A 57465-nucleotide genomic window follows, 5' to 3' on the forward strand; every position below is an offset into this window, starting at 1 on the left:
ATCACCGGATGCTCCACCGGCTTCGGGCGCGAAATCGCGCGCGCCGCACTGGAAGCGGGCCACAGCGCGGTGGTGACCGCGCGGCGGGCCGACTCGGTGCGCGACTTCGTCGACGAGTTCGGCGACCGGGCGCTGGCCGTTGCGCTCGACGTGACGGACGCCGATCAGATCGCGGCGGCGGTGTCGGCGGCCGATGCAGCTTTCGGCGGCATCGACGTCCTGGTCAACAACGCCGGCCACGGCTACCTGTCCGCCGTGGAGGAGGGCGAGGACGCCGAGGTTCGAAAGCTGTTCGAGGTCAACTACTTCGGTGCGGTCAACATGATCAAGGCGGTGCTGCCGGCCATGCGTGCCCGCGGCTCCGGGCACATCGTCAACATGTCGTCGATGACCGGTCTGGTCGCCAACCCGCCCAACGCGTATTACTCGTCGACGAAATTCGCGCTGGAGGCGATCACCGAGGCGCTGGCCACCGAGGTGCGGCCGCTCGGGATCAAGGTGACCGCCATCGAGCCGGGCGCCTTCCGCACCGACTGGGCGACGCGGTCGATGAAGGAGTCGGGCACTCCGATAGCCGATTACGTCGACGTGGCGGCGCGCAAGGACCTGATCAGGCAGTTCGCCGATCATCTCCCCGGTGATCCGAAGAAGGTCGCCGAGGCGGTGCTGATGGTGACCACGCTCGACGAGCCACCGCTGCGGCTGCTGCTGGGCCGCGACGTGCTCAAGGCCATGCGCGACAAGATCGCCGCGCTGTCGTCGTCGATCGAACAGTGGAAAGCCGTCACCAAGGACGTCAACTTCGAGGGTTCGTAGGTCACTCGTCGAGGAACACGGCGTGCCGGTCCACGGGGTCGCGCCCGATGTGCAGGTTGTTGCCGGGAAAATCGGGGTCGGAATAGCCGATCGACAGCCCGCACAGGATGTTCAGCTCCGGGGGGATATTGAGCTGCTCGCGCACGACGTCGGGATAACCGGCGATGGCCACCTGCACGCAGGTGCCCAATCCGCGTGCGGTCAACGCCAGCAACAACGTCTGCAGGAACATGCCGACACCCATGCTGTCGGCGTAACCGAGGTCGCGGTGCATGCACACGATGCCGCCCAGCGGCGCCCGGAAAAACTCCCAGTTGCGCAACACGGCGATGCGCCGGGCCTCGCTGTCATGGCGGGCAATGCCCATCGCGCCGTAGACGTGTGCGCCGGTGTCGCTCCGGAAATGAGCGAACGCGGCGGGCAGTTGCGGGACGTTAGGCGGTTCGGCGCGCGCCCTTTCCAGCATGGCGGCGACCAACCGGTCCCGGGCCGCACCGGAGACGAACACCATGTGCCATGGCTGCACGTTCGAATTCGACGGCGCGCGGATGGCCAGCTCCAGCGATTCCTCCACCAGGTGGCGCGGCACCGGGGTGGGCAGGAACATCCGCGTCGAATGTCGCTGCCGAATGGTGTCTTCCAGGTCGTACACAGCCCGTGTCCCCCGTCGTCAATCCCGAACCACGATGACCGTCTTGCCGGGCCGCCGGCCCGGGCGGCCGCCGCTTTCGAACGCCTCGCGGCCCTGCTCGAGCGGGAACGTCTCGGCGATCTCCACCCGCAACTGTCCCCGGTCAACCAGCGCCGCAAGCTCGACCAGCTGATCCCGATTCGGCGTGACGATGAAAAAGATTGCCGTGACGCCGTATTCGTCGGCTACGCCCGCCGGCGGCGGCGCCGACAGGGTGACCAGCCGCCCGCCCGGGCGGAGCACCGGAAACGATCGGTCCAGCGTCTCACCGCCGACGGTGTCGATCACGACGTCATAATCGGCGTCCTCGAATGTCTCGGTGCGCACGTCGATCACCCGGACGGCACCGAATCCCCGGACGAGGTCACCGGCACCGCTGCGCACCGTGGCGGTGACGCGCGCACCAAGCATCGCGGCCAACTGAACCGTCAAGGCGCCCACCCCGCCCGCGCCACCGTGCACCAGCACGGCCTCACCCGGGCGCACGCCGGCGTGGTCGGCCAGGGCCTGCAGGGCGGTGAGGCCGGCCAGCGGCAGCGCGGCGGCGACGGCGTGCGACACCGTCGAAGGCCTGGCGGCCAGGTCCCCCGCGGGGACGCAGACGAATTCGGCCGCCGCACCGTCCCGGTCGAACGGGATCAGCCCGTACACCTCGTCGCCGGGCGCGACGTCCGTCACGCCCGGGGCCACTTCGGAGACCACGCCCGATACTTCATGCGATGGAATCACCGGCGTCCGGCTCACCCCGTCTCGGGTCCAGGTCTCGTCCCACGTCAACTCGTCGAATGTGATGGCGGCGGCGTGGACGGCCAGCAAGACTTCGCCCGCGGCCGGGGCCGGCGCGGGCGCCCGCTCGACCACAAGCTGCTCCGGGCCACCCCGGTGGTGCGCCCGCAAAGCCCTCATCTCGGTCAAGGCAGTCGCCAATCGATGGGATCGGCGCCCATGCCCGTGAGCAGTTCGTTGGCGCGGCTAAACGGACGCGACCCGAAGAATCCCCGAGACGCCGACAGCGGCGACGGGTGTGGCGACTCGATCGCCACACAATTGCCCTCGGCCAGAATCGGTTTCAGCGTCGAGGCGTCGCGGCCCCAGAGGATCGCCACCATCGGCTGCGAGCGCGCCGCCAGCGCACGGATCGCGCACTCGGTCACCGCCTCCCAGCCCTTCCCCCGGTGCGAGGCGGGGTTGCTCGGTCGTACGGTGAGCACCCGGTTCAGCAGCATCACCCCGCGCTCGGCCCACGGCGTCAGGTCGCCGGACGAGGGCTGCGGATGCCCGAGGTCGGCGGCGTACTCGTCGAAGATGTTGGCCAGGCTGCGCGGCAATGGGCGCACGTCCGGTGCCACCGAAAAGCTCAGGCCCACGGCGTGCCCCGGCGTCGGGTACGGGTCCTGCCCCACGATCAGCACCCGGACGCTGTCGAAGGGAAACGTGAACGCGCGCAACACATTCGACCCCGCCGGTAAATACCTGCGTCCAGCTGCGATCTCGGCCCGCAAGAACTGGCCCATCGCGGCGACCTGATCGGCCACCGGCTGCAGCGCGGTCGCCCAACCCTGCTCGACGAGTTCGCTCAACGGCCGCGCGGTCGCCACCGGTCCTTTCGAAGCATCAAGGCTCATCGCGTCACCCTAACGGTCGTATGACTGCCAGCCGGCGTAGCCGGTCCACTGTTGTCCGTCGACAAGGACTTCGGCGTTTCCCTCGAGAACCCGTCCGACGATCCGCCATCCGGCGGGCGCGGGGCCGGCGAAACAGGCCACCAGGGCGTGGTCTTCGCCGCCGCCGAGCACCCACGACCATGGGTTGGCGCCCGTGGCGGCGGCCGCAGCGGTCAGTGCGTCGTGGTCCGCGGTCAGCGCCGCCGTGGACAGGTCCATCGCCACCGCCGATGCCTCGGCGACGTGCCGCAGGTCGGCGACCAGGCCGTCGGAGACGTCGATCATCGCTTGCGCTCCCCCGGCGGCCGCCGCCACGCCCTGCCCGTAGGGCGGCTGGGGAACCAGGTGCCGGCGGCGCAGCGCATCGAATCCCTCAATCCCCTTGCCGAACAACGAAAGTCCGGCCGCCGAGCGGCCGAGGTCACCGGCGACCGCGATCACCGAGCCCGCTTTCGCCCCGGACCGCAGCACCGGCGCGCGGCCGTCGAGGTCACCCAGCACCGTCACGGAGATCACCCATTGTGGGCAGCTGACGAGATCGCCGCCGGCGATGCCCGCGCCGATGCGCTGCGCCTCGTCCCACATGCCGCCGACCAGTCCGTCGACGTCGGCCGCCGGGGTGTCACCGGGCGCGCCGAACGCGACCACGAAGGCCGTCGGCCGCGCCCCCATCGCCTCGATGTCGGCGGCGTTCTGGGCGATGGCCTTGCGGCCGACGTCGCGGGGGGCCGACCAGTCCAGCCGAAAATGCCGATCCTGCACGAGCATGTCGGTCGACACCGCGATGCGGCCGTCCCTGGCTTGCACCACCGCCGCGTCGTCGCCCGGCCCGACCGCCACCTCGGCCGGCTGCCGGCGGCCGCGCACCAAACGATCGATGACGGCGAACTCCCCGAGCTGCTGCAACGTGGGTTCCGATGCGTCGTCGCGCACGCCACCTCCTCCGGCGCCTTCGTCCCCTGCGTGGGCCTCTGACGGGTCGCCGACCTGCGGTAAGTTGGTTTACTGCCCGCGCGAGCGGCCCGCGCCAGTGTAGAACCCTGCACCGCTGTGCCAGAGATAGGAGGTACGCGGCGGTGACGACCGACCCCGATACCGGCCCCGCCGTCGACACGGGGCCGCCGCCCGCGGTGATCATCGCGGCGGTCGCGGTGGCCGTCCTGGCGATCGGCGTGATCCTGGTGATCGCGGCGAATCGTGAGGCGCCGCCGCAACCGGTCGCCGTGCCCGCCGCCCCGGCGCCGCAGGCCGACAGCCCCGCATGCCGGGCACTGGCCGGGGCGCTGCCGCAGCGGCTCGGCGACTACCAGCGCGCGCCCGTCGCCCAACCGGCGCCGCAAGGCGCCGCCGCGTGGCGGGCCGGGCCGGACGGCGAGCCCGTCGTGCTGCGCTGCGGACTCGACCGTCCCGCCGAGTTCGTCGTGGGATCTCCGATTCAGGTCGTCGACCGCGTGCAGTGGTTCGCCGTGCGACCCGAACAGCAATCCGCCGGTGACGCGGGCAGGTCGACCTGGTACACGGTGGATCGGCCGGTGTATGTAGCGCTCACGTTGCCGTCGGGATCGGGCCCGACCCCGATCCAACAACTCTCCGAGGTGGTCGACCGCACCATCGCGGCGGTGCCCATCAACCCCGGACCGGCGGCAGGTTAGCGCAGGCCCACGCCCCGGGCCAACGCCGTTTCGACCATGGTCGCCAGCAGGGTCGGGTAGTCCACGCCACTGGCCGCCCACATCCTCGGATACATCGAAATCGTGGTGAACCCGGGCATCGTGTTGATTTCGTTGAGCACCGGCCCGTCGTCGGTGAGGAAGAAGTCGACCCGGGCCAATCCCTGGCAGTCGATGGCGTTGAACGCCCGGATCGCCAAATGCCGGATGGTGTCGGCGATGTCGTCGTCAACCTTTGCCGGCACGTCCAATTCCGCTGCGTCGTCCAGATATTTGGTGGCGAAGTCGTAGAACGAATCCTCGCGCCCCCGCACCCCGGCCACCCGGATTTCGCCCAGCGTGCTGGCTTCTATTGTGCCATCGGGCATTTCGAGCACGCCGCACTCCAGCTCACGACCGGTGATCGCCGCCTCCACGATCACCTTCGGGTCGTGCCGGCGCGCGACCGCGACCGCGGCGGCGAGGTCCTCCCAGCGCGCCACCCGGGTGACGCCGATCGAGGAGCCACCCCGGGCGGGTTTGACGAACACCGGTAGACCCAGCCGCGCGCACTCATCGGGTCGCAGGGTCGACCGCGACGGGCGCAGCACCGCGTACGGACCGACCGGCAGCCCCTCGGCGACGAACAGCTTCTTGGTGAACTCCTTGTCCATGCCCGCCGCGCTGGCCAGGACGCCGGCGCCGACATAGGGCACGCCGGCCAACTCCAGCAGACCCTGGATCGTGCCGTCTTCTCCGTACGGACCGTGCAGCACCGGGAACACCACGTCGACGGACGCCAGGACCTCGCCGGCCCCCGACGACAGGGAGACCAGTTGGCCGCTGCGCCGCGGATCCGCCGGCAGGGCCAGTTCGGTGCCCGACTGCGCGGTCACCTCCGGCAGGCGCCGGTCGCTGATGGCCAGCGCCTCCGGGTCGCCGTCGGTGAGCACCCACGACCCTTGCGGGGTGATGCCGATCGCGACCACCTCGAACCGCTCGGGGTCGAGATTGCGCAGGATGCTGCCCGCGGACACGCACGAGATGGCGTGCTCGTTGCTGCGCCCGCCGAAGACGACGGCGACGCGCACGCGGCTTGCGCTGGCACTCACAACCTGGAGAGGCTACCGGTTGTGCGGCACACCGGCCGGGCGGCGGGCCGCTAGCTGGGGTTTCGGTCGCCGCGCGGCAGTCACTCGGGCTTGGTCCTGCGGCCCAGCAGCAGGGCCATCGCCTCGTCCACCGACAACCCCTTGTGACAGACCCGGTGCACGGCGTCGGTGAGCGGCATCTCGACGTCGTAACTGGACGCGAGCGCCAGCACCGACTCGCTCGACGTCACGCCCTCGACGACGTGCCCTTCCCGGGCCTGCATCGCCGATTCCATCGTCCCGCCGCGACCCAGGCGTTCACCGAAGGACCGGTTGCGCGACTGCGGCGACGTGCAGGTCGCCACCAGGTCGCCCACCCCGGCCAGGCCGGCCAGCGTGGCGCCCTTGGCGCCGAGCGCGATACCCAACCGGATGATCTCCGCCAGGCCCCGGGTGATGATCGCCGCCGCGGTGTTCTCGCCAAGCCCCACGCCGGCCGCCATGCCGCACGCGAGCGCGATGACGTTCTTGCACGCCCCGCCGATCTCGGTGCCGACGACATCGCTGTTGGTGTACGGGCGGAAATACCCGGTGCTCAGCATGCGCTGCAGGGCGACCGCGCGCCCGGAGTCGCTGCACGCGACGACGGTGGCGGCGGGCTGACATTCGGCGATCTCGCTGGCCAGGTTGGGCCCCGAGACGACCGCGACCTGAGAGGCATCGACACCCGTCACCGAAACGATGACCTGACTCATCCGCATCAGCGTGCCCAGCTCGATGCCCTTGGCCAGGCTGACCAGGGTGGCGCCGTCGGGTATCAGCGGCGCCCATCCTTCGAGGTTGGCGCGCATCGTCTGCGCGGGAACAGCCAGCAGCACCGTCGAGGCAAAGCCCAGCGCCTCCGCGGCGTCGGTGGTCGCGCGGACGTTCGCCGGCAGTATCGCGCCGGGCAGATAGTCGGGGTTGGAGCGGGTGGCGTTGATCCGGTCGGCCACGTCGGATCGACGGGCCCACAGCATGACCTCCGCGTCGGGCTCACCGGCCTCGACGAGCACCTTGGCCAGCGCGGTGCCCCACGCCCCGGCACCCATGACCGCGACGGCGCCCTTCGAACCGGTCATCCACCACCCCCGTCTGTCGTCTCAGCGTGTTGCAGCCGCTACACCCTAGATCAGCGGCCATCACGCGAGCTAGCGCGTCCGCCTTCAGCGGTCGCTGGCAGGATGAGATCTCATGAGCGGCACACGAGTCGACGAAACGGGTAGAGACGTCGCCCTGATCGTCGCCGTCAAGCGGTTGGCCGCGGCCAAGACGAGGCTGGCCCCGGTGTTCTCGGCACGCACCCGGGAGAACGTGGTGCTGGCCATGTTGATCGACACCCTGACCGCCGCGGGCCGCGTCGGTTCGTTGGGCTCGATCACCGTCATCACGCCCGACGAGGCCGCGGCCGCCGCGGCGACCGAGCTGGGCGCCGAGGTGCTCGCCGACCCGACGCCCGAGGGGCACGGCGACCCGCTCAACAACGCCATCGCCACGGCCGAACGGGCGGTGGGCGGTTTTTTCCCGAATGTCGTTGTGCTACAGGGGGATTTGCCCGCACTTCAGACGCAGGAGCTAGCCGAGGCGATCACCGCCGCGCGTCATCATCGGCGCAGCTTCGTCGCCGACCGGCTGGCGACGGGAACCGCCGCCCTCTTCGCCTTCGGCGCCCCGCTCGATCCGCAGTTCGGTTCCGATTCCTCGGCGCGACACCGACGTTCGGGTGCGATCGAGCTGACCAGTGCGTGGCCGGGCCTGCGCTGTGACGTCGACACTCCCGACGACCTCGCCACCGCGCGCCGGCTGGGGGTGGGCGCGGCGACCGCCCGCGCCCTCGCCCAGCAGTGACTCAACCGTCGACGCGGCGTACCTGTCCACGCGGTGAACGTCGGCCCAACGGCGAATGGATGTCCGTCGAGCGCTAGCAGCATCGGCGAGTGATGAGCAATGATCGCAGGGTGACCGAAATCGAAGCTGAGGCGCGCCCCGAAGAGAACTTGTGGCATCAAGGCGACTCGGCCGTGGCAGCGCCGCCCGCCGCGACGCCCGCCGCCCTGACGGACCTGCCGGAGGACCGCTATCTCAACCGGGAGCTGAGCTGGCTGGACTTCAACGCCCGCGTGCTGGCGCTGGCCGCGGACAACTCGTTGCCATTGTTGGAGCGGGCCAAGTTCCTGGCCATCTTCGCCTCCAACCTCGACGAGTTCTACATGGTCCGGGTCGCCGGCCTCAAGCGTCGCGACGAGATGGGCCTGTCGGTGCGCTCCGCCGACGGCCTGACGCCGCGCGAGCAACTGGCCCTGATCGGTGAACAGACGCAGCGGATCGCCACCCGGCACGCGCGGGTGTTCCTCGATTCGGTGCGACCGGCGCTCGCCGGGGAAGGCATACATATAGTCACGTGGGCCGATTTGGATCAGGGTGAGCGCGACGAACTGTCCACCTATTTCCACGAACAAGTCTTTCCCGTTCTCACGCCGCTCGCCGTCGACCCCGCTCACCCCTTCCCGTTCGTCAGCGGGCTGAGCCTGAACCTGGCGGTCATGGTGCGCCAGCCCGAGGACGGCGGCCAGCACTTCGCGCGAGTCAAGGTGCCCAACAACGTGAATCGCTTCGTGGAGCTGGGCGCACGCGATACGGATGACGGCGAAGGCCCCACCATAATTCGCTACCTGCCAATGGAAGAGCTGATCGCGGCCTTCCTGCCGGTGCTGTTCCCCGGCATGGAGATCGTCCAGCATCACGCTTTCCGTATCACCCGCAACGCGGACTACGAGGTCGAAGAGGACCGTGACGAAGACCTGCTGCAGGCGCTGGAACGGGAACTGGCACGCAGGCGGTTCGGATCGCCGGTGCGACTAGAGGTCGCCAACGACATGACCGAGAGCATGCTGGAACTGCTGCTGCGCGAACTCGACGTGAACCCGGGTGACGTCATCGAGGTGCCCGGCCTGCTCGATCTGTCGTCGTTGTGGCAGGTCTACAGCCTCGACCGGCCGGCGCTCAAGGACCCGGCCTTCGTCCCCGCCACCAGCCCCGCCTTCGTCGACCGCGAGACGCCCAGGAGCATCTTCGCCACGCTGCGCGAAGGCGATGTGCTGCTGCATCATCCGTACGAGTCGTTCTCCACCAGCGTGCAGCGATTCATCGAGCAGGCCGCCGCCGACCCCAATGTGCTGGCGATCAAACAGACGCTGTACCGCACATCCGGTGACTCGCCGATCGTTCGGGCGCTCATCAACGCCGCCGAGGCCGGCAAGCAAGTGGTGGCGCTCGTGGAGATCAAGGCGCGCTTCGACGAGCAGGCCAACATCCGCTGGGCGCGCGAGCTGGAGCAGGCGGGCGTGCACGTCGTCTACGGGTACGTCGGACTCAAGACGCATTGCAAGACCTGCCTGGTGGTCCGCCGCGAGGGTTCGACGATCCGGCGCTACTGCCACATCGGAACCGGCAACTACAACGGAAAGACGGCGCGACTGTACGAGGACGTCGGTCTGCTGACCGCGTCTCCCGAGATCGGGGCCGACCTGACGGACCTGTTCAATTCGCTGACCGGCTACTCGCGCAAGGTCTCCTACCGCAACCTTCTGGTCGCCCCGCACAGCATTCGCACCGGCATCATCGAACGCGTCGAGCGCGAGATCGCCGCCCACCGCGAGCACGGCGGCGGGCGGATCCGGCTCAAGATGAATGCGCTCGTCGACGAGCAGGTCATCGACGCGCTGTACCGTGCGTCGATGGCGGACGTGCGGGTGGAGGTGGTGGTGCGCGGCATCTGCGCGCTGCGCCCCGGCGCCGAAGGGTTCTCGGAGAACATCACGGTCCGTTCGATTCTCGGTCGCTTCCTGGAGCATTCCCGCATCATGCATTTCAATCGCATCAACGAGTTCTGGATCGGCAGCGCGGACATGATGCACCGCAACCTCGACCGGCGCGTCGAGGCGCTGGTTCAGGTGAAGGATCCCCGGCTGACCTCATACCTGGACGACCTGTTCGAGTCCGCCCTGGACCCGTCCACCCGGTGCTGGGAGCTGGGGGCCGACGGACAGTGGATCGCGTCACCGCAGGACGGCCACACCGTGCGCGATCACCAAGTGTCGTTGATGGAGCGACACCGCAGTCCGTAGCCCCTGCGTGGTGATTTACGGTTGTTCTCCGGCCGCACCGCAAACGTGTGCGCGGTCCCGACCGAATTGACCTGCAGGAGTTGAGTTGCCGACCAAGAGCTCGTCCACCGCTCGGCGTCCGGGAAGCCGGGTCGTGTATGCCGCCGGCGCGGTCTTGTGGCGGCCGACCGATTCCTCCAACCCCGGCCTCGAGCTCGCGGTGATCCACCGCCCCCGCTACGACGACTGGTCGCTGCCGAAGGGGAAGGTGGACCCGGGCGAGACGGCGCCCGTCGCCGCGGTGCGGGAAGTGTGCGAGGAGACGGGGCAGCACGCGGTCCTGGGCCGGCGGCTCGACATGGTGAGTTACCCGATCGAGGCGGGCGTCAAGAAGGTCTACTACTGGGCGGCGCGCAGCACCGGCGGGGACTTCATCCCCGGCAACGAGGTCGACGAACTGGTGTGGCTGCCGATGCCCGAGGCGCTGAAGAAGCTCAGCTATTCGCATGACCGAAAGATGTTGCGCCACTTCATGAAACACCCCGCCGACACGCGTTCGGTGGTGGTGGTCCGGCATGGCACGGCCGGACGGAAATCACGGTTCAAGGGCGACGACACCCAACGACCGCTGGACAAACGGGGACGCGCGCAGGCCGAGGCGCTGGTTCCGCAGCTGCTGGCCTTCGGCGCCACCGACGTGTACGCGGCCGACCGCCTCCGCTGCCACCAGACAGTGGAACCGCTGGCCGAGGAACTGGGCGTGACGGTGCACAACGAGCCGACCCTCACCGAGGAGGCCTACGGCAAGAGCCCCAAACGCGGCCGGCACCGAATGCTCGAGATCGCCGAGCAGGAGGGCACACCGGTCATTTGCACTCAGGGCAAGGTGATTCCGGACTTGATCGCCTGGTGGTGCGAACGGGACGGGATACGTCCCGACAAGTCACGCAACCACAAGGGCAGCACCTGGGTTCTCTCACTATCAGGTGGCCGGCTGGTGGCGGCCGACCACATCGGCGGGGCGCTGGCCGCCAACGTGCGAGCCTGACACGCGAATACCCTTCGGGCGCACCGCTGCGACCCGAAGGGTATTCGCGTTGAGAACTCGGCTACTGCCTTACCGGCGACCGCGACGCGCGGTGGCCTTCTTGGCCGGAGCCTTCTTTGCCGCGGCCTTCTTGGCCGGAGCCTTGGTCGCGGCCTTCTTGGCCGGAGCCTTCTTCGCCACGACCTTCTTCGCCACGGTCTTCTTGGCCGGAGCCTTCTTCGCCACGGTCTTCTTGGCCGGAGCCTTCTTCGCCACGGTCTTCTTGGCCGGAGCCTTCTTGGCGGGGGCCTTCTTCGCCGCGGCCTTCTTGGCGGGGGCCTTCTTCGCCGCGGCCTTCTTGGCGGGAGCCTTCTTGGCGGCGGTCTTCTTGGCCGCGCCGCTTGCCACTACACCACGCTTCACTGCAGGTCCTTCCGACGGGAGACGCTGTGCGCCAGAGACAACCGCTTTGAACTGAGCACCGGGACGGAACGCCGGTACGGAGGTCGGCTTTACCTTCACCGTCTCGCCGGTACGCGGGTTGCGGGCAACCCGGGCCGCGCGGCGCCGTTGCTCGAAAACACCGAACCCGGTAATGGTGACGCTGTCGCCCTTGTGCACGGCACGCACAATGGTGTCGACGACGTTCTCGACGGCGGCGGTTGCCTGCCGACGGTCGGTGTTCAATTTTTGAGTGAGCACATCTATGAGCTCTGCCTTATTCATCCAATCCCTCCGACGCTAGTGGTCCTCTGTTTGAACCGACTAGTGCACACGGTAAACCCTCACCCAGCAAATTTCCAAGAGCCACGCGCAATTTCAGGGTCGGACAATCCGGGGTTTCGCAATCCGGTTGCCGCCCTTGACCGGTGGCGGGACTTGGAAATCGTCCAGGTTTAGTTAGGTGAGCGAGAAGAAATTCCGGCGTTCCCGACCGTTCAGGAGGCGGGCAGAGTGCGCGGTTTCCACTGCGGATAGGTGGTCTCGTAAGATTCGATTTTGTCGAGTTTCCGCAGCGTAAGGGCTATATCGTCGAGGCCTTCAAGCAATCGCCAGGCGGTGTGGTCGTCAATCTTGAACGGCAACACCGTCGTTCCCGCGGTGATATTTCGATCTTGAAGATTGGCAGTGATTTCCAGTCCCGGACTCTGCTCGATGAGCTTCCAAAGGAGTTCCACGCCGTCCTGAGAAACTTCGGCCGCCAAGAGACCCGCCTTGCCGGCGTTGCCCCGGAAGATGTCACCGAATCGAGACGAGATGACCACCCGGAACCCGTAGTCCATGAGCGCCCACACCGCGTGCTCGCGCGACGAGCCCGTCCCGAAATCGGGGCCGGCTACCAGGACTGTCCCACGGTCAAAGGGGCTGAGGTTGAGGACGAATGAGGGATCCGAGCGCCAGCTGGCGAACAACCCGTCCTCGAAACCGGTTCGGGTGACCCGCTTCAAATACACCGCCGGAATGATCTGATCGGTGTCGACATTGGACCGCCGCAACGGCACACCGATACCGGTGTGGGAGTGAAATGCTTCCATGCTCATCTCTTCTTCTCGATCGGGTCAGTTCAAATCGGCCGGGGCAGACAATGTGCCGCGAACCGCTGTCGCGGCGGCCACGGCCGGTGACACCAGATGCGTGCGGCCGCCTTTCCCCTGGCGCCCTTCGAAGTTGCGGTTGGACGTCGCCGCGCACCGCTCCCCCGGCGCCAGCTGGTCGGGGTTCATTCCCAGGCACATCGAGCAGCCCGCCTGTCGCCATTCGGCGCCCGCTGCGGTGAAAACCTCGCCCAGCCCTTCGGCTTCGGCCTGCGCGCGTACTCGCATGGAGCCGGGCACGACGAGCATCCGCACCCCGGGCGCCAGCTTGCGGCCGCGCAGCACGTCGGCGACCATCCGCAGGTCTTCGATGCGACCGTTGGTACAAGAGCCCACGAAGACCGTGTCGACCGCGATACCGCGCATCGGCGTGCCCGGCCGAAGGTCCATGTAAGCCAAGGCTTTCTCGGCGGCCTGCCGCTCGTCGTCGCCGGTCATCAGCTCCGGGTCGGGCACGGACGCGGCCAGCGGCACACCCTGCCCAGGATTGGTTCCCCACGTCACGAACGGGCTCAACGATGTTGCGTCGAGGTGCACCTCGGTGTCGAAGACGGCACCGGGGTCGGTGTGTAACTCCCGCCAGTAGCGCATCGCCGCGTCCCATTGCGCCCCCTGCGGCGCGTGCGGCTTATCGCGCAGGAATTCAAAGGTGGTGGCGTCCGGGGCCACCATGCCCGCTCGGGCACCGGCCTCGATGCTCATGTTGCAGATCGTCATCCGGCCTTCCATCGAAAGCGATTCGATGGCGCTGCCGCGGTATTCGATGACGTGCCCCTGCCCGCCGCCGGTGCCGATCTTGGCGATCAAGGCGAGAATGATGTCCTTGGCCGCCACACCGGCGGGCAATTCGCCGTCGACATTGACCGCCATCGTTTTGAACGGCCGCAGCGGCAAAGTCTGGGTGGCGAGCACGTGCTCGACCTCCGAGGTGCCAATGCCCATTGCCAGTGCGCCGAATGCGCCGTGCGTCGACGTGTGACTATCACCACAGACAACCGTCATTCCCGGTTGGGTCAGACCCAATTGCGGCCCGACGACATGCACGATGCCCTGCTCGATATTGCCCATCGGATAAAGACGAATGCCGAATTCGGCGCAGTTGCGGCGCAACGTCTCGACCTGGGTGCGCGACACCGAATCGGCGATCGGCTTGTCGATGTCGACGGTGGGCACGTTGTGATCCTCGGTGGCCAGCGTCAGATCGGGCCGTCGCACCGGCCGGCCGGCCAGTCGCAGCCCGTCGAAGGCCTGCGGGCTGGTGACCTCGTGCACCAGATGCAGATCGATGTAGATCAGGTCGGGTGCGTCATCGCTCCCTTTATCCACAACGTGGTCGGCCCAGACCTTTTCGGCCAGGGTGCGCGGCTTGCCGGATCCCATCTGAAAATTCGCCTCGATTCCCTCATCTGCGGCTCGCCGATCGACCATGGGCTGTGATCTCAGAATACGAGACGCTAGTATCTCCTTGTGAGACAGCATAGCGGCATCGGCGTCCTCGACAAAGCCGTGGATGTCCTGCACACCATCGCCCAATCCCCGTGCGGATTGGCCGAACTGTGCGAACGAACCGGATTGCCCAGGGCCACCGCGTATCGGCTGGCCGCAGCGCTGGAGATCCATCGTCTGCTCGCCCGCGACGACGAAGGGCGCTGGGGACTCGGTCCGGCCGTCACCGAGCTCGCCGCCCATGTCAACGATCCGCTGCTGGCCGCCAGTGCGGGGGTGCTCCCCCTGTTACGCGAGACCACCGGGGAAAGCGTGCAGCTGTACCGCCGCGAGGGCACCGAACGGGTCTGTGTGGCCGCCCTGGAACCCGCTGCAGGCCTTCGCGATACGGTCCCGGTCGGGGCGCGATTGCCGATGACGGCGGGCTCGGGCGCCAAGGTGCTGCTTGCCCACAGCGACGCGGCGACGCAAAAAGCGGTGCTACCGACAGCGAAATTCACCGAGCGCACCCTGGCCGAAGTGCGGCGTCGCGGCTGGGCACAAAGCGTGGCCGAGCGCGAGCCCGGGGTGGCGAGCGTGTCGGTTCCCGTGCGCGACAACCGCGGAGCCGTCATCGCCGCCATCTCGGTGTCGGGACCCGTCGACCGCATCGGCCGGCGCCCCGGCGCGCGCTGGGCCGCCGATCTACTGTCCGCGGCCGAAGCGCTCACCCGCCGGCTCTGAACGTCACGGGACGCTTTCTCTGCCACCAGCGCACACGCGTCCGCATACGGCCTGACAGACTGACCGCCATGGGAACCAATCAGCGCGCGAGCATCGTCATGTCCGAGGACGAAATCGCCGACTTCGTCGTCAAGAGCCGCACCGGGACGCTGGCTACCATCGGCCCCGACGGCCAGCCGCACCTGACCGCAATGTGGTACGCCGTCGTGGACGGCGAAATCTGGCTGGAGACCAAGGCCAAGTCGCAGAAGGCGGTCAACCTCAAACGCGATCCCCGGGTGAGCTTCCTGATCGAGGACGGCGACACCTATGACACCTTGCGTGGAGCGTCCTTCGAGGGCGTCGCCGAGATCGTCGACGACCCCGACGTCTCGCACCGGGTTGGGGTCAGCGTGTTCGAGCGTTACACCGGGCCCTACACGGAAGAGATGAAACCGTTCGTCGAGCAGATGATGAACAAGCGCGTCTGCGTGCGCATCGTCGCCCAACGCGCCCGCTCGTGGGATCACCGCAAACTGGGCCTGCCGGCCATGCCGGTGGGTGGATCCACGGCACCGGCAGTGCTGGGCACTGGCCAATAATTTTTTGTAGCCCCGATGGGATTCGAACCCACGCTACCGCCGTGAGAGGGCGGCGTCCTAGGCCGCTAGACGACGGGGCCGGACACGATCCGGAGAGTCAGCATAGCTCACACTCAGAGGCCCACCTAATCGCTTGAGGTGGCGAGATTTTGCTGGGGTACCAGGACTCGAACCTAGAATGGCTGAACCAGAATCAGCTGTGTTGCCAATTACACCATACCCCATTGGCTGCCTAAAACCGCTGGTCAGCGGTCATTTGGAGCCGTATCGAGCTGCTCGGAAGATCGCTGCTGCCAACCGTTGTCGGCCTTTGTGAGCCGCAGTGCAGACTACCAAAGACTCCCGGCACAATCCGCATGCGAGGTGGTCGCCTATCCGGCGACCGTTTCGCGTGCGGCGCCGAGCCGCTGCAGGCTGCGGTCACGGCCGAGCAGCTCCAGCGATTCGAACAATGGCGGGCTGACCGTCGTTCCCGTGGCGGCCACCCTGATCGGACCGAACGCCTTGCGTGGTTTGAGGCCCAGGCTTTCGATGAGCGCGCCCTTGAGGGCGCCCTCGATATGCGCCGTGGTCCAGTCCGTCACGCCGTCCAGCGCCGCCAGCGCGGCGTCCAGCACCGCGGCCGCGTCCGGACCGAGCTCCTTGGCGGCGGCCTTGGGGTCGATGGCGTATTCGTCGTCGTTGAGGAACCTGAGCAGTTCCCACGCGTCGGCGAGGACGACGATGCGTGTCTGGACCAGCTCGGCGGCGGTGGCAAAGGCCGCGGGGTCCAATCCGGTGCGATGTCCGTGAACGTCGAAGTAGTCGCGCAGACGGCCCGCGAAATCCGCCGGCTTAAGCATGCGGATGTGCTCACCGTTGAGCGCGTCGGCCTTCTTCTGATCGAAGCGGGCCGGATTGGAATTGACGTCGACGACGTCGAACGCGGCGACCATTTCGTCGAGACTGAACAGGTCATGATCGTCGGCGATCGCCCAGCCGAGCAACGCGAGATAATTCAGCAGCCCCTCGGGGATGAAGCCCCGGTCGCGGTGGGCGAACAGATTCGACTGCGGGTCGCGCTTGGAGAGTTTCTTGGTCCCCTCCCCCAATACCGTTGGCAGGTGCGCGAACTCCGGGACGCGATCGGCGACGCCGATCCGGATCAGCGACTGGTAAAGCGCGAGCTGGCGCGGCGTCGAGGGCAGTAGGTCCTCGCCCCGCAGCACGTGGGTGATTTTCATCAGCGCGTCGTCGCACGGGTTGACCAAGGTGTACAACGGATCTCCGTTGGCGCGGGTCAACGCGAAGTCCGGCACGGTGCCCGCGGCGAAATTGGTGGGTCCGCGCACGAGATCGTGCCAGCCGAGGTCTTCGTCGGGCATGCGCAGCCGCACCACCGGGTTGCGGCCCTCCGCCAGGAACGCGGCGCGCTGGGCATCCGTCAGCTGCCGGTCGAAATTGTCGTACCCCAGTTTGGGGTTGCGGCCCGCCGCGATGTGGCGAGCATCAACCTCTTCCGGTGTCGAGAAGGCGTAGTAGGCCTCGCCCGCTTCCAGCAGCTTGGCCACCACGTCGCGGTAGATCTCTTTGCGCTGCGACTGCCGGTATGGGCCGTAGGGCCCGCCGACCTCGGGCCCCTCATCCCAGTCGAGGCCCAGCCAGCGCAGCGCGTCGAGCAGCGCCAGATAACTTTCCTCGCTGTCACGTTCGGCGTCGGTGTCCTCGATGCGGAAGACGAAGGTGCCACCCGTGTGCCGCGCGTAGGCCCAGTTGAACAGTGCGGTGCGGACCATTCCGACGTGCGGGGTGCCGGTGGGCGACGGGCAGAACCTGACGCGCACTTTCGTTTCGGTAGTCACGACTTTCCCTTACGGACCACGGGATTGGTAAGGGTACCGATGCCCTCGATGGTGATGGAGACGGTGTCGCCGTCCTCGATCGGACCGACCCCGGCCGGCGTTCCGGTGAGGATGAGGTCGCCGGGCAGCAGCGTCATCACGGCCGAGATCCACTCGATGATGGCGCCGACGTCATGGATCATCAACGAGGTACGGCTGTTTTGCTTCACCTCGCCGTTGACCTCGGTTCGGATTTCGAGATCGGCCGGATCGACATCGGTGACGATCCACGGACCCACCGGGCAGAAGGTGTCGTGCCCCTTGGCCCGGGTCCACTGGCCGTCGGCTTTCTGTTGGTCGCGGGCCGACACGTCGTTCCCGATGGTGTAGCCCAGGATGCTGTCGGCAGCCTCGGCAGCCGAGACGTCCTTGCAGGGCCGCCCGATGACCGCGGCCAGTTCGCCCTCGAAATGCACGGGTGATGCGTTGGCGGGCAACCGGATCGGCACGTTCGGACCGACGATGGCCGTGTTGGGCTTGAGGAAGATGATGGGATCCGGCGCCGCGGGCCCGGTGAGCTCGGTCATCTCGGCGATGTGATCGGCGTAGTTCTTCCCGATGCAGACCACCTTGCTGGCCAGTATCGGAGCCAGCAGCCGCACATCGGCCAACGGCCACGACCGGCCGGTGAAGTTCGGCGTGCCAAAGGGATGCTCGGCGATCTCGCGGGCGATCATGGCGGCGGGATCGGCGAGTTCGCCCTCGATGCTGACGAAGGCGACACCGTCCGGGCTGGCGATTCGACCAAGGCGCATTTCGATGAGCCTACTGATGGGCGCCTGCGCGCCGCATGGCCGGGCATCGCATCCGAAGCGACCAATCTCACCAGCGCGTTTACCAGGCTATGCAAGCATTAAGGATGCAAACGGGGACGGCCACGACGCGTGAGCTGGGCGCGCGCGGGCGCTGGTCCATCATGGTCGTATCGCTGGTGGCCACGGCGAGTTCCTTCCTCTTCATCAACGGCGTCGCGTTCCTGATTCCCTCGCTACAGACGGCGCGCGGAATCCCGCTCGACGAAGCCGGTCTGCTGTCCTCCATGCCGAGCTGGGGCATGGTGGTGACACTGGTGTTGTGGGGCTACGTGCTCGACCGCGTGGGCGAGCGGATGGTGATGGCCGCGGGTTCGGCGCTCACCGCGGTGGCGGCCTACGCCGCGGCGTCGGCGCATTCGATGGTGTTGATCGCCGTCTATTTGTTCCTCGGCGGCATGGCCGCGGCCAGTTGCAATACCGCCGGCGGGCGGCTGGTGTCGGCGTGGTTCCCGCCGCACCAACGCGGCCTGGCCATGGGCTTCCGCCAAACCGCGCAACCCCTTGGAATCGCCTTGGGAGCGCTGGTAATTCCCGAGCTGGCCGAACACGGGCCGGCTGCGGGGCTCAGATTCACGGCCTTGGCGTGCGCGTTCGGGGCGGTAGCGAGTGCGGTCGGCATCATCGATCCGCCGCGCAAGCCCCGGGAGAAGGCCACCGATTCCGAACTGGCCAGCCCGTACCGAGGGTCCTTGGTGCTGTGGCGAATTCACACGGTGGCGGGCCTGATGATGGTCCCGCAGACGGTGACCGTCACGTTCATGCTGGTCTGGCTGATCAAGAATCTGCACTGGTCGGTCGCGGCCGCCGGCAGTCTGGTGACCCTTTCGCAGCTGCTGGGTGCAATCGGCCGCGTCATGGTGGGCCGCTGGTCCGACCGCATCGGCTCGCGCATGCGACCGGTCCGCATCATCGCGGGCGCCGCCGCCGTCACCCTCTTCCTTCTGGCCTGGGCTGACTTCCTGAATNCGAGTTGGCAGGCGCCCCTGATGGTCGCCATTTCGGTGATCGCCGTGCTGGACAACGGTTTGGAGGCCACGGCGATCACCGAATTCGCCGGGCCGTTCTGGAGCGGACGCGCCCTCGGCATTCAGAACACCACCCAGCGGGTGCTGGCGGCGGCCGCGCCGCCGCTGTTCGGTGCGTTGATCACCGCCGCGAAATATCCGAACGCGTGGATACTGTGCGGACTGTTTCCGGTGGCCGCGGCGCCGTTGGTGCCGACGCGGTTGCTCCCGCCCGGGTTAGAAACTACAGCCCGGCGGCAATCCGTTCGCCGACTTCGGTGGTGGCGAGCCGTTCGCTCCCACGCGTTGCCAGGTAGGCCTCGACAGCCCGATCCACCCGTCTAGCCGCATCGTCCTCGCCGATATGGGCGAGCAGCAACGCCACCGACATGATCGCCGCGGTCGGGTCGGCGATGCCCTGACCGGCGATGTCCGGCGCGCTGCCGTGCACTGGCTCGAACATCGACGGGTTGGTCCGGGTGGCGTCGATATTTCCGCTGGCGGCCAAGCCAATTCCACCGCACACCGCCGCCGCCAAGTCGGTGATGATGTCACCGAACAGGTTGTCGGTGACGATCACGTCGAAGCGACCGGGTTCGGTGACCATGAAGATGGTGGCGGCGTCAACGTGTTGGTAGGCGACCTCGACGTCGGGGTAGTCCGCCCCGACCTCGGCCACGATCCGCGACCACAGCTTCCCGGCGAAGGTCAGCACGTTGGTCTTGTGCACCAGCGTCAGGTGCTTGCGACGGCGCTGGGCACGTTCGAAGGCGTCGGACACCACACGGCGCACGCCGAAGGCGGTGTTCAGGCTCACCTCGGTCGCCACCTCGTGCGGCGTGCCGGTGCGAATCGCGCCGCCGGTGCCGGTGTAGGGCCCCTCGGTCCCCTCGCGCACCACCACGAAATCGATGTGGGGATTTCCGGCGAGCGGGCTGCTCACGCCGGGATACAGCCGACCCGGCCGCAGGTTGACGTGATGATCCAGCTCAAAACGCAGGCGCAGCAACAGACCCCGCTCCAGCACACCGCTGGGCACCGACGGATCGCCGATCGCCCCGAGCAGAATGGCGTCGTGCTGGCGCAGCTCGGCGAGCACCGATTCCGGCAGCAACTCACCGCTGGCGTGAAAACGCCGGGCGCCCAGGTCGTAATCGGTCTTCTCGACACCGGGCAACACCGCGTCAAGGACTTTGAGCGCCTCGGCTGTCACTTCCGGTCCGATACCGTCGCCGCCGATAACAGCGAGTTTCATGAGCGCCGCTCCTCATCGCTTCGTCCCCCGCAAGCGGGCGGTGCCCCCACTGCGTCGTCGCCGGCGCACTTCACGACAGATCAACCACCTCAAGCTTGTTGGCGCCCACCGCCGTGCCGATCGCCGACCGCACCTCGCTCGGCACGTCGCGGTCGAGCCGCAGCAGGATCGTCGCGCCCGGCCCCTCGGCATCCTCGGAAAGCTGCGCGGCTTGGATGTTCACGCCCGCCGAGCCGAGCAGAGTGCCGATCTTGCCCAGCGCCCCGGGCTGGTCGATGTAGTTGATCACCAGGTTGGTGCCCCGCGCCCGCAGGTCGAAGTTGCGCCCGTTGATCTGCACGATCTTCTCCACCAGCTGCGGCCCGGACAGGGTTCCGGCGACGTTGACGGCGGTGCCGTCGGGGGCCACTGCGCGCACGTCGACGACGCTGCGGTGGTTCGGGCTCTCCGAGGCCGTGGCGAGTTCGGCGGTGACCCCGCGCTCTTCGGCCAGCGCCGGTGCGTTGACGAACGTGACCGGCCCCTCGACCACCGCGGAGAACAGACCGCGCAGAGCCGAAAGCTTCAGCACCTCAACGTCTTCGGAGGCCAGCTCGCCGCGCACCTGCACCGACACCGACACCGGCGGCCCGTCCGACAGCGAGGCGGCCAGCACCCCGAGCTTGCGCACCAGGTCCAGCCAGGGCGCCACTTCTTCGTTGACCACGCCGCCGCCGACGTTGACGGCATCGGGGACGAATTCACCGGCCAGCGCGAGCTTCACGCTTTCGGCGACGTCGGTGCCCGCCCGGTCCTGCGCCTCGGAGGTGGACGCGCCCAGGTGCGGCGTGACCACCACCTGCGGCAGCTCGAACAGCGGGCTGTCGGTGCACGGCTCCTTGGCGAAGACGTCGATACCGGCCGCGCGGACGTGTCCGCTGCTGACCGCTTCGGCCAGCGCGGCCTCGTCCACCAGGCCGCCGCGGGCGGCGTTGACGATGATGACGCCCGGCTTGGTCTTCGCCAGCGCTTCCTTACCGATCAGGCCCGCCGTCTCGGGCGTCTTCGGCAGGTGCACCGAGATGAAGTCGGCGCGGCCGAGGAGGTCGTCGAGGGGCAGCAGTTCGATGCCCAGCTGAGCGGCCCGGGCCGGCGAGACGTACGGGTCGTAGGCGATGAGGTGGGTGCCGAAGGCCGTCAACCGTTGGGCGACCAACTGCCCGATCCGGCCCAGCCCAACCACCCCGACCGTCTTGCCGAAAATCTCGGTGCCGTTGAACGACGACCGCTTCCAGGCGTGCTCGCGCAGCGAGGCGTCGGCCGCCGGGAGCTGCCGGGCGGCGGCCAAGAGCAGCGCCAACGCGTGCTCGGCGGCGCTGTGGATATTGGAGGTGGGGGCGTTGACCACCAGCACGCCGCGCTCGGTCGCGGCGGCCACGTCGACGTTGTCCAGCCCGACCCCGGCGCGGGCGACGATCTTCAGCTTGGGCGCGGCGGCCAGCACCTCGGCGTCGACGGTGGTGGCCGAGCGCACCAGCAGCGCGTCGGCCTCGCCCACCGCGGCCAGCAGCTTCTCCCGGTCCGGCCCGTCTACCCAGCGCACCTCGACCTGGTCTCCCAGGGCGGCGACAGTCGATTGGGCGAGTTTGTCGGCGATCAATACAACAGGCAGATTCACCCGGCCAGCCTAACGGCTGCCTTCGACGGCCATCGACGGGCTCACCACTGCCGTCACCTGCGCCGACACGCGCTTGGGGAGCGCGTCATCGCGGTCCTAGGATGCGCTCGTGACCAAACTCGCGATCATCTACTACTCGGCCACCGGTCATGGCACCGCGATGGCGCAACGCGTGGCCGCCGCGGCCGAGTCGGCGGGCGCCGAAGTCCGCCTGCGTCACGTCGCCGAAACCCGCGACCCCGAGTCGTTTGCCCAGAACCCGGCCTGGACGGCGAATTACCAAGCGACGAAGGATCTTCCGGCCGCGACCGGTGAGGACATTGTCTGGGCCGATGCGGTGATCTTCGGTTCGCCGACCCGCTTCGGCTCTCCCGCTGCGCAATTGCGCAATTTCCTGGACTCGCTGGGCGGGCTGTGGGCCGAGGGCAAACTCGCGGACAAGGTGTACGCGGCGTTCACTTCTTCCAACACCGTGCACGGCGGTCAGGAGACCACGCTGCTGTCGCTCTACATCACGCTGATGCATTTCGGCGGCATCATCGTCCCGCCGGGATACACCGACCCGCTGAAGTTCGTCGACGGCAATCCGTATGGGGTCAGCCTGGTCTCCACGCACGACAACATCAACGAATGCGACGAGGCCACCGAGAACGCCCTGGATCACCTGGCTCGGCGCGTGGTGGCAGTCGCCGGGCGGCTGGCGGCGCCCAGCGTCACGCCAGAGTGACCGCGGTGGCCGAACGCCACTCCGGCGTGACGCTCGCGGCTACGCCGTCTCGGTGATGGGCCGGTCGACCCAGCTCATCAGGTCGCGCAGCTTCTTGCCGGTCACCTCGATGGGGTGCTCGGCGTTCTCCTTGCGCAGCTGCTCGAGTTGCTTGTTGCCGCCCTCGACGTTGGCCACCAGCTTCTTGGTGAAGGTGCCGTCCTGGATGTCGCGCAAGATCTCTCGCATCCGCTCCTTGGTGCCGGCGTCGATGACCCGCGGCCCCGACAGGTACCCGCCGAACTCGGCGGTGTCGGACACCGAGTAGTTCATCCGGGCGATGCCGCCCTCGTACATCAGGTCGACGATCAGTTTCAGCTCGTGCAGCACCTCGAAGTAGGCCATCTCCGGCGGGTAGCCGGCCTCCACCATGACGTCGAAACCGGTCTTCACCAATTCCTCTGTGCCGCCGCACAACACGGCCTGCTCACCGAACAGGTCGGTTTCGGTCTCGTCCTTGAAGGTGGTCTTGATGACACCGGCGCGGGTGCCGCCGATGGCCTTGGCGTAGGACAGCGCCAGCGCCTCGCCGTTGCCGGTCGGGTCCTGGTCGACCGCGATCAGGCACGGCACGCCCTTTCCGTCGACGAACTGGCGGCGCACCAGGTGGCCGGGTCCCTTCGGGGCGACCATCGCGACGGTCACGTCGGCGGGCGGCTTGATCAGACCGAAGTGGATGTTGAGGCCGTGCCCGAAGAACAGCGCGTCACCGGGTTTGAGGTTGGGCTCGATGTCGTTGGTGAAGATGTCCGCCTGCGCGGTGTCGGGCGCCAACAGCATGATGACGTCGGCCCACTTGGCCACCTCGGCGGGGGTGTCGACGTCCAGGCCCTGCTCGGAGACCTTGGCCCGCGACTTCGAACCCTCCTTCAGCCCGACGCGCACTTGCACACCGGAGTCGCGCAGGCTCAGCGAGTGCGCGTGCCCTTGGCTGCCGTACCCGATCACACCGACCTTGCGGCCCTGGATGATCGACAGGTCTGCGTCGTCGTCGTAGAACATTTCTAGTGCCACTGTTTCAATATCTCCTTGTGTGTTACTTGGCCGTGGCGATGCCGCGCGGACCGCGGGACAACGACACCACTCCCGATTGGACTATCTCGCGTATACCGAACGGTTCCAGTACCCGCAGCAGCGCCTCGATCTTGCCGCGATCACCGGTCGCCTCGATGGTCAGCGCCTCAGTCGATACGTCAATCACCTTGGCGCGGAACAGGTTCACCGCTTCGATCACCTGACTGCGGGTGCCCGCGTCGGCGCGCACCTTGATCAGCGCCAGCTCGCGCGATACCGCGGCATCCTCGTCGAGCTCGACGATCTTGATGACGTTGATCAGCTTGTTGAGCTGTTTGGTGATCTGCTCGAGCGGGGTCTCCTCGGCGCTGACCACAATCGTCATGCGCGACATGTCCTTTTGCTCGGTGGCGCCGACGGCCAGCGACTCGATGTTGAAACCGCGCCGGGAGAACAGCGCCGCCACGCGCGCGAGCACACCGGGTTTGTCCTCCACCAACACCGACAGCGTGTGCGTGTGCATCAGGCGTGCCCTTCGCTCTCGTCGTCGAACAGCGGGCGGATGCCGCGGGCGGCCTGGATCTCGTCGTTGCTGGTGCCGGCGGCCACCATCGGCCACACCTGCGCGTCCGCGCCGACGATGAAGTCGATCACCACGGGACGGTCGGTGATCGCCCGGGCCGCGTTGATCACGTCTTCGACGTCTTCTTCACGCTCGCAACGCAATCCGACACAACCCAACGCCTCCGCCAGCTTCACGAAGTCCGGGATGCGGTGCGAATGCGTGGCCAGGTCCGTCTGCGAATACCGCTCCTCGTAGAACAGCGTCTGCCACTGGCGCACCATGCCCAGGTTGCCGTTGTTGATCAGCGCCACCTTGATGGGCACGCCTTCGATCGCGCAGGTGGCCAGCTCCTGATTGGTCATCTGGAAGCAGCCGTCGCCGTCGATGGCCCACACCTCGGCCTCCGGGCGGGCCATCTTGGCCCCCATGGCCGCCGGGATGGCGAACCCCATGGTGCCCAGCCCGCCGGAGTTGATCCAGGTGCGCGGGTTCTCGTACGAGATGAACTGCGCCGCCCACATCTGGTGCTGACCCACCCCGGCGACGTACACCGCGTCCGGGCCGGCGATCTGACCCAGCTTCTCGATGACGTATTCCGGACCGAGACTGCCGTCGCTCTGCGGGTCGTAGCTCAGCGGATAGGTGGACTGAACGCTGTCCAGGTAGGCCCACCACTCGGTCATGTCGATGTTGCCCGGAATGTCATAGTGGCGCAGCATCCCGATCAGGTCGGCGATAACGGCCTTGACGTCGCCGACGATCGGCACGTCGGCATGGCGGTTCTTGCCGATCTCGGCCGGGTCGATGTCGGCGTGAATGACCTTGGCCTCCGGCGCGAAGGTGTCGAGCTTCCCGGTCACCCGGTCGTCGAAGCGGGTACCCAGGGCGATCAGCAGCTCGCTGCGCTGCAGGGCCGCCACCGCGGCGACGCTGCCGTGCATGCCGGGCATGCCCATGTGCTGGCGATGGCTGTCGGGGAACGCGCCGCGTGCCATCAGCGTGGTGACCACCGGGATCCCGGTGAGCTCGGCCAGCTCGCGCAGCTGCTCAGTCGCCTCGCCGCGGATGACGCCACCGCCGACGTAGAGCACGGGCTTGCGGGCGTCCGCGATGAGCTTGGCGGCCTCGCGGATCTGACGGTTGTGTGGCTTGGTGTTCGGCTTGTAGCCCGGCAGGTCCATGCGCGGCGGCCAGCTGAAGGTGCACTGCCCCTGCAGCACGTCTTTGGGGATGTCGACGAGCACCGCGCCGGGACGGCCCGAGGCGGCGATGTGGAAGGCCTCGGCCATCACCTGGGGGATCTCGTCGCCCGAGCGGACCAGGAAGTTGTGCTTGGTGATCGGCTGCGTGATGCCCGAGATGTCGGCTTCCTGGAAGGCGTCGGTGCCGATCAGGGTGCGACCGACCTGGCCGGTGATCGCGACGACGGGCACCGAGTCCATTTGGGCGTCTGCCAGCGGCGTGACGAGATTGGTGGCGCCGGGGCCCGACGTGGCCATCATGACGCCGACCTTGCCGGTGGCGTGCGCGTAGCCGCTGGCGGCGTGGCCGGCGCCCTGCTCGTGGCGAACCAGCACGTGGCGAAGCTTTTTCGAGTCGAACAGCGGGTCGTAAACCGGCAACACGGCGCCACCGGGAATCCCGAAGATGACCTCGACGCCGAGCTCCTCCAGCGATCGGATCACCGACTGGGCACCGGTAAGTTTCTCGGGCCCAACACGTTTCGGCTTTTTGGTGGGGGCGGCGGCAGGGGTTTCCGCCGCGTCGGAGGCGACGTCGGCGGCACGCTGTGGCTGTGTGGCGTGCTGCCTGGTGGGTGCGCTCACTGTCTTTCGTCCTTATTCAGTCTGGGAGTTTCGCTGGGAGCAACAAAAAACCCCCGACAGCTCATCTGCTGCACGAGGGTTGCGCGTTGGTCTGGATAGCTTCAAATGCCGAAGAGGCTAGTCAGGCACCAACGCGCCGACTAATTACTACGAGCATCCCGGGCTGTCCGGCGGTATCCATAACGTCCGACGGTAGCCTTCGCACAGCTCAGCCGTCAAATCCGCTCCGGCCGGCTCGCGCGGAGATCCGGTGCCCGTTGCCGGGTGAAATGATGGTCGAGTGGCTACCGGTTCGTCTTCCTCCACGCCCGTGGTGATCAAGCTCTCCCCCATCGCGCACCTGGCCGTCGGATTCTTGACCCTGGGGTTGCTGATACCGGTGATGCTGTGGCCGCTGTCCGTGCCGCTGCTGGTGATCCCCGTGCTGCTGTCGGCGATGATCGTCCGGCTGCGTACCGTCGCCGACGACCGAGGCGTGACGGTCCGCACGCTGCTGGGCAGCCAGACGGTGCGGTGGGATGACATCGACGGGCTGCGCTTCCATCGGGGCTCCTGGGCACGCGCGCACCTCAAGAGCGGCGCGGATTTGCGGTTGCCCGCGGTGACGTTCGCGACCCTGCCCCAGCTGACCGAGGCCAGCTCCGGGCGCGTGCCCAACCCTTATCAGTAAGGGGTCAGGCGATCGGGTTGACCCCGTTGAGCAGCACCCACACCGCGATGCCTGCGGCGATGCCCACCAGCAGCGCGACGAACGAGCCGATGAACGGGCGATGGGCCCAGCCCCGCCGCGCGTCGAGCCCGTAACGGCCGGGCCCGCACAGGATGACCGCGACGGCCAGGACGATGAGGGTGATCTGGTATTCGTGGCCGTCCGGCAGGAAGTACGTGAAGGTGTGCGGATGCGGGCGCGCCGTGATGGTGGCCAGCAGGCCGTTGATCAGGAAGGCCAGCGCACCGGCCGCGGCCAGGGGGGTGAACAGCCCCAGCACCAACAGCACACCGGCGACGAGCTCACCGCCCGCGCTGACGTAGGCGAGGATGTCGGCGTGCTGGTAGCCGACGTCGGACAGCGAGTTCTTGAACCCGCCCACCCCGGAGCCGCCCCACCAGCCGAACAGCTTCTGCAACCCGTGGGCGGCCAGCACGACTCCGAGGCCGACCCGCAGTATCAGCAAACCCAGATGCTGCGTGCCGCGCCGACCGACGTCGTGCAGCCGGTCGTGGTGTTCGTCCCCGTCGATCTCGGCGGGCTCGGCGGCCGCGTGCCGGGCGGACTGCGGCTGGACGTAGGGCAGGGGTTCCTGCTGTTCGAGCACGTTGTAACCCGTCGCCCTGGAGCTGCCCACGCCGGCGTGGTCGCCCATGTAGGGGATGACGGTGGTGGTTCCGGTGGAGGGGTTGAAGTCGCCGGGGTAACCGACGGGCGTCAAATCATCTTCGGGGTCAACCACACGCGCCGTCGCGGGGCGTCCCGGGGTTGGCTCCGGGGATTCGCCGGGCCGCTGCCAATGTCCGTCATTCGGTTGACTGGTCACGCGTGACAGGGTAAGGGCATTTGTCGCTGAATTGGGGATTTGAGCGGCGCTTTCGCCAGGCAATCGGTGGTTTGCCCGCCAAAGGGGCACGGATTGGGCCGAAATTAGCCCGCTCGCGGCTCCAGCGGGCCCCAAACGGCACATTTCGGCCCCCGGAGGCGGCCGTTGGCCGGCGCCAAACGTGGCGCGATCGTGTGGCGCCGGGCGGGCGGGCCCATGCGTGTGGCGGCGGCGGGCGCACTATCCGTAGCCTGTCGGTCATGCGACTACGGCGCTCGGTTCGGTGCGGGTTTGCCGCGCTTTGCGCGGTGGTGCTGGTCGCGAGCGGCTGCGCGCGGTTCAACGACGCCCAGTCGCAGCCTTTCACCACCAACCCGGAACTCAAGCCGCAACCCAGCTCGACGCCTCCGCCACCGCCGCCGCTGCCGCCCACGCCATTCCCCAAGGCGTGCCCGGCTCCCGGCGTGATGCAGGGCTGCCTGGAGAGCACCAGCGGACTGATCATGGGGCCGGACAGCAAAACCGCGCTGGTCGCCGAGCGCACCACCGGCGCCGTCAAGGAGATCTCGGTCAGCGCCGAGCCGAAGGTGAAGATGGTCATCCCGGTCGATCCGTCCGGCGACGGCGGCTTGATGGACATCGTGCTGTCCCCGACCTATGCGCAAGACCGGCTGATGTACGCCTACATCAGCACGCCCACGGACAATCGGGTGATCCGGGTGGCCGATGGCGACATCCCCAAGGACATCCTGACCGGGATCCCCAAGGGGGCCACCGGCAATACCGGAGCGCTGATCTTCACCAGCCCCACCACGTTGGTGGTGCTGACGGGCGACGCGGGTAACCCCGCCGCCGCATCCGACCCCAAATCGCTGGCGGGCAAGGTCCTTCGCATCGAGCAGCCGACCACCATCGGTCAGGCGCCGCCCACGACCGCGCTGTCGGGCGTCGGCTCCGGTGGCGGCCTGTGCATCGACCCCGTGGACGGCTCGTTGTACGTGGCCGACCGCACGCCGACGGCGGATCGGTTGCAGCGCATCACCAAGGCTTCCGAGGTCTCCACGGTGTGGACGTGGCCGGACAAACCCGGCGTGGCCGGCTGCGCGGCGATGGACGGGACCGTGCTGGTCAACCTGATCAACACCAAACTGACGGTGGCCGTGCGGCTGGCGCCGGCGACGGGTGCGGTCACCGGGGAACCCGACGTGGTGCGCAAGGACACCCATGCCCACGCGTGGGCGCTGCGGATGTCACCGGACGGAAACGTCTGGGGCGCAACGGTAAACAAGACCGCCGGGGATGCCGAGAAGCTCGACGACGTGGTGTTCCCGTTGTTCCCGCAGGGCGGCGGATTCCCCCGCAACAACGACGACAAGACCTAGCGGCCGCTGGAGAGCTCTCGTCAGCTCTGCCCGCAGGCGGCCAGCACCAGCTCGCGCACCCGGGCGGCGTCGGCCTGCCCCCGCGTGGCCTTCATCACCGCCCCGACGATCGCGCCCGCCGCCGCCACCTTGCCGCCGCGGATCTTCTCCGCCACATCGGGATTGGCGGCCAACGCCTCGTCGACCGCGGCCTGGGTCACCGAATCGTCGCGCACCAGCTCGAGGCCTCGGGATGTCATCACCTGCTCGGGTTCGCCCTCGCCGGCCAACACCCCCTCCACGACCTGGCGGGCCAGCTTGTTGGACAGCTTGCCCTCGTCCACCATGGCGATCACCGCGGCGACCTGCGCGGGCGTGATGGCCAGCTCGTCCAATTGGATGTTGGCCTCGTTAGCCTTCTGCACCAAGAAGTTTCCCCACCAGGAGCGCGCCTCCTTGCTCGACGCGCCGTGCTTGATGGTGGCGGTGACCAGTTCGACCGCACCGGCGTTGACCAGGTCGCGCATCACCTCGTCGGAGACGCCCCACTCTTCCTGGATCCTCTTGCGGCTCAGCCACGGTAGTTCCGGGATGGTCTGGCGCAGCCGCTCGACCAACTCGCGACTTGGCGCGACCGGTTCCAGGTCGGGCTCGGGAAAATAGCGGTAGTCCTGGGCAGTCTCCTTGGCGCGGCCCGGGCTGGTGTACCCGGCCTCGTGAAAGTGCCGGGTCTCCTGGATGATCTGGCCGCCGGATGCGAGGACGGCGGCCTGCCGTTGCATCTCGTAACGCACCGCCACCTCAACGCTTTTCAGCGAGTTGACGTTCTTGGTCTCGGTGCGCGTGCCGAACTCGGTAGTTCCGGTCGGCATCAGCGACACGTTGGAATCGCAACGCATCGAACCCTGGTCCATCCGAACATCGGATACGTCCAAGGCGCGCAACAGGTCTCGCAATGCCGTGACATACGCGCGGGCGATCTGCGGCGCGCGCGCCCCGGCGCCGACGATGGGCTTGGTCACGATCTCGATCAGCGGCACGCCGGCACGGTTGTAGTCGAGCAGCGACGTGGTGGCGCCGTGGATCCGGCCGGTCTCACTGCCCAGGTGGGTCAGCTTGCCGGTGTCTTCCTCCATGTGCGCGCGCTCGATCTCGACCCGCCAGGTGGTGCCGTCGTCCAACGGCGCTTCGAGGTATCCGTTGATGGCGATCGGCTCGTCGTACTGGGAGATCTGGTAGTTCTTCGGCATGTCCGGGTAGAAGTAGTTCTTCCGGGCAAAGCGGCACCATGGCACGATCTCGCAGTTCAGCGCCAGCCCGATCCGGATAGCCGATTCCACTGCCGTGCGGTTGAGCACCGGCAGTGATCCGGGCAGGCCGAGGCATACGGGGCACACCTGGGTGTTGGGTTCGGCGCCGAAGGCGGTGGAGCAGCCGCAGAACATCTTGGTGACGGTCGACAGCTCGACATGCACCTCGAGGCCGAGTACCGGGTCGAAGCGCGCGATGACGTCGTCGTAGTCCATGAGATCGGCGCTGGCAGCAACACTCATGCCGTCGATCGTAGTGGTGACCGCGAGCGCGACGGAGTCGGGCGAAGCGGGTCACCACCATCGGCCTAGTGGTGACCGCGAGCGCGGCGGAGGCGGGCGAAGCGGGTCACCACCATCGGGCGTAGTGGTGACCGCGGGCGCGGCGGAGGCGGGCGAACTCAGGGCCAGTGCGGCGAGCGCGGCACCGGGAACCGGTTGCGCTCCCCACCCCTGCCCGGGAACATGTCGGCCAGCACGGCCGCCATCTCGAGGTAACTGCGCCGGCTTTCCTTGCTCAGCCGATCCAGCTCGATCTGTTTGCCCTCGTGTATGTGGCGATCGAACGGCAGCACCACCGTCGCGGCTACGCGTGCGGACAATCGCTCGAGTTCCTTGGCCGCCAGCAGCTCCACCCTGGCCGGCTCGACGTGGTTGATCGCCAGTATCGTCGACCGCACCAGCGCTTGAAACCCGTTGTTGCCCAACCAATCCAGCGTGGTGGCCGTCTTTCGTATCGCATCGATGGAGGTGCTGGTCACCACGACCAGCGCCCGCGCCTCGGGCAGGACCGCTTCCATCACACCGGAATTGAGGGCCTTGGCGCAGTCCACCAGCACCACCGAATAGTGATTTCGCAGCAGCGAAAACGCTTTCACCACGTCGTGGCGCTCGAGTCGCCAGTCGGTGTGCGCATAGTCCGGCAATCCGAGGACTTCCAGGCCGAAATTGTTCATGTAGGTGTGCGCCCGGACATCCGCATAATTCGTGATCGCCCTGTCGGCGAGCAAGTCGGCCATGTTCAGTGAGTTAGGACGGCCATGCCGCTCCACCAAGTCCCCGGCGTCGATGTCGACGGCGATGATCCGATCGTGGCGCACATCGGCGAACGTGGACCCCAGCGCCTCCACCACCGCGGTCTTGCCGACGCCGCCTTTGAGGTTGAGGACGGCGATGGGAAACGCGCCGCCCACGACCGCGCGAATGCGGTTGCGCAGTTCCTCTTTGTACTGTGAGTCCTTCCCGGGGCCCAGATCGATGCCGGTCACGCGATGGACGACTTCGCGCCAGTTGGACCTCGCGGAGCCCTCGCGCCCCTGCTGGTCGAGTCCGTCCAGTGCCGTGCCGCCCGGCAGTCGAGCCGGCCGCGGCGGCGCGGGGACGCGCGCGGGCCGGGCGGGCGGGGGTGGCGGCAACTTGACCGGCGGACGGCGGATGGACGGATCCGAGCGCTGGGCCTGCGGCACCGTGGCCGGCGCCGGATCGGCGCCGACGCGCCGAGGTGGTTGCGGCGGATTGACCGGCGGGGCCTGTGGCCCCGCCGACGCCGCGGGATGCTGAACGACTCCGCGAACCGAACCGCGGTTGCTCACACCCCCGGTATAACCGCTGAGGACCAGTCCGGAAACCACGAATTTGCGCCGACCGGTCCTAAGCTGGTCGAGCGTCGGGCAAATTCAGGCCGGCGTCGGCTCGGAGCCACCCCACGTTTGCCGAATCCGCCGGGATCACCCGAAGAAGGCGGCGGCGTCGTCGTAGCGACTCTCCGGCACCAGCTTGAGCTGGCGAACCGCGTCGGCCAGGGCCACCCGCCCGATGTCCTGCCCCCGGAGCGACACCATCTGGCCGTATTCGCCCGCGTGCGCGGCGTCGGCGGCGTTGACGCCGAACCTGGTGGCCAACACCCGGTCGTAGGCCGTGGGCGTCCCGCCGCGCTGGACATGGCCCAGCACGGTCACCCGGACGTCCTTGTTGATCCGCTTCTCCACTTCGGCGCCCAGCTGGGCCGCGACGCCGGTGAACTTCTCGTGGCCGAACTCGTCAACCCCGCCTTCGCGCAACGAGATCGAGCCCGGGACGGGTTTCGCCCCCTCGGCGACCACACAGATGAAGTGCGAATCCCCGCGCTGGAAGCGGCGTTTGACCAGCCGGCACACCTCCTCGACGTCGAAGGGCTGTTCGGGAATCAGCGTCATGTGCGCACCGGAAGCCAGGCCGGCGTTCAGCGCGATCCAGCCGGCGTGCCTGCCCATCACCTCCACCAGCATCACCCGCTGATGGGATTCGGCGGTGCTGTGCAGGCGGTCGATGGCTTCGGTGGCCACCGTCAACGCGGTATCATGGCCGAAAGTCACGTCGGTGCAATCGATGTCGTTGTCGATGGTCTTCGGCACCCCGACGACGGGAACGTTCTCATCGGACAGCCAGTGGGCGGCCGTCAGGGTGCCTTCGCCGCCGATCGGGATGAGGACGTCGATGCCGTTGTCGTCCAGAGTCTGCTTGATCTGGTCGAGCCCGGCCCGCAATTTGTCGGGATGCACCCGGGCGGTACCCAGCATCGTGCCGCCCTTGGCCAACAGCCGGTCATTGCGATCGTCGTTCTGCAGTTGGATGCGCCGGTTTTCCAGCAACCCGCGCCACCCGTCCTGGAAGCCGACCACCGACGAGCCGTACCGGGCGTCGCAGGTGCGCACCACCGCCCGAATGACGGCATTCAGCCCCGGGCAGTCGCCGCCTCCGGTGAGAACTCCGATCCGCATGCCCTCATCTTGCCCTGCCCGCCACTCGCACGGCGACGAAAGGTCAGATGGCGGACGGCAGCGGGCCGCGGGCGGCCTCGTAGGCGGCACCCACCCGGTACAGGCGGTCATCGGCCAGCGCCGGCGCCATGATCTGCAGTCCGACGGGCAGGCCGTCGTCGGGCGACAACCCCGACGGCACCGACATGCCGCAATGGCCGGCCAGGTTCAGCGGCAGCGTGCACAGGTCGAACAGGTACATCGCCAGCGGATCGTCGACCTTCTCGCCGAGCGCGAAGGCGGTGGTCGGGGTCGCCGGCGACACGACCACGTCGACGGACTCGTACGCCCGGTCGAGGTCGCGGGCGATCAGCGTGCGTACCTTCTGCGCCTGGTTGTAATAGGCGTCGTAGTAACCGGCCGACAGCGCGTAGGTGCCGATCATGATGCGGCGCTTGACTTCCGGCCCGAAGCCAGCGGCCCGGGTCAGCGCCATCACTTCCTCGGCGCTGTGCGTCCCGTCGTCACCGACGCGCAGCCCGTAGCGCATCGCGTCGAAGCGGGCCAGGTTGCTCGACACCTCCGACGGCAAGATCAGGTAGTAGGCGGCCAGCGCGTATTCGAAGTGCGGGCAGTCGACTTCGCTCACCTCGGCGCCCAGTTCGGTCAGCTGGCCCACGGCCGCCTCGAACGAGGCCAGCACTCCCGGCTGGTAGCCGTCGCCGCGCAGCTGCTTCACGACGCCGACGCGCACGCCCTTGAGGTCACCGGCCGCACCCGCCTTCGCGCCCCCGACGACATCGGGCACCGCGGCGTCGACGGACGTGGAATCGCGGGGGTCGTGCCCGGCGATCACCTGATGCAGCAGCGCGGTGTCCAGCACCGTGCGCGCGCACGGGCCGCCCTGATCCAACGACGACGCGCACGCCACCAGCCCGTAGCGCGACACAGTGCCGTAGGTGGGTTTGACGCCGACCGTCGCGGTCAGCGCCGCCGGCTGCCGAATCGAGCCGCCGGTGTCGGATCCGATGGCCAGCGGCGCCTGGAATGCGGCCAACGCCGCCGCGCTGCCTCCGCCGGACCCGCCGGGCACCCGATCGAGGTTCCACGGGTTACGGGTGGGCCCGTAGGCCGAGTTCTCCGTCGACGAGCCCATCGCGAATTCGTCCATGTTGGTCTTGCCGAGGATCGGGATGCCGGCGGCACGCAACCGCATGGTGACGGTGGCGTCGTAGGGGGAACGCCAGCCTTCGAGGATCTTGGAGCCGCAGGTGGTGGGCATGTCGACGGTGGTGAAGACGTCCTTGAGCGCCAGCGGCACCCCGGCCAGCGGCGACGGCAGCCGCTCCCCCGCGGCCACCGCCTCGTCGATCACGGCCGCCGCGCCCAGCGCCTCGTCGGCGGCCACGTGCAGGAAGGCGTGATACCGGTCGTCGGTCGCGGCGATCTGATCCAGGCACGCCTGGGTGACCTCGACCGACGACAACTCCTTGGCGGCGATCCGGGCGGCCAGGGTAGCGGCGTCGGCGCGGATGACGTCGTTCACTCGCTGTCCCCCAGGATCTGCGGCACGGCGAAGCGGCCATCGGCGGCCTCGGGCGCCTCGGCCAGCGCCTCCCGCTGGGTCAGGCAGGGGGTCGGCTCGTCCGGGCGGGTGACGTTGACGTCCTTGAGCGGGTTGTCGGTCGCTTCGACGCCGGTGACGTCGACCGCCTGCACCTGGCTGACGTGGGTCAGGATGGCGTCGAGCTGGCCGGCGAAGCTGTCGAGCTCGCTATCGGTCAGCGCCAGCCGGGACAGCCGGGCCAGGTGCGCCACCTCGTCGCGGGAGATCTGAGACACGACAGGAAAGCCTAGCCGCGAGTGTGCGGGCGGCGTCAGGCCCGTTGGTTCTGCGCAGAAATGCAGTCCCCGCATCGCTGTGTAACAGTGTTGGCCGTGCCGTCGTATCTGTTGCGCATCGAACTGGTCGACCGCCCGGGCAGCCTGGGCTCGCTGGCCGTGGCGCTCGGTTCGGCGGGCGCCGACATCCTGTCGCTCGACGTGGTCGAGCGCAGCTCGGGGTATGCGATCGACGACCTGGTGATCGAGCTGCCGCTGGGGGCGATGCCGGACACGCTGATCACCGCCGCCGAGTCGCTTTCCGGCGTCCGGGTGGAGAGCGTGCGCCCGCACACCGGATTGTTGGAAGCGCATCGCGAGCTGGAGCTGCTCGACCACGTCGCCGCGGCGGGCGACAAGGCGTCGCGGCTGCAGGTGCTGACCAACGAGGCGCCCAGGGTGCTGCGCGTCAGCTGGTGCACCGTGCTGCGCGGCACGGGCGATGAACTCCAGCGCCTGGCCTTCAGCCCGGGTACGCCGGAGACGCGGGCGGATTCCGCCCCGTGGCTGCCCATCGAACGGGCCGCGACGCTGGACAGCACCGGCGAGTGGGTGCCGCAGGCGTGGCGCGACATGGACACCACGATGGTCGCCGCCCCACTGGGCGATCCGCACACGGCGGTTGTGCTCGGCCGCCCGGGCCCGGAGTTCCGGCCGTCGGAGGTGGCTCGCCTGGGCTATCTGGCCGGGATCGTGGCCACCATGCTGCGCTGAACGCCGGCTACGCGGGCACCGGGTCCAGCAGGCTGTTGTAGATGGCGATGATCTTCTCGGTTTGCACGGATTGACGGCCGCTGTCGCGGTGTTCGGTGGCGACGCCGGACATTTCCCGCAATCGGTCGCGGTCCGAGGAGAGCGCACGAATCGCCGCCGCCAGTGCGGACGGGGACGGGTCGGCGGCCAGGATGCCCCCGCCTTCCGGAACGGTTTCGCTCAACGCGGGGTCACAGTAGATGACGGGCGACGACATGGCCACCGCTTCCAGCAGGACGAGCCCCTGGGTGTCGAAATCATATGAGGTGAACAGCAGCGCATCGCTCGATCCCATCGCGACCAGGCAGGCTTCGCGGTCGACCCGGCCGTGCAGGCGGATTCGGTGAGAGAGTCCGGTGGAGTGAATGAGTTTTTTCATCGACGCCTCGAGGTGGCCCTGACCATAGATGTCGAGCGTGCAGTTGTCGACCTGGGCGACGGCCTCGATCGCTTCGAGAGCCCGCTTCTCCGACGATAGGCGCCCACACCAGACGAGTCGGAGCGGCTCGTCGTCCGATAATGCGCCAACCACGGCCGTCCGGGCCCGGTCGACGACGTCATCGTCAAAGCCGTTGGAAATCGCCGATATTGGACGGGTCACCCCGCGTCTGGCCAGCGACCGCGCAAAATGCCGCGTCGGTGTGATCTGGTGGTCCACGGCTTGTGCGTTCGCAACCATGAACCGCCACGCCAGTCGCGAAGCCGCGCTTTCCTTTTCGGGGGTCAGGTGGAATTCCTGCGCGAGGTACCGCTTTTGCACCCGACTGACCAACATCGCCAGGAAGAGCGGGGCCGGGGTGGCTTGCTCGAAATACGTGTCGTAGCGAGTGTGTTTGGTCTGAACCACCGGAATGCCATGCCGGCGAGCGGCTTGCACGCCGGCTATCGCCACGCCTAAGTCACCCTGGGTGTGCACGATATCGATGGGTCCGCGGCTGCCGAACGCCTCGTCGATGATCGCGCGATTCGCCTTGGAGGGCCACACCAGAACAAAGTCCTCATGCCTGCCCAATTTGCGCATGATCGGGTCGATGACGGGCACCGGCTTCAATTCGACGACGCAGGGGTCTGGATCGACCGCGCCGGGCATCGGTGCCGTGAAGACCGTGACCCGGTGCCCATACTGTTCGAGCGCACGACGCTGAGTGGCCACCGAAACCTGCGTCCCCCCGAGGCCGTCGGGGTGAAGATCGGTGAAAAGTGCGACATGCATGAGAGAACCTCGCGAAGAGTCGATTCGGGTGACGGTTGCCCATCGGATTTGGTCGGCAACCAACGATCGCCCCGCCCGCTCTGCCACGAGACAGACCAAGCGGTCGTCGGACGCATCCTACTGACCGGTCCGGCGACGCCCACAGGGTGTGGCGCCGCGACGGTTGCGATCGCGCTAGATCAGCGCGCCTGCGAGTTCGATCCCGCCAGCACCGCATGGTCGTCGTCGTCCCACAGCAGCAGCTGTCGAACCGCCGGCCGCGGACCGTAGGGCCGCAGCATGGTGCTCGCCGGGCGAGGACGCACCCGCTGCGGCCACCAGAACCACCGCCCGAGAATTTTTGCGACAGAGGGCGTCATGAATGAGCGCACGATCAGCGTGTCGAACAGCAAACCGAGGCCGATCGTCGTGCCGATCTGACCGAGAACCTGAAAACCGCTGAACACGAACGCACACATGGTGACGGCGAAGACGATGCCCGCCGAGGTGACCACCGATCCGGAGCCCGCCATCGCGCGGATGATGCCGGTGTTCAGGCCGGCATGAATTTCTTCCTTGAAGCGTGAGATCAACAGCAGGTTGTAGTCGGATCCGACCGCCAGCAGCAGGATGACGGCCAGCGCGAGCACCACCCAGTACAGCTGTATGCCGAGGATGTACTGCCAGACCAGGACCGAGAGCCCGAACGAGGCGCCCAGCGACAGGGCGACGGTGCCGACGATGACGAGCGCGGCGATCAGGCTGCGCGTGATGATCATCATGATCAGCAGGATCAGGCTCAGTGCGGCGAACGCGACGATCATCAGGTCGTACTTGGCGCCGTCCTGGATGTCCTTGTAGGTGGCGGCTGTCCCGCCGAGATAGATGCCCGCGTCCGCCATCGGCGTGCCCTTCAGGGCCTCGTGCGCAGCCTTGGCCATCGGGGCGATGTGCGAAATGCCTTGCGGGGTCGCCGGATCGCCTTCGTGGGTGACGATCATGCGCGCCGCCTTGCCGTCGGGCGAGAGAAACAATTTGAGCCCGCGCTTGAAATCGGGGTTGTTGAACACATCCGGCGGCAGGTAGAAGGTGTCGTCGTTCTTGGCCGCGTCGAAGGCCCGCCCCAGCGCCGTCGCGTTGTCGATCGCGGCGGCGGTCTGCGCGTAGATGCCGGACAGCGTGGCGTAATTGGCCAACGTCAGATCGCGGTTGGTCTGTTGACTCTCGATCTGCGGCGATATCAGCGCCACCAGCTTCGGCTGCAGCGCGTCGAGCTTATCGAGTGAGGCCGTCAGGTTTTCGAACTTCTCGGTGAGCTGGTCGATTCCGTCGAGCGCGTCGAAGAGCGATCTGAACGCGAAGCAGATGGGAATGTCGTAGCAGTGCCTTTCCCAATAAAAATAGCTGCGAACCGGCCGGAAGAAGTCGTCGAAATACGCGATCTTGTCGCGCAGGTCCTGGATCGTGCCGAGCGTGTCGTGAAAGCTTTCGGTCTCGTCGTGGGTGGTGCCGGCGAGCTGCTGCTGCAATACGTACTGCTGCTTGAGGATGTTGATGGTCTTGCTCAGCTCGTTGGCCTGCTTAAGGGCATCGTTGGCCCGATCCTGTTGGTAGGTCAGGTTTTCCTGCTGGGCCGCGCTGGAATTGCTGACGACGAACGCCAGCGAACTGTGAACCAGCGGGGTGCCCAGGGGCCGGGTGATGGTCTGCACCTGCGCGACGCCGGGAACGTGGAATACCGCCTTCGCCACCTTGTCCAGGATGAGCATGCTTTCGGGGTTACGCATGTCGTGATCGGTTTCGACCATCAGCAATTCGGGCTCCAGCCGGGCCCGCGAGAAATGCTTCTCGGCGGCGGTGTAGCCGACATTGGCCGGTGCGCTGGCCGGCATATAGGGACGGGTGTCATAACTGGTCTTGTAGCCGGGCAGGGCGGTCAGACCCACCAGGGCCAGCGCGCAGGCCGCGGCGAGAACGGCACCGGGCCAGCGGACGATGGCGGTGCCGATCCGCCGCCAGCCACGGGTTCTGACCGTCCGTTTGGGTTCGAAGATGCCCACCCGGGAGCCCAGGGTGAGGATTGCGGGCCCCAGGGTCAGGGCGGCGAACAGCGCCACGAGGATGGCCAATGCGGCTGGAATGCCCAGACTCTGGAAGTAAGGCAGCCGGGTGAAGCTCAGGCAGGCCACCGCGCCGGCCACGGTCAGGCCCGAACCCAGCACGATATGCGTCGTGCCGTGATACATCGTGTAGAAAGCCTTTTCGCGGTCTTCACCGGTTCCGCGCGCTTCCTGGTAGCGGCCTACGAAAAATATCGCGTAGTCGGTGCCCGCGGCAACCACCAGCAGCGTCAACAGATTCGTCGCGTAAGTCGACAAGCCGATTACCCCGGCGTTTCCCAGGAACGCGACAAGGCCTCGGGCGGCCGACATTTCGATCAGGACCGTGGCGAGCACCAGCAGCGTGGTGAGCACCGAACGGTAGACGAAAAACAGCATGAGGGCGATCACGCCGACCGTGATCGTGGTGACCTTCGCGGTTCCCTTGCTGCCGACGTCGAACTGGTCGGAGATCAGTGGCGCCGCGCCGGTCACGTAGGCCTTGACGCCGGGCGGCGGCTTCATGCGCTCGACGATGTCGCGCAGCGCCCCGACGCCCTCGTTCGCCAACGCCGAGCCCTGATTACCGGCGAGATTCACCTGCACGTAAGCGGCCTTGCCGTCGCTGCTCTGCGACCCCGCCGCGGTCAGGGTGTCGCCCCAGTAGTCCTGGACATGCTCGACGTGTTTCTTGTCCTGCTCGAGCCGGCGGATCATCTCGTCGTAGAAACGGTGCGCGTCCGCGCCGAGCGGCTTGTCGCCTTCCAGCACGATCATGGCAGAGCTGTCGGTGTCGAACTCTCCGAACTTTTCACCGACGCGCTTGATGGCCTTGAGCGAGGGGGCGTCGGGAGAGTTCAGCGCCACATTGTGTGTCTTGCCAACCTCTTCCAGCTGCGGCACCGCGATGTTGGTGATCGCGGCCAGCGCCACCCAGAACAGCAGGATGGGCAGCGCCAGCCGGCGGATGGCGTGCGGGACGCGCGCCCGCGGCTGTTCGGGCTCGCTCATCCGGATTTATCCAGGCAGAAGGTGTAGGCGTCGACTTTGTCAACGGTGCGTTGGTCTTTCACTTCCCCGTTGACCGTGATGCGGCAGCCGAGGCTGTCGCCGTTGCCCTGTGCGACGACATTGCCCAGGACCGCGGGCTCCGTCGTGGTGATCGTGAACGACCATGGCAGTGGGGCGTCCTTGACTTGTTGCGGTTGGGCGTTGACATCAAGGTAGTTGATGGTCGCGGTTGCGCCGGGCCTGCCGAAGACCTCGAGCACCACCCGTTTGGGGTTGAACGGGACGATTTCATTGGCCAGGCCGCTGTTGGCCGAAGCGCTGCTTTCCGAGCCGAAGATTCCGTGCAGGCGATAGATGGCGAATCCGGCAAGCGCGACGACCAGCACCGCCACCAGCACCATCCACCCCCGTCTGACAAGGGATGCCACCGAAATCCCCTTCACCCGTTCACCTTTCGATTATCGGGCGACACGACCATCCTCGAGGCGAGTGCGTCTGCCGGCGGGTCGGGCGTGCTCGACAGGTATGACAGTACGGTACGGGACCGTACTGTACAAGAGACGCGCGCGTACACATTCCGTCTCGGCGGGTTAACGCCGCGTTACCCGGTGGTTCTGGTCAAGCCCGGGATGAGAAACCCGTCCACGAGGGCTTGGACGGTCCGGCGGGTGGGCGGCCGGCCAGGAATGATCGACCGGAAGATGAGATAACCGGGTAACAGATCCCAGAGCTCGTCGGTGATGACGTCCTCGCTGATCTCACCGCGGTCGACGGCTTGGCGCAGCACATGCTGGATTAATGCCTTGCGCTGCTTGAGGAATTGCTCCTGCAAAGCGTCGTCGAGCGCCGGGTGTCGCGACACCTCGACCATCACCGCGCGGATGGTGCTGGCGTGTTCGACGCCGTGCTGACCACAGGTCTCCCCCAGACTCAGCAGGTCGCCACGCAGTGTGCCGGTGTTGGGCGCGACGGCGACCACGCGGACACCCTCGGTGAAGGCGGCCAGCACCAACTCGGCCTTCGAGGGCCACCGCCGGTACACCGTCGCCTTGCTGGCGTGGGCGGCACCGGCCACGGCTTCGACGGTCAGTTGGCCATAGCCGTGATCCTGCAGCAGCCGCAGGGTCACGGTCAGTATCTCGGCCTCGCGGGGTGACCACGGCGATGCCTGCGTGCACTCCTCGGCCGGTTGCGTCATAGCGCCCACGATAGGACCGCTACGGCGATGCGGGCCACTTTATGACCGGATGGCGTTGAGCGCCTGGGGGTGGAATCGCCGTAGCGACCGATCATCGGCCTAGTCCGCCGGTGCTTCCGGCGGACCCTCGGCCAACAGCTTCCGGAAACCGTCCTCGTCGAGGACCGGCACTCCCAGCTCGATCGCCTTGTCGTACTTGGATCCCGGCGCATCCCCGGCGACGACGAAGTCGGTCTTCTTCGACACCGAACCGGCGGCCTTGCCGCCGCGCGCGATGATCGCCTCCTTGGCGTCGTCGCGCGAAAAACCGGCCAGCGAACCGGTGACGACAACCGTCAGCCCTTCCAGGGTCCGGGGCACGCTGGCGTCGCGCTCGTCGGCCATCCGCACCCCGGCGGCCCGCCACTTGTCGACGATCGCGCGGTGCCAGTCGACGGTGAACCACTCGGTCAGCGCGGCCGCGATCGTCGGTCCGACGCCCTCGACCGCGGCCAACCGCTCGGTGGACGCCGACATGATCGCCTCCAGGCTGCCGAATTCGGTGGCCAGCGCGCGCGCGGCGGTCGGACCGACATGCCGGATCGACAGCGCCACCAGGACGCGCCACAGCGCCACCGACTTGGCCTTGTCCAGGTTGTCGAGCAGCCTCCTGCCGTTGGCGGACAACGCGCCGGCCTTGGTCCGAAAAAGCTCGGTGCGCAACAGGTCTTCCTCGGTGAGGGTGAACAGGTCGCCCTCGTCGGCGATCACGCCGGCCTTCAACAGTGCGATGGCCGCCTCGTAGCCCAGCCCCTCGATGTCGAGCGCTCCGCGGCCGGCGACGTGGAAGACGCGCTCGCGCAGCTGCGCCGGGCAGGACCGGGCATTGGGGCAGCGGATGTCGGCGTCACCCTCCTTGGCGGGCGCCAGCGGGGTTCCGCATTCGGGACACGTTGTGGGCATGACGAATTCGCGCTCGGACCCGTCCCGGAGGTCGACGACGGGACCGAGCACTTCCGGGATCACGTCGCCCGCTTTGCGGATCATCACCGTGTCGCCGATCAGCACCCCCTTGCGCTTGACCTCGGCGGCGTTGTGCAGGGTGGCCAGCCCTACGGTTGATCCGGCCACCTTCACCGGCGTCATGAAGGCGAATGGCGTGACGCGGCCGGTGCGTCCGACGTTCACCCGGATGTCGAGCAGCTTGGTCTGCGCCTCCTGGGGCGGATACTTGTACGCGACCGCCCAGCGGGGCGCCCGCGACGTCGTTCCCAGGCGGCGCTGCAGCGCGAAGTCATCGACTTTGACCACCACACCATCGATTTCGTGGTCGATGTCATAGCGGTGCTCACCCCAATACCCGATCCGCTCCTCCACGGCGGCGAGGCCACACACGCGCGCGGTCTCTTCGGCCACCGGCAGGCCCCAGGTTTTCAGCGCGGTGTAGGCCTCGTGCAGGGTCTTGGGCGCGAACCCGTCGGTGCGGCCGATGCCGTGACAGATCATTCGCAGCTTGCGCCGGGCGGTGACCGCCGGGTTCTTCTGGCGCAGCGAACCGGCCGCGCTGTTACGCGGATTGGCGAAGGGCGCCTTGCCGTCCTCGACCAGGCTGGCGTTGAGCACCTCGAAATCGGCGAGCATGAAGAAGACCTCGCCACGCACCTCGAGCACGGCGGGAATCGGCAAATCGGCACTGGCAGTGAGCCGCTCGGGCACGTCATCGATGGTGCGCGCATTGAGCGTCACGTCCTCGCCCACCCGGCCGTCGCCGCGCGTGGCGGCCCGTTCCAGCCGGCCGTCGCGGTACACCAGCGACAACGCCACCCCGTCGATCTTGAGTTCGCACAAGTAGTGCGGCTCACGGCCGATCTCGTTCTCGACGCGGTTGCTCCAGGCGACCAGTTCGTCGCGGTCGAACACGTCGTCGAGGCTCAGCATCCGCTCGAGGTGCTCGGCCTCGGTGAAGTCGGTGGCAAAGCCCGCCCCGCCGACCAGCTGCGTCGGCGAATCCGGAACCCGCAGCTCCGGGTAACGGTCCTCCAGCGCGACAAGGTCGTTGAACATCTTGTCGAATTCGGCGTCGGAGACGATCGGCGCGTCCTTGATGTAATAGCGGAACTGGTGTTCGCGGACTTCATCGGCCAGTTCCTGCCACTGTCGCCGGATCTCGGGCGCCACCGAATCAGCTTCTGGTGAGCTCACCCTCGCAGGCTATCCGAGAACGCCGACACTCCCGACTCAGTCCTCCACGTATGCCCGCAGCCGGTCCACCGCCGCATCCCACCGGCGCGACAACGCGGTGAGGTAGTCACTGGCCTGGGCCAAGGGGGCGGTCCGCACCGCCCAGACACGCTCGCGACCCCGCCTGCTGCTGGTCACCAAACCCGCCGACTCCAGCAGCTGCAGGTGTTTGCTGGCGGCCTGCCGGGTGACCGGGATGACGCCGGTGAGCTGCGATGTCGAGCTCGGGCCCAGATCGCAGAGCCGCACGATGATGCGCAGCCGGTTCGGATCGCCGAGTGCGTCGAAGAGCGGCGCGCCCACGGCGACGCGACCACTCATTCGCGGGCTTCTTCCAGATACCTGCGCACCAGGCCCGCCTGGATGGCCCACCCCTCGGCGTTGGCCTCGAACGAGGACGGGCGGCGCGCTTCAGGAATGTCTTCGAATCCGGATTCGGTGATGGTGAGCAGCACGCCATCGGGAGCCTCCGACAAGGTGAACTCGACCAGCGTGGTCGGCTCTCGCTCGTAGTCGACGTCCGGGTCGACGGCGAAGGGATGCCAGCGATAGGCGAACCGCCGCTGCGGTTCGACCGCGACGATGTGCCAGGTGCTTTTCACCCCGGCGTGCGGCTCCTGACGCTTGGCGACCTCGTCGTCGACCGTGGTCGGGCTGATCACCGCGGCGATCGAAGTCCCGGCGACGAACGGCCCGTCGAAGCGGACGCCGAACCAGCGGCCGAACTCGTCGGCGTCGCTGATGGCCCGCCATACCCGATCCAACGGTGCGTGCAGCAGCACGCTCTTCTCAATCCTCATACGCAACCTCCTGGTTGCCTATGAGTCCATCACGCCAATAGGAAAAGCGCAACTTTTTGGTTGCCCATCAGATGGCGTCGGGGTCCTCGGCGAAGGCCTCGGCCGCCGTGCGGGACAGCTCGATCGCCAGTCGGGCCCACTCGGGCGTCGCACCGGCCAGGCCACACGCGGGGGTGACGCCGATGCGGTCGCGCAACGCCGAGCGGGCGAAGCCGAGCCGATCCGTCACCGCGACCAGCGCGGCGGCCACCTCTTCGGTCGACGGCCGCCGTGGCGGTGCGCTGGCGGCAACAACTCCCAGCATCACCGTGCGGCCCGATTCGACGAAGGCGGCGATACCGTCGAGATCCGCCGCGGCCAACGTGTTGACGTCCACCGAAACCGCGTTAAAGCTGCTGTCCTGCAATATCTTCCACGGCAACTCCGGGGCGCAACTATGCAACAGCACCTCGCCTGAAACCGTGGCGACACAAGTGTCGAGCAAGGCGACGGCCACCGCTTCGTCGAGCGGGGCCACCGGGCTCAGCGCCGTCACACCGCCCAGCCGCCCGCCCAACGCCCTGGGCAGCGACGGCTCGTCGAACTGCACCACCACCGGTGTTTCGAGGCGGCGGGCCAGCGCCGCGCGGTGGGCGGCGACGCCTTCGGCCAACGACGCCGCCAGATCGCGCACGGCACCGGCGTCGGTGATCGCCCGGTGGCCGTTGGCCAACTCCAGCTCGGCGGCCAGCGTGATCGGCCCGGGAGCCTGCACCTTCAGTGCGCGCTCGCCACCGCCCAGGCCGGCTACCTCCCATGCCTCTTCCAGTGCGTCCATGTCCTCGTCGAGGAGACTGACCGCGCGGCGGACGACCGCCCCCGGCCGAGCGGCAACGCGATAGCCGCGCGGCACGATGTCGATGGCCACATCGATCAGCAGCGCGCCGGCCCGGCCCAGCATGTCGGCACCCACTCCGCGGGCGGGCAGCTCGACGATGTGGGGCAGTCCGCCGGCCAGCTCCCCGACGACGACCTCGGCGGCCTCCCGGGGCTTGATGCCGGGCCACGACCCGATGCCGCTGCCGCTCGCGAAAACACTCACCGGCCCAACCGTATTCGACGCCGCCCCGGGTGCCTGTGACCAGGGGTGCCTCCCGTGCGGCCGCACGGGTAGGTTCGACGCCAGAAGGGTGCGAAACGTGTCGCGGATGGCGAGATTGGCACGGCCGCTGCTGTGGTGCGGGGCAGTGGTGCTGGCTGCCGCGTGCACCCGGGTGGTGGACGGCACGGCGCTGGCCGGATTCGGTGCCCCGCGCAGGGCCGTGCAAGGGGTCAATGTCGACACGGTTCTGCTGGACCAGTCGCGGATGCGCGCGATCACCGGCGCCGGCGAGCACCTCACGATCATCCCCTCCATGGACGGCACCAGCCTGGTTGACATCGACGCGCTCGCCGACACCACGCCGCACGAATGCCGATTCATCTACGCCGAGACGGCGACGTTCGGGCCCGAGGTCGAAGCGTTCCACAAGACGACCTTCCAGGACCCGCCCGACGGCGCGCTGATCTCTGAAGGGGCCGCGGCCTACCGGGACGCCGATACCGCGCGGCGCGCGTTCGGCGCGTTGGTGAGCACGGTCGGGGACTGCGCGAACGGCTCGTCCGGCCAGCAATACGTCGGCGACTGGACGGCCGACGCCGGTTCGCTGCACCTGCGGCCGGGTGGCTGCGGCCGCGACTACCGGCTGCGTTCGGTGACCATTCTGGAGGTCACGTTCTGCGGCTTTGCGCAATCGGTGTCCGACATCGTGATGACGAACATCGTCGCGAACGTGCCGAACTAGCGCGCGGTGGCGGCGATGACGGCGCTGCCGAGCACCTCGTCACCGCCCGGGTCGGGGCGGTACAACACCAGCGTCTGACCGCACGCGACGCCGCGAATGGGGGCGCGCAACCGCACCACCAGCTCGTCACCGACCAATTCCGCTACGGCACCTACAGTTTCACCGTGCGCCCGCACCTGCACCACGCACTCGACGGGACCAGACGGCGGCCGTCCCGCGGTGAAGACCGGCTCGCGCCCCCGCAATTCGCGCACGTCGAGGTCGGCCGCCTCCCCCACCCGCACGGTCGCGGTGTCGGCGTCGATGGCCGTCACGTAGCGCGGGCGGCCGTCGGGGCCGGGCCCGGCGATGCCCAGGCCTTTGCGCTGGCCGATGGTGAAGCCGTGCACCCCGTCGTGCTCGGCGAGCACCGCGCCGTCGGCGCCGACGACGGTGCCGCGGCGGACCGCGATGCGCTCGCCCAGGAATGCCCGGGTGTTCCCGGACGGGATGAAGCAGATGTCGTGGCTGTCCGGCTTTTCCGCAACCGCGAGGCCGCGACGGGCGGCTTCGGCGCGGATCTGCGCCTTGGGGGTGTCGCCGATCGGGAACGTGGCGTGGCGTAGCTGGTCGGCGGTCAGCACGGCCAGCACGTAGGACTGGTCCTTGTCGCTATCGACCGCGCGGCGCAGCCGCCCGCCGGACAGCCTGGCGTAGTGGCCGGTGGCCACCGTGTCGAAGCCCAGCGCAAGGGCTTTCGCCGACAGCGCCGAGAACTTGATCCGCTGGTTGCACCGCACGCAGGGGTTGGGCGTTTCGCCGCGCGCGTACGACGACACGAAGTCGTCGATCACGTCCGCCTGGAACCTTTCGGCGAAATCCCAGACGTAGAAAGGGATTCCGAGGACATCAGCGACGCGGCTCGCGTCCGCGGCGTCTTCTTTGGAACAGCACCCCCGCGCGCCGGTGCGCAATGTGCCGGGCGCGGTCGACAGCGCCAGGTGCACGCCGACCACGTCGTGCCCGGCATCGACCATGCGGGCGGCGGCGACCGACGAGTCGACGCCACCGCTCATCGCGGCGAGGACCTTCACTTTAGGGAGCCCCCGCGGCGGCCAGTGCGGCCCGGCGGGCGCGGTCCACCGCCGCGGGCAGCACCCGTAACACCGCATCGACGTCGGAGTCAACGCTGGTGTGCCCCAACGAAAGTCGCAAGGACCCGCGGGCGCTCGTCGGGTCGGCCCCCATCGCGAGCAACACGTGCGACGGCTGCGCGACGCCGGCGGTGCACGCAGACCCGGTCGAACACTCGATTCCGTTGGCGTCCAACAGCATCAACAGCGCGTCACCCTCACAACCGCGGAAGGTGAAGTGCGCGTTGCCGGGCAACCGCAGCGGGTCGCGGGCACCGTTGACGCCGACGTCCTCGATGCCGGTCAGCACTCCGCCAATCAGGCGATCGCGCAACGCTCGCAGCCGCGCGCTGTTCGCCTCGAGGCCGTCCACCGCGATGCGGGCCGCGGCCGCCATGCCGACCGCGCCGGCGACATCGGCGGTGCCGGAACGAATGTCGCGCTCTTGTCCGCCCCCATGGGCCAGCGGCACACACGCCACGTCGCGGCGCAGCAGCAGCGCACCCACGCCGGGAGGACCGCCGAATTTATGCGCGGCCACGCTCATCGCCGAGAGCCCGCTGGCGGCGAAGGCCACCGGCAGCTGCCCCACCGCCTGCACGGCGTCGCTGTGCATCGGAACGCCGAATTCGGCCGCGACGGCGGCGAGCTCGGCGGCCGGCATGACGGTGCCGACCTCGTTGTTGGCCCACATCACCGACACCAGCGCGACGTCGTCGCGGCCGCGCAGCGCCTCGCGCAGCGCGGTCGCTGACACCGAGCCGTCGGCGGCGGTCGGCAACCAGGTCACCTCGGCGCCCTCGTGTTCGACGAGCCAGTCCACCGAGTCCAGGACGGCGTGGTGTTCCACCTCGCTGGTGATGATGCGCCGATGGCGTGGTTCGGCGTCGCGGCGGGCCCAGTAGATGCCCTTGACCGCCAGGTTGTCGCTTTCGGTCCCACCCGCGGTGAAGATGACCTCGGACGGCCGGGCGCCCAGCCGGTCGGCGATCAGCTCGCGGGATTCCTCGATGCGCCGCCTCGCCGTCCGGCCGCTGGTGTGTAGCGAAGACGCGTTGCCGACGGTGCCGAGCACCGCCGTCATCGCCTCGACGGCGGCGGGGTGCATCGGCGTGGTGGCCGCGTGATCCAGGTAGACCATGACCCGACCCACGATACCGGCTGGTCGAGGGGCCTCCCGAGCCAGTATTCGGTCGGTGGCGATCGCAAGCGCGGCGCAGCCGGGCGCTGCGGGTCGCCACTATTCGGTCGGTGGCGATCGCAAGCGCGGCGCAGCCGGGCGCTGCGGGTCGCCACTATTCGGTCGGTGGCGATCGCAAGCGCGGCGCAGCCGGGCGCTGCGGGTCGCCACTATTCGGTTAGGAGGCCACCAGCATTGGACCGTGACCAGCGCGGCGGGTTGCTCCGGCGCCCACCACCGACTGGCAGCGGCTGGCCAGCGCTCGCCTATCGGTCCCCGGGAGCTGCAGCGATTCGACGTGCACCCGCGCCGATGTGCGCCGCACGGCGAGCAATCTGCGGATGGACCGCCCCAGTGTCTCGTCGCCGACGAAGGCCGGCACGGTCGAGACGCTGCCGTCGACGTGGTGGTAGGTCAGCCGAAGTGGCTGCACCGGACGGCCGGCGTCGATCGCTGCCTGGAACATCGCCGGGTAGAACGCCCCACGGTCGCGCCCACACCAAGTGGTGCCCTCCGGAAAGCACACGACCGTCTGGCCGTCGTGCAGCCGGCGGGCGACGGTGTCCACCACCGCGGGCAACCGCCGCAAACTGGACCGCTCGATCGGGATGATCTTCAGGATGCGGGCGACCGTGCCCGTGGCGGGCCCGGTGAACATATCGGCCCGGGCGACGAAAGAACCCGGCAGCACCGACCCGATGGCGAAGACGTCGAGCCAGGACATGTGCGGGCTGACCACCAAGACCCCGCGCAGGTTGCGTATCGGGCTGCCGGTGACCGTGATCCGGATTCCGAAACAGCGCAACACCATCCGGCAATAGATGCGCTGCACGCGGGTCCGGCCCGGCAGCGGCATCGCCAGCAGCACCACCCCCGGCGCCAGCAGCAGCGCCAGCATGACGCGAAGCGTCACCCGCAGCGCCACCAACAGCGGCGGCGACGCGACCACCTCGCCGAGGCTCACACAACCGGCGTCACACGATGCGCGCGGTAACCAGGAGTGCCCGGTGCGAGCGGGAGCGTTCATCGGTCGCCGCCCGCGAGCTGCGTGGCCGCCGACACCGAGCGCAGCCGCTTCAGATATCGGGTATCGGCCCGCCGCTTGTCCAGCAGGACGCAGAAGTCGCCCACCCCGAAGTCGGGGTCGTGCGCGGGCTCGCCGCACACCTGGGCGCCCAGCCGCAGGTACCCGCGCATCAGCGCCGGGACCGACGGCCGTGTGGGGGCCGGGATTTCGTCGAGGGCCGTCCCGTCGATGATCACCGGCCGGTGCGGACGCACCCGGTACTGTGCCGGGGCGGCGTGCCGGCTCAGGATGAAGTCGCGGACGCCGCGTAGCTGACGGCCCGGCACGCGGTTTTCCGGGTCGTCGGAATCTCCGCCGATGGGCACCGACACGCAGCCGGTCACGTAGTCGTAGCCGTAGCGGTCCAGGTAGGCCAGGATGCCCGCCCACATCAGCAGCACGACGGCGCCGTTGCGGTGGCCCTCGCGCACCACCGCGCGCCCCATCTCCACCAGCGAAGGCCTGAGCGGGTCGAAAGCACGGATGTCGAATTCGGTCGCGGTGTAGAGCCCCCCGGCCGCGATCGCACCCGCCGGCGCCAGCATGCGGTAACAACCAACCAGTTCGCCGGTGTCGTCGTCGCGGACCAGCAGGTGGTCGCAGTGCTCGTCGAACCTGTCAACGTCGCGTGGCTGGAAGTGGTTTGCCGGCAGTGCGAAGCCGGGCGTACTGGTGAACACGTCGTACCGGAGCCGCTGCGCGGCCTCGATCATGCTGGCGTCGGTGGACAGCAGGAGCGAGTATCGCGGCCCGGCTGGCGAGCCCGCCGCCGGGCTTTCCGGCTTTTCGCTGGGTATGAGGACAGAAGCAACGCTCATGACACACAACGTGGCCGAGCCGATGAGCTAGTCGGCATCGGGGCTGTGACATGTCGGTGCACGTCAGATGACGAACTGTGGCGAAAACCGGGGCAAGGAAACAGCTGTTCAACGGCTGGGAAAACAATTGGCTAGCCGGCCATCACCGACCGCATACGGGGTCAGTGATTCTGCAGTGGCGCGCTCCAGCGCACCCGGGTGCCGCCCCCGGCCGGATTGGTGATCGCGCAATCGCCGCCGAGGTCTTTGGCGCGGCGAGTGATTTCGTCCAGACCGCGGGACTGCCGATCCAGGGCGGCGCCCCGCCCGTCGTCGGTGATCTCGATGAGCAGCTCATCGGTGACGCTGACCTCGACGGCGATGGTCGCGGCGCACGAATGCCGCACCGCATTGCCGAGCGCTTCGCAGACGACGGCTTCGGCATGTTCGGCGAGTTCGTCGCTGACCGCGGTCATCGTCCCAGCCATGCGCAGCGTCGTTCCCTCGTTGTCATCGTCGGTGAGGCGCGCGAACGCGTCCTGAACGCGCTCGGCAAGACTGCGCCGCCGCGCCGGTGGGTGCTGCAGATCGAAGACCGTGCGCCGGATGTCGCCGATGACGGCCTGCAACTCGTCCACCGATTGGGTCACCCGCACCGCGAGTTGCGGTGAGCGGAGGCGCGCGACGACGCCCTGCAGTTCCATGCCGACGGCGAAGACGCGGCTGATCACCTGGTCGTGCAGATCGCGGGCGATGCGTTCCCGGTCGACCAACACGTTCAGATCCCTCGAGTTGCGTCGTTCGGTGGCCAGCGTGAGGGCGATCGCGGCATGATCGCCGAAGTCGCGAACGAGGTCGAGATGCTCTTCGTCGAAGGGTTGCGCGTCGGTGTTGCGGGCGACCACGATCACGCCCAGCGTCTGCTGGTCGGATCGAAGCGGCACCAAGATCGCGGGTCGCTCGCCGACATCGGTGAACGCCGGGATGGGACGGCGGAACGTCTCGGTGAGCAGGGGGCGGCCGGACCGGAACACCTCGCCGGTGGTGGATCCTCGTACTGGAACCTCTTGTCCCACAACCTCATTGGCGTGCAAGCCGACCGCTGCGGACACCACCAAGCGGTCTACATCCTCGCTGGATTGATCCGGGTCGGCCGGCACCAGGACGATCGCCTGCTCGGCATCCGTCAGCTCCGCCGCCCATTCGGCGATCAGTTGCAGCGGCGGCGTATCCGGGTGCGACTCCGAGAGCAGGGCGGTGCTGATCTCGCGACTCGCGTCGGTCCACCGGGCGCCCGCACGGACCCGGTCGAACAGCCGGGCGTTGTCGATGGCCACCGATGCCGCCGATGCGAGCGCCCGCACCGTGACCTCGTCGGCCTCGCTGAAGGCACGCCCGGGCCGATCGTCGGTGACATACAGGCTGCCGAACACCGCGCCGCGGATGATCACGGGCATTCCCAGGAAGGCGCCCATCGGTGGGTGGTGCTCGGGGAATCCAACGGCGGCCGGATGGTCGGACAGCTGCGCCAGGCGCAGCGGCTCGGTGCGGTCGCGCAGGGCGCCGAGCACCCCTTTGCCTACCGGCAGATGCCCGACCAACCCCACCGTGTCGGGATCCATGCCGCTGTGCACGAAGGACGCCAGGGTCCCCTCCGAACTCCACACCCCGATGGCTCCGTAACGGGCGCCGGTCATTCCTATCGCGGCGGCCAAGATGCGGTGCAACACCGCGTCGAGTTCGAGATCGGAGCCGATCTCGATGGCTACTTGCAGCAGCTGTCCCATCTGCTGACGCTCAGCGACCAGCTCGTCGAGTTGCTCGTGCATCCGGCTCAGATACTCGGGGCTACGCAACCCGAAAGCCGATTTACCCTCGTCTACGCGCATCTTCCGACCTCTCCCAGACGGGTGCCCGGCTGCCGGGGAGCTAAGTCGAAGCCCCCGACTGAAAATGTTTGCTGGGCTGGCCAATTCACCATGGGGGCGGGCGTTGCTTCGCCGGTAGAAGCAACTCTAGCAGCCCAAAACTCGAAAGTTTTGATGTTGCTAAGCGTTACGAATATCCGTAACATGTCGTTATGGCCGCGCGCCGCTTGCAGTGTTGGGAGTGCGGCACGGCTTTTTACGGCCGCGCCGACGCACGCTTTTGCAGTGGGGCCTGCCGGCAGAAGTCCCACCGCGCCGGCGCCCGGCGCCGTGCCGCCGAGCAGACGGTGACCGCGCCGGGCTTCGGCGACGCCGTCGCGCGGGCGCGGGAGGGCCGCGAGTCGGCCCGCGCGGCCCGCGAACGCGCGCGGGTCACGCGCGAAGCTTCGGCGGCCGCCGCGGCGAGCCGGGCGGGCGCCGGCGCTCCACGGCCGATTGACAACCGCCCTATCTGACGGTGTGCGCAATCGCGCTGCGGCGCATCGACGCAATGCTGGCCGGCGCGCCAGTCCCCCCAATACGCAAGAGCCCCCGGCACGTTGGTGTCGGGGGCTCTTCGGCTAAGCGACTCAGCCCTTGCGCGCCTTGATGGCGTCGGTCAGCTGCGGGGCGACCTTGAACAGGTCGCCCACCACGCCGTAGTCGGCGATCTCGAAGATGGGCGCCTCTTCGTCCTTGTTGACCGCGACGATGGTCTTGGACGTCTGCATGCCAGCGCGGTGCTGGATGGCTCCCGAGATGCCCAGCGCGATGTAGAGCTGCGGCGACACCGTCTTGCCGGTCTGGCCGACCTGGAACTGGCCCGGGTAGTAACCGGAGTCGACCGCGGCGCGCGACGCGCCGACGGCGCCACCCAGCGAGTCGGCCAGGGCCTCGACCACGCTGAAGTTCTCCGCGCTGCCGACCCCGCGACCACCGGAGACCACGATGGTGGCCTCGGTGAGCTCCGGCCGGTCACCGGCGACCGCCGGTTCGCGGGCCGTGATCTTGGTGGCGTTCTCGGCGGGCGCGGGCACCTCGACGGTCACCTGCTCGCCGGCGCCGGCCTGCGGCTCGGCGTCGATGGCGCCACCGCGCACCGTGATGACCGGGGTGTCGCCGTTGGCCTGCGACTCGACGGTGAACGCCCCACCGAAGATGGAGTGCACCGCCTTGTTGCCTTCCTGGACGCCGACCACGTCGACCAGCAGGCCGGATCCGATCCGGGCGGCGAGGCGGCCCGCGATCTCCTTGCCGTCCGCGTTGGCGGACAGCAGGACGGCGGCGGGCGCGTTCGACTCGGCCAGCGCGGCGAGCACGTCGACCACCGGCGTGATCAGGTAGTTCTCGGCGTCGTCGGACTCGGCGACGTAGATCTTGGCGGCACCCGCCTCCTTCAACCCGTCCACCAGCGGCGCGGCCGTTCCGGGCTTGCCGACGACGACGGCGGCCGGATCGCCCAGTGCGCGGGCGGCGGTGATCAATTCGGAGGTGACTTTCTTCAGTGCGCCTTCGGCGTGCTCAACGAGCACCAAAACTTCAGCCATGGTTTCTTCGCTCTTCTCGTCTGTGGGATGGGTGCTCGTCTAGATGATCTTCTGGCCAACCAGGTACTGGGAGATCTGGCTTCCGCCCTCACCCTCGTCGGTGACCTTCTCACCCGCGGTCTTCGGCGGCTTCGGCGTCGACGACAGCACCGTCGACCCGGCGTTCTGAAGCCCGACCTCGTCGCTTTCGACGCCGATCTCGGCGAGGGTCAGCACCGTGACCTCTTTCTTCTTGGCGGCCATGATGCCCTTGAAGGACGGGAAGCGCGGCTCGTTGATCTTCTCGGTCACGCTCACCACCGCGGGCAACGACGCCTCGAGCGTGAACACGCCGTCGTCGGTCTCGCGTTCGCCGGTGATCTTGCCGCCCTCGATGGACAGCTTGCGCAGGTGGGTCAGCTGCGGCAGGCCCAGGTACTCGGCGATGATGGCCGGCACAGCGCCGCCGGAGCCGTCGGTCGATTCGTTACCGGCGATGACGAGCTCGGTGCCCTCGATGGTGCCCAGGGCGCGCGCCAGCGCCCATGCGGTTTGCACTACGCAGGAACCGCGCATGCCGTCGTCCTTGAGGTGGACGGCCTTATCGGCGCCCATCGACAGCGCCTTGCGGATCGCCTCGGTGGCGCGTTCGGGGCCCGCCGTCAGCACGGTCACCGAACCGTCGCCGCCCTCCCGCTCGCGGATCTGCAAGGCCTCTTCGACGGCGCGCTCATTGATCTCGTCCAGCACCGCGTCGGCAGCCTCGCGGTCCAGCGTGTAATCGCCGTCGTTCAGCTTGCGCTCCGACCAGGTGTCTGGGACCTGCTTGATCAGGACCACGATGTTCGTCATGAGTGTGGTTCGTCCTCCTATTGAAGGAGCCTCGCAGCATTCGACCACGAGACTTTCAGTACGCGTTTAGCAGCGCACGGTCGTGTTACTACTCGGTAACTTTGTGCAGCCTGCATTCACACCATAGCGGGTCGTACTGCACGTTCTTGCGGCGTGTCTGCCCTCGGCGGCCCGGGGGCGCCCGGTTCGCGGTTCGCGAATCCGACACTTCGCGTTAGCCTGCCTATGCGATGAGCGCAACCGTCCCCGACGTCCCCCGAAGCAGCCCCGGTGATCCCCCGCCGTCGGCTGACTCCGTGCTGACGTTGACGGGCGAGCGCACCATCCCGGATCTGGACGTCGAAAACTACTGGTTTCGCCGCCATCAGGTGGTTTACCAGCGGTTGGCCGGGCGCTGCGCGGGCCGCGAGGTGCTCGAGGCGGGCTGCGGCGAGGGCTACGGCGCCGATCTGATCGCGGACGTCGCTCGCCGGGTGGTTGCCGTGGATTACGACGAGGCCGCGGTGGCACACGTGCGCGCGCGCTACCCGCGGGTAGAGGCGATGCGGGCGAACCTGGCCGAGCTGCCACTGCCCGACGCGTCGGTGGATATTGTGGTCAACTTCCAAGTCATCGAGCACCTGTGGGATCAAGCACAATTCGTGACGGAGTGCGTGCGGGTGCTGCGGCGCGGCGGGTTGCTGATGGTGTCCACACCCAACCGGATCACCTTCTCCCCCGGCCGCGACACCCCGATCAACCCGTTCCACACCCGCGAACTCAACGCCGGCGAGCTGACCGAGTTGCTGGTCGATGCGGGCTTCCGCGAGGTTTCGGTCAGCGGGGTGTTCCATGGTCCGCGGCTGCGGGAGCTGGACGCCCGCCACGGCGGCTCGATCATCGAGGCGCAGATCGGCCTCGCGATGGCCGGCGCACCCTGGCCGGCCGAGCTGGCCGCCGACGTCGCCGCGGTGACGTGTGACGACTTCGAGATACTGGAAAGCGGCTGCCGTGACATCGACGACAGCCTGGATCTGATCGCAATTGCGGTAGCGCCGTGAGTAATTCGCACGACCGGGTGCCCGGCATGTTCACCCTGGTCCTGCACACCCACCTGCCGTGGCTGGCACATCATGGGCGCTGGCCGGTCGGCGAGGAGTGGCTCTACCAATCCTGGGCGGCGTCCTACCTGCCGCTGATGCGGGTGCTGACCACGCTGGCCGACGAGGACCGCCAGGGGTTGGTCACGCTCGGCGTCACTCCGGTGGTCAACGCGCAGCTCGACGACCCGTACTGCCTCGATGGCATGCAGCACTGGCTGGCCAACTGGCGGCTGCGAGCGGCCGAGGCCGCCAGCGTGCGGTCCGCTCCCCGTTCGAAGTCCGCCGGCTTCGCGTCATGCACGCCGGAAGCGTTGCGCGACTTGGGTATTCGCGAATGCGCCGAGGCGGATCGGGCGTTGGACGAATTTGCCACCCACTGGCGGCACGGCGGTAGTCCACTGTTGCGGGGCCTGATCGACGCGGGCACCGTGGAGTTGCTCGGCGGCCCGCTGGCCCACCCGTTCCAACCGCTGCTCGCGCCGCGGCTACGCGAGTTCGCCCTGCGCGAGGGGCTGGCCGATCCCCAGCAGCGGATGGCGCATCGCCCGCGCGGAATCTGGGCGCCCGAATGTGCCTACGCGCCCGGCCTCGAGCACGACTACGCCGCCGCGGCCGTCACGCACTTCATGGTCGACGGCCCTTCGCTGCACGGCGATACCGCGCTGGGCCGGCCGGTCGGCGACACCGACGTGGTCGCGTTCGGGCGCGACCTGCAGGTCAGCTATCGGGTGTGGTCACCGAAATCGGGCTACCCGGGGCACGCCGCCTACCGCGACTTCCACACCTACGACCACCTCACCGGGCTCAAGCCGGCGCGGGTGACCGGCCGCAACGTGCCGTCGGAGGCCAAGGCGCCCTACGATCCCGAGCGCGCCGACCATGCGGTCGACAGCCATGTCGCCGACTTCGTCGACGTGGTCCGCAACCGGCTGACGAGCGAATCCGAGCGGATCGGGCGGCCCGCCCACGTGGTCGCCGCCTTCGACACCGAACTGTTCGGCCACTGGTGGTACGAGGGCCCCACCTGGCTGCAGCGGGTGCTGCGCGAACTGCCCGCCGCCGGTGTGCGGGTGGGAACGTTGGACGACGCCATCGCGGACGGATTCGTTGGGCGCGCGGTGCAATTGCCACCCGGTTCGTGGGGTTCGGGCAAGGACTGGCAGGTGTGGGCCGGCGACAAGGTGGCCGATCTCGTCCAGCTCAACAACGAGGTGGTCGACATGGCGCTCAGCACCGTCGACAAGGCGCTGTCGCAGCGGGCGTCGCTGGACGGGCCGCTCCCGCGCGACCACGTCGCCGACCAGATCCTGCGCGAGACCCTGCTCACCGTCTCCAGCGACTGGCCGTTCATGGTGAGCAAGGACTCGGCCGCCGACTACGCGCGCTACCGCGCCCACCTGCACGCCCACGCCACCCGCGAGATCGCGGGCGCGCTGGCGTCCGGCCGGCGCGACGCCGCCGGGCGACTTGCGGACGGATGGAACCGCGCCGATGGACTTTTCGGCGCACTGGACGCGCGAAGGCTGCCCCGATGAGCCGGGCGACACCGTGAAAATCCTGATGGTGTCGTGGGAGTACCCGCCGGTGGTGATCGGCGGGCTCGGCAGGCACGTGCATCACCTGTCGACCGCGCTGGCCGCAGCCGGCCACGAGGTCGTCGTGCTGTCCCGCCACCCCACGGGCACCGACCCCAGCACGCACCCGTCGTCCGACGAGGTGGCCGACGGTGTCCGGGTGATCGCGGCCGCCCAGGACCCGCACGAATTCTCGTTCGGCACCGACATGATGGCGTGGACGCTGGCGATGGGCCAT

54 protein-coding genes and 2 tRNA genes (2 of these 56 only partly in view) are annotated in these 57465 nt (G+C 68.1%); 17 read left to right on the forward strand and 39 right to left on the reverse strand.

What is annotated here, in order from left to right; translation table 11 throughout:
* Nucleotides 1–816, forward strand: the 3' portion of a protein-coding gene (locus H7J89_RS05720; protein ID WP_264037328.1) for an oxidoreductase. Its footprint begins 15 nt before the window's first position; 816 of the gene's 831 nt are visible here — the last part of the coding sequence; the start codon falls outside the window, past its left edge; the stop codon is at nt 814–816.
* 1 nt (nt 817) lies between these two features.
* On the opposite strand, the gene H7J89_RS05725 is transcribed toward H7J89_RS05720, so the two are convergent.
* The 4 genes from H7J89_RS05725 to H7J89_RS05740 are packed head-to-tail and all read right to left on the reverse strand — an operon-like array spanning nt 818 to nt 4104.
* The gene (locus tag H7J89_RS05725; RefSeq protein ID WP_264037330.1) at nt 818–1468 is read right to left on the reverse strand and encodes a nitroreductase; all 651 of its coding nucleotides are present in this window, start codon (nt 1466–1468) and stop codon (nt 818–820) included.
* 18 nt (nt 1469–1486) lie between these two features.
* Nucleotides 1487–2413 carry an NADP-dependent oxidoreductase gene (locus H7J89_RS05730; RefSeq protein WP_264040068.1) on the reverse strand — a complete coding sequence of 309 codons (927 nt, stop codon included), beginning with the start codon at nt 2411–2413 and terminating at the stop codon, nt 1487–1489.
* Nucleotides 2414–2418: 5 nt separating this feature from the next.
* Complete coding sequence (locus H7J89_RS05735; protein ID WP_264037332.1) at nt 2419–3132, reverse strand: uracil-DNA glycosylase; 714 nt, start codon at nt 3130–3132, stop codon at nt 2419–2421.
* A 9-nt stretch (nt 3133–3141) separates the two neighbouring features.
* Nucleotides 3142–4104, reverse strand: coding sequence for a thiamine-phosphate kinase (locus H7J89_RS05740; RefSeq protein ID WP_264037334.1), 963 nt, complete (start codon nt 4102–4104; stop codon nt 3142–3144).
* A 143-nt stretch (nt 4105–4247) separates the two neighbouring features.
* Here H7J89_RS05740 and H7J89_RS05745 point away from each other — a divergent pair, with 143 nt between their 5' ends.
* Nucleotides 4248–4823 (forward strand): DUF3515 domain-containing protein, encoded by a 576-nt coding sequence (locus tag H7J89_RS05745; protein WP_264037336.1) that lies wholly within the window; start codon nt 4248–4250, stop codon nt 4821–4823.
* Here H7J89_RS05745 and H7J89_RS05750 read toward each other — a convergent pair.
* Nucleotides 4820–5932 (reverse strand): D-alanine--D-alanine ligase family protein, encoded by a 1113-nt coding sequence (locus H7J89_RS05750; protein WP_264037337.1) that lies wholly within the window; start codon nt 5930–5932, stop codon nt 4820–4822. The two genes, H7J89_RS05745 and H7J89_RS05750, sit on opposite strands and share 4 nt — an antisense overlap.
* Nucleotides 5933–6012: 80 nt before the next feature.
* On the reverse strand, nt 6013–7032 hold the full coding sequence (locus H7J89_RS05755; protein ID WP_264037338.1) for an NAD(P)H-dependent glycerol-3-phosphate dehydrogenase: 1020 nt from the start codon (nt 7030–7032) through the stop codon (nt 6013–6015).
* 112 nt (nt 7033–7144) lie between these two features.
* Between H7J89_RS05755 and cofC the strand changes: the two genes are divergently transcribed.
* The 3 genes from cofC (at nt 7145) to mutT1 (ending at nt 11104) form a co-directional block, all read left to right on the forward strand.
* Nucleotides 7145–7798, forward strand: coding sequence for a 2-phospho-L-lactate guanylyltransferase (gene cofC, locus H7J89_RS05760; protein WP_264037340.1), 654 nt, complete (start codon nt 7145–7147; stop codon nt 7796–7798).
* Between the two features lie 89 nt (nt 7799–7887).
* Entirely contained in the window at nt 7888–10077 is a 2190-nt protein-coding gene (locus tag H7J89_RS05765) for an RNA degradosome polyphosphate kinase (RefSeq protein WP_264037342.1), read from the forward strand.
* Nucleotides 10078–10162: 85 nt separating this feature from the next.
* A complete protein-coding gene (gene mutT1 / locus H7J89_RS05770) occupies nt 10163–11104 on the forward strand; it encodes an 8-oxo-(d)GTP phosphatase MutT1 (protein WP_264037346.1) in 942 nt (313 codons plus the stop codon).
* 69 nt (nt 11105–11173) lie between these two features.
* Here mutT1 and H7J89_RS05775 read toward each other — a convergent pair whose 3' ends face one another.
* The 3 genes from H7J89_RS05775 to leuC form a co-directional block, all read right to left on the reverse strand.
* Nucleotides 11174–11809, reverse strand: coding sequence for an HU family DNA-binding protein (locus H7J89_RS05775; RefSeq protein WP_264037348.1), 636 nt, complete (start codon nt 11807–11809; stop codon nt 11174–11176).
* Between the two features lie 212 nt (nt 11810–12021).
* Nucleotides 12022–12618, reverse strand: a complete 597-nt coding sequence (gene leuD, locus H7J89_RS05780; RefSeq protein WP_264040076.1) for a 3-isopropylmalate dehydratase small subunit — start codon at nt 12616–12618, stop codon at nt 12022–12024.
* Between the two features lie 24 nt (nt 12619–12642).
* Nucleotides 12643–14058 carry a 3-isopropylmalate dehydratase large subunit gene (leuC, locus tag H7J89_RS05785; RefSeq protein WP_264040084.1) on the reverse strand — a complete coding sequence of 472 codons (1416 nt, stop codon included), beginning with the start codon at nt 14056–14058 and terminating at the stop codon, nt 12643–12645.
* Nucleotides 14059–14145: 87 nt separating this feature from the next.
* Here leuC and H7J89_RS05790 point away from each other — a divergent pair, with 87 nt between their 5' ends.
* Nucleotides 14146–14847 carry an IclR family transcriptional regulator gene (locus tag H7J89_RS05790; RefSeq protein WP_264037351.1) on the forward strand — a complete coding sequence of 234 codons (702 nt, stop codon included), beginning with the start codon at nt 14146–14148 and terminating at the stop codon, nt 14845–14847.
* 68 nt (nt 14848–14915) lie between these two features.
* A complete protein-coding gene (locus tag H7J89_RS05795; RefSeq protein ID WP_264037353.1) occupies nt 14916–15428 on the forward strand; it encodes a PPOX class F420-dependent oxidoreductase in 513 nt (170 codons plus the stop codon).
* Nucleotides 15429–15435: 7 nt separating this feature from the next.
* Here H7J89_RS05795 and H7J89_RS05800 read toward each other — a convergent pair.
* The 4 genes from H7J89_RS05800 to H7J89_RS05815 all read right to left on the reverse strand — a co-directional run bounded on the left by H7J89_RS05800 (nt 15436) and on the right by H7J89_RS05815 (nt 18063).
* Nucleotides 15436–15508, reverse strand: a tRNA-Glu gene (locus tag H7J89_RS05800).
* Nucleotides 15509–15580: 72 nt separating this feature from the next.
* Nucleotides 15581–15652: transfer RNA gene (locus H7J89_RS05805), tRNA-Gln, on the reverse strand.
* Between the two features lie 147 nt (nt 15653–15799).
* The gene (gene gltX, locus H7J89_RS05810) at nt 15800–17269 is read right to left on the reverse strand and encodes a glutamate--tRNA ligase (RefSeq protein ID WP_264037355.1); all 1470 of its coding nucleotides are present in this window, start codon (nt 17267–17269) and stop codon (nt 15800–15802) included.
* A complete protein-coding gene (locus tag H7J89_RS05815) occupies nt 17266–18063 on the reverse strand; it encodes a fumarylacetoacetate hydrolase family protein (RefSeq protein WP_264037358.1) in 798 nt (265 codons plus the stop codon). Before H7J89_RS05815 ends, gltX begins: the two co-directional genes overlap by 4 nt.
* Nucleotides 18064–18167: 104 nt before the next feature.
* Between H7J89_RS05815 and H7J89_RS05820 the strand changes: the two genes are divergently transcribed.
* Nucleotides 18168–19472 carry an MFS transporter gene (locus H7J89_RS05820; RefSeq protein ID WP_372513724.1) on the forward strand — a complete coding sequence of 435 codons (1305 nt, stop codon included), beginning with the start codon at nt 18168–18170 and terminating at the stop codon, nt 19470–19472.
* On the opposite strand, the gene H7J89_RS05825 is transcribed toward H7J89_RS05820, so the two are convergent.
* The gene (locus H7J89_RS05825) at nt 19372–20382 is read right to left on the reverse strand and encodes a 3-isopropylmalate dehydrogenase (protein WP_264037363.1); all 1011 of its coding nucleotides are present in this window, start codon (nt 20380–20382) and stop codon (nt 19372–19374) included. The two genes, H7J89_RS05820 and H7J89_RS05825, sit on opposite strands and share 101 nt — an antisense overlap.
* Nucleotides 20383–20452: 70 nt before the next feature.
* Nucleotides 20453–22039: a phosphoglycerate dehydrogenase gene (serA, locus tag H7J89_RS05830; protein WP_264037366.1), complete on the reverse strand. Its 1587-nt coding sequence runs from the start codon at nt 22037–22039 to the stop codon at nt 20453–20455.
* Nucleotides 22040–22148: 109 nt separating this feature from the next.
* Between serA and wrbA the strand changes: the two genes are divergently transcribed.
* Nucleotides 22149–22766 carry an NAD(P)H:quinone oxidoreductase gene (wrbA, locus tag H7J89_RS05835; RefSeq protein WP_264037368.1) on the forward strand — a complete coding sequence of 206 codons (618 nt, stop codon included), beginning with the start codon at nt 22149–22151 and terminating at the stop codon, nt 22764–22766.
* Between the two features lie 39 nt (nt 22767–22805).
* On the opposite strand, the gene ilvC is transcribed toward wrbA, so the two are convergent.
* Genes ilvC through H7J89_RS05850 form a run of 3 tightly spaced genes read right to left on the reverse strand, consistent with a single transcriptional unit; the run spans nt 22806 to nt 26210 of the window.
* Nucleotides 22806–23807 carry a ketol-acid reductoisomerase gene (ilvC, locus tag H7J89_RS05840; protein ID WP_264040091.1) on the reverse strand — a complete coding sequence of 334 codons (1002 nt, stop codon included), beginning with the start codon at nt 23805–23807 and terminating at the stop codon, nt 22806–22808.
* A 34-nt stretch (nt 23808–23841) separates the two neighbouring features.
* Entirely contained in the window at nt 23842–24342 is a 501-nt protein-coding gene (ilvN, locus tag H7J89_RS05845; protein ID WP_264037370.1) for an acetolactate synthase small subunit, read from the reverse strand.
* Complete coding sequence (locus H7J89_RS05850; protein WP_264037372.1) at nt 24342–26210, reverse strand: acetolactate synthase large subunit; 1869 nt, start codon at nt 26208–26210, stop codon at nt 24342–24344. Before H7J89_RS05850 ends, ilvN begins: the two co-directional genes overlap by 1 nt.
* Before the next feature lie 310 nt (nt 26211–26520).
* On the opposite strand from H7J89_RS05850, the gene H7J89_RS05855 reads away from it, so the two are divergent.
* A complete protein-coding gene (locus H7J89_RS05855; protein ID WP_264040098.1) occupies nt 26521–26880 on the forward strand; it encodes a PH domain-containing protein in 360 nt (119 codons plus the stop codon).
* Between the two features lie 4 nt (nt 26881–26884).
* On the opposite strand, the gene H7J89_RS05860 is transcribed toward H7J89_RS05855, so the two are convergent.
* Nucleotides 26885–27745, reverse strand: coding sequence for a DoxX family protein (locus H7J89_RS05860; protein ID WP_264037374.1), 861 nt, complete (start codon nt 27743–27745; stop codon nt 26885–26887).
* 260 nt (nt 27746–28005) lie between these two features.
* Here H7J89_RS05860 and H7J89_RS05865 point away from each other — a divergent pair, with 260 nt between their 5' ends.
* Nucleotides 28006–29127 carry a PQQ-dependent sugar dehydrogenase gene (locus H7J89_RS05865; RefSeq protein WP_264037376.1) on the forward strand — a complete coding sequence of 374 codons (1122 nt, stop codon included), beginning with the start codon at nt 28006–28008 and terminating at the stop codon, nt 29125–29127.
* Nucleotides 29128–29147: 20 nt separating this feature from the next.
* Here the strand turns inward: H7J89_RS05865 and gatB are convergent, their stop codons facing one another.
* The 5 genes from gatB to gatC all read right to left on the reverse strand — a co-directional run bounded on the left by gatB (nt 29148) and on the right by gatC (nt 34996).
* Nucleotides 29148–30659 (reverse strand): Asp-tRNA(Asn)/Glu-tRNA(Gln) amidotransferase subunit GatB, encoded by a 1512-nt coding sequence (gene gatB / locus H7J89_RS05870; protein ID WP_264037378.1) that lies wholly within the window; start codon nt 30657–30659, stop codon nt 29148–29150.
* A 158-nt stretch (nt 30660–30817) separates the two neighbouring features.
* Complete coding sequence (locus H7J89_RS05875; RefSeq protein WP_264037380.1) at nt 30818–32008, reverse strand: MinD/ParA family ATP-binding protein; 1191 nt, start codon at nt 32006–32008, stop codon at nt 30818–30820.
* 135 nt (nt 32009–32143) lie between these two features.
* Entirely contained in the window at nt 32144–33175 is a 1032-nt protein-coding gene (locus H7J89_RS05880; protein WP_264037382.1) for an ATP-dependent 6-phosphofructokinase, read from the reverse strand.
* A gap of 43 nt (nt 33176–33218) precedes the next feature.
* Nucleotides 33219–34700, reverse strand: coding sequence for an Asp-tRNA(Asn)/Glu-tRNA(Gln) amidotransferase subunit GatA (gene gatA, locus H7J89_RS05885; protein WP_264037384.1), 1482 nt, complete (start codon nt 34698–34700; stop codon nt 33219–33221).
* Nucleotides 34697–34996 (reverse strand): Asp-tRNA(Asn)/Glu-tRNA(Gln) amidotransferase subunit GatC, encoded by a 300-nt coding sequence (gatC, locus tag H7J89_RS05890; RefSeq protein WP_067737096.1) that lies wholly within the window; start codon nt 34994–34996, stop codon nt 34697–34699. The genes gatA and gatC overlap by 4 nt, the downstream gene beginning before the upstream one ends.
* A 96-nt stretch (nt 34997–35092) precedes the next feature.
* On the opposite strand from gatC, the gene H7J89_RS05895 reads away from it, so the two are divergent.
* The gene (locus H7J89_RS05895) at nt 35093–35749 is read left to right on the forward strand and encodes an ACT domain-containing protein (protein ID WP_264037391.1); all 657 of its coding nucleotides are present in this window, start codon (nt 35093–35095) and stop codon (nt 35747–35749) included.
* A gap of 7 nt (nt 35750–35756) precedes the next feature.
* Here the strand turns inward: H7J89_RS05895 and H7J89_RS05900 are convergent, their stop codons facing one another.
* The 8 genes from H7J89_RS05900 to H7J89_RS05935 all read right to left on the reverse strand — a co-directional run bounded on the left by H7J89_RS05900 (nt 35757) and on the right by H7J89_RS05935 (nt 45389).
* A complete protein-coding gene (locus H7J89_RS05900; RefSeq protein WP_264037393.1) occupies nt 35757–37001 on the reverse strand; it encodes a glycosyltransferase in 1245 nt (414 codons plus the stop codon).
* 179 nt (nt 37002–37180) lie between these two features.
* Nucleotides 37181–40090, reverse strand: coding sequence for an MMPL/RND family transporter (locus tag H7J89_RS05905; protein ID WP_264037395.1), 2910 nt, complete (start codon nt 40088–40090; stop codon nt 37181–37183).
* Entirely contained in the window at nt 40087–40518 is a 432-nt protein-coding gene (locus H7J89_RS05910; protein ID WP_372513725.1) for an MmpS family transport accessory protein, read from the reverse strand. Before H7J89_RS05910 ends, H7J89_RS05905 begins: the two co-directional genes overlap by 4 nt.
* A gap of 173 nt (nt 40519–40691) precedes the next feature.
* The gene (locus tag H7J89_RS05915) at nt 40692–41288 is read right to left on the reverse strand and encodes a TetR/AcrR family transcriptional regulator (RefSeq protein ID WP_264037399.1); all 597 of its coding nucleotides are present in this window, start codon (nt 41286–41288) and stop codon (nt 40692–40694) included.
* Between the two features lie 99 nt (nt 41289–41387).
* On the reverse strand, nt 41388–43469 hold the full coding sequence (gene ligA, locus H7J89_RS05920) for an NAD-dependent DNA ligase LigA (protein ID WP_264037402.1): 2082 nt from the start codon (nt 43467–43469) through the stop codon (nt 41388–41390).
* Between the two features lie 36 nt (nt 43470–43505).
* The gene (locus H7J89_RS05925; protein ID WP_264037404.1) at nt 43506–43829 is read right to left on the reverse strand and encodes an ArsR/SmtB family transcription factor; all 324 of its coding nucleotides are present in this window, start codon (nt 43827–43829) and stop codon (nt 43506–43508) included.
* Complete coding sequence (locus tag H7J89_RS05930) at nt 43826–44308, reverse strand: SRPBCC family protein (RefSeq protein WP_264037406.1); 483 nt, start codon at nt 44306–44308, stop codon at nt 43826–43828. Before H7J89_RS05930 ends, H7J89_RS05925 begins: the two co-directional genes overlap by 4 nt.
* Nucleotides 44309–44375: 67 nt before the next feature.
* Nucleotides 44376–45389, reverse strand: coding sequence for a uroporphyrinogen decarboxylase/cobalamine-independent methonine synthase family protein (locus H7J89_RS05935; protein ID WP_264037408.1), 1014 nt, complete (start codon nt 45387–45389; stop codon nt 44376–44378).
* Between the two features lie 106 nt (nt 45390–45495).
* Between H7J89_RS05935 and H7J89_RS05940 the strand changes: the two genes are divergently transcribed.
* Entirely contained in the window at nt 45496–46131 is a 636-nt protein-coding gene (locus H7J89_RS05940; RefSeq protein WP_264037410.1) for a sensor domain-containing protein, read from the forward strand.
* Here H7J89_RS05940 and mnmA read toward each other — a convergent pair.
* The 5 genes from mnmA to H7J89_RS05965 all read right to left on the reverse strand — a co-directional run bounded on the left by mnmA (nt 46128) and on the right by H7J89_RS05965 (nt 52115).
* The gene (gene mnmA, locus H7J89_RS05945) at nt 46128–47204 is read right to left on the reverse strand and encodes a tRNA 2-thiouridine(34) synthase MnmA (protein WP_264037412.1); all 1077 of its coding nucleotides are present in this window, start codon (nt 47202–47204) and stop codon (nt 46128–46130) included. The genes H7J89_RS05940 and mnmA overlap by 4 nt on opposite strands.
* A gap of 1 nt (nt 47205) precedes the next feature.
* Nucleotides 47206–48384, reverse strand: coding sequence for a cysteine desulfurase family protein (locus H7J89_RS05950; RefSeq protein ID WP_264037414.1), 1179 nt, complete (start codon nt 48382–48384; stop codon nt 47206–47208).
* Between the two features lie 217 nt (nt 48385–48601).
* Nucleotides 48602–49450 carry a lysophospholipid acyltransferase family protein gene (locus H7J89_RS05955; RefSeq protein ID WP_264037416.1) on the reverse strand — a complete coding sequence of 283 codons (849 nt, stop codon included), beginning with the start codon at nt 49448–49450 and terminating at the stop codon, nt 48602–48604.
* Complete coding sequence (locus H7J89_RS05960) at nt 49447–50307, reverse strand: GNAT family N-acetyltransferase (protein ID WP_264037419.1); 861 nt, start codon at nt 50305–50307, stop codon at nt 49447–49449. The genes H7J89_RS05955 and H7J89_RS05960 overlap by 4 nt, the downstream gene beginning before the upstream one ends.
* A 161-nt stretch (nt 50308–50468) precedes the next feature.
* The gene (locus H7J89_RS05965; protein ID WP_264040106.1) at nt 50469–52115 is read right to left on the reverse strand and encodes a GAF domain-containing sensor histidine kinase; all 1647 of its coding nucleotides are present in this window, start codon (nt 52113–52115) and stop codon (nt 50469–50471) included.
* Between the two features lie 251 nt (nt 52116–52366).
* Between H7J89_RS05965 and H7J89_RS05970 the strand changes: the two genes are divergently transcribed.
* Nucleotides 52367–52669: a hypothetical protein gene (locus H7J89_RS05970; protein ID WP_264037421.1), complete on the forward strand. Its 303-nt coding sequence runs from the start codon at nt 52367–52369 to the stop codon at nt 52667–52669.
* 114 nt (nt 52670–52783) lie between these two features.
* On the opposite strand, the gene H7J89_RS05975 is transcribed toward H7J89_RS05970, so the two are convergent.
* Nucleotides 52784–53740 carry an electron transfer flavoprotein subunit alpha/FixB family protein gene (locus H7J89_RS05975; RefSeq protein ID WP_264037423.1) on the reverse strand — a complete coding sequence of 319 codons (957 nt, stop codon included), beginning with the start codon at nt 53738–53740 and terminating at the stop codon, nt 52784–52786.
* 39 nt (nt 53741–53779) lie between these two features.
* Entirely contained in the window at nt 53780–54571 is a 792-nt protein-coding gene (locus H7J89_RS05980) for an electron transfer flavoprotein subunit beta/FixA family protein (RefSeq protein WP_264037425.1), read from the reverse strand.
* A gap of 230 nt (nt 54572–54801) precedes the next feature.
* Between H7J89_RS05980 and H7J89_RS05985 the strand changes: the two genes are divergently transcribed.
* The 3 genes in view from H7J89_RS05985 to H7J89_RS05995 are tightly spaced (at most 26 nt apart) and all read left to right on the forward strand, a layout consistent with a single transcriptional unit that may run on beyond the window.
* Nucleotides 54802–55611, forward strand: a complete 810-nt coding sequence (locus tag H7J89_RS05985) for a class I SAM-dependent methyltransferase (RefSeq protein ID WP_264037427.1) — start codon at nt 54802–54804, stop codon at nt 55609–55611.
* Nucleotides 55612–55637: 26 nt separating this feature from the next.
* The gene (locus H7J89_RS05990) at nt 55638–57188 is read left to right on the forward strand and encodes a 1,4-alpha-glucan branching protein domain-containing protein (protein WP_264040114.1); all 1551 of its coding nucleotides are present in this window, start codon (nt 55638–55640) and stop codon (nt 57186–57188) included.
* Between the two features lie 13 nt (nt 57189–57201).
* Nucleotides 57202–57465: the start of a glycosyltransferase family 4 protein gene (locus H7J89_RS05995; protein WP_264040120.1), read on the forward strand. 981 nt of this gene lie beyond the right edge of the window; 264 of the gene's 1245 nt are visible here — the first part of the coding sequence; its start codon is at nt 57202–57204; the stop codon falls past the right edge of the window.

The sequence above is a fragment of the Mycobacterium paraffinicum genome (assembly GCF_025822865.1).
GTDB lineage: Bacteria > Actinomycetota > Actinomycetes > Mycobacteriales > Mycobacteriaceae > Mycobacterium > Mycobacterium paraffinicum.

Coding starts and splice junctions, on each gene's coding strand:
- H7J89_RS05730 (WP_264040068.1), bottom strand. CDS start 2,413: ATGAGGGCTTTGCGGGCGCACCACCGGGGTGGCCCGGAGCAGCTTGTG.
- H7J89_RS05735 (WP_264037332.1), bottom strand. CDS start 3,132: ATGAGCCTTGATGCTTCGAAAGGACCGGTGGCGACCGCGCGGCCGTTG.
- H7J89_RS05755 (WP_264037338.1), bottom strand. CDS start 7,032: ATGACCGGTTCGAAGGGCGCCGTCGCGGTCATGGGTGCCGGGGCGTGG.
- cofC (WP_264037340.1), top strand. CDS start 7,145: ATGAGCGGCACACGAGTCGACGAAACGGGTAGAGACGTCGCCCTGATC.
- H7J89_RS05775 (WP_264037348.1), bottom strand. CDS start 11,809: ATGAATAAGGCAGAGCTCATAGATGTGCTCACTCAAAAATTGAACACC.
- leuD (WP_264040076.1), bottom strand. CDS start 12,618: ATGGAAGCATTTCACTCCCACACCGGTATCGGTGTGCCGTTGCGGCGG.
- leuC (WP_264040084.1), bottom strand. CDS start 14,058: ATGGGATCCGGCAAGCCGCGCACCCTGGCCGAAAAGGTCTGGGCCGAC.
- H7J89_RS05795 (WP_264037353.1), top strand. CDS start 14,916: ATGGGAACCAATCAGCGCGCGAGCATCGTCATGTCCGAGGACGAAATC.
- H7J89_RS05815 (WP_264037358.1), bottom strand. CDS start 18,063: ATGCGCCTTGGTCGAATCGCCAGCCCGGACGGTGTCGCCTTCGTCAGC.
- H7J89_RS05825 (WP_264037363.1), bottom strand. CDS start 20,382: ATGAAACTCGCTGTTATCGGCGGCGACGGTATCGGACCGGAAGTGACA.
- ilvC (WP_264040091.1), bottom strand. CDS start 23,807: ATGTTCTACGACGACGACGCAGACCTGTCGATCATCCAGGGCCGCAAG.
- ilvN (WP_264037370.1), bottom strand. CDS start 24,342: ATGCACACGCACACGCTGTCGGTGTTGGTGGAGGACAAACCCGGTGTG.
- H7J89_RS05865 (WP_264037376.1), top strand. CDS start 28,006: ATGCGACTACGGCGCTCGGTTCGGTGCGGGTTTGCCGCGCTTTGCGCG.
- gatB (WP_264037378.1), bottom strand. CDS start 30,659: ATGAGTGTTGCTGCCAGCGCCGATCTCATGGACTACGACGACGTCATC.
- H7J89_RS05880 (WP_264037382.1), bottom strand. CDS start 33,175: ATGCGGATCGGAGTTCTCACCGGAGGCGGCGACTGCCCGGGGCTGAAT.
- H7J89_RS05900 (WP_264037393.1), bottom strand. CDS start 37,001: ATGCATGTCGCACTTTTCACCGATCTTCACCCCGACGGCCTCGGGGGG.
- H7J89_RS05905 (WP_264037395.1), bottom strand. CDS start 40,090: ATGAGCGAGCCCGAACAGCCGCGGGCGCGCGTCCCGCACGCCATCCGC.
- H7J89_RS05915 (WP_264037399.1), bottom strand. CDS start 41,288: ATGACGCAACCGGCCGAGGAGTGCACGCAGGCATCGCCGTGGTCACCC.
- H7J89_RS05925 (WP_264037404.1), bottom strand. CDS start 43,829: ATGAGTGGTCGCGTCGCCGTGGGCGCGCCGCTCTTCGACGCACTCGGC.
- H7J89_RS05930 (WP_264037406.1), bottom strand. CDS start 44,308: ATGAGGATTGAGAAGAGCGTGCTGCTGCACGCACCGTTGGATCGGGTA.
- H7J89_RS05940 (WP_264037410.1), top strand. CDS start 45,496: ATGGCGAGATTGGCACGGCCGCTGCTGTGGTGCGGGGCAGTGGTGCTG.
- H7J89_RS05950 (WP_264037414.1), bottom strand. CDS start 48,384: ATGGTCTACCTGGATCACGCGGCCACCACGCCGATGCACCCCGCCGCC.
- H7J89_RS05955 (WP_264037416.1), bottom strand. CDS start 49,450: ATGAACGCTCCCGCTCGCACCGGGCACTCCTGGTTACCGCGCGCATCG.
- H7J89_RS05960 (WP_264037419.1), bottom strand. CDS start 50,307: ATGAGCGTTGCTTCTGTCCTCATACCCAGCGAAAAGCCGGAAAGCCCG.
- H7J89_RS05965 (WP_264040106.1), bottom strand. CDS start 52,115: ATGCACGAGCAACTCGACGAGCTGGTCGCTGAGCGTCAGCAGATGGGA.
- H7J89_RS05970 (WP_264037421.1), top strand. CDS start 52,367: ATGGCCGCGCGCCGCTTGCAGTGTTGGGAGTGCGGCACGGCTTTTTAC.
- H7J89_RS05975 (WP_264037423.1), bottom strand. CDS start 53,740: ATGGCTGAAGTTTTGGTGCTCGTTGAGCACGCCGAAGGCGCACTGAAG.
- H7J89_RS05980 (WP_264037425.1), bottom strand. CDS start 54,571: ATGACGAACATCGTGGTCCTGATCAAGCAGGTCCCAGACACCTGGTCG.
- H7J89_RS05985 (WP_264037427.1), top strand. CDS start 54,802: ATGAGCGCAACCGTCCCCGACGTCCCCCGAAGCAGCCCCGGTGATCCC.
- H7J89_RS05990 (WP_264040114.1), top strand. CDS start 55,638: ATGTTCACCCTGGTCCTGCACACCCACCTGCCGTGGCTGGCACATCAT.